At 59.1% G+C, this 57,671-nt stretch carries 45 protein-coding genes and 1 pseudogene (1 of these 46 running past the window's edge); 18 read left to right on the forward strand and 28 right to left on the reverse strand.

The window, feature by feature from the left end; genetic code table 11:
- Positions 1-221 (forward strand): hypothetical protein (locus tag R3175_RS05465; protein ID WP_318942869.1); only part of this gene is annotated, 221 nt, incomplete at its 5' end.
- Between the two features lie 10 nt (positions 222-231).
- Positions 232-690: an AtaL-like protein gene (locus R3175_RS05470; protein WP_318942870.1), complete on the forward strand. Its 459-nt coding sequence runs from the start codon at positions 232-234 to the stop codon at positions 688-690.
- A gap of 140 nt (positions 691-830) precedes the next feature.
- Here R3175_RS05470 and R3175_RS05475 read toward each other — a convergent pair whose 3' ends face one another.
- The 3 genes from R3175_RS05475 to R3175_RS05485 all read right to left on the reverse strand — a co-directional run bounded on the left by R3175_RS05475 (position 831) and on the right by R3175_RS05485 (position 4,976).
- Complete coding sequence (locus R3175_RS05475) at positions 831-2,204, reverse strand: FAD-dependent oxidoreductase (RefSeq protein ID WP_318942871.1); 1,374 nt, start codon at positions 2,202-2,204, stop codon at positions 831-833.
- A 53-nt stretch (positions 2,205-2,257) separates the two neighbouring features.
- Complete coding sequence (locus R3175_RS05480; protein ID WP_413231733.1) at positions 2,258-3,703, reverse strand: aldehyde dehydrogenase family protein; 1,446 nt, start codon at positions 3,701-3,703, stop codon at positions 2,258-2,260.
- A gap of 88 nt (positions 3,704-3,791) precedes the next feature.
- Positions 3,792-4,976: an aromatic ring-hydroxylating oxygenase subunit alpha gene (locus R3175_RS05485; RefSeq protein WP_318942872.1), complete on the reverse strand. Its 1,185-nt coding sequence runs from the start codon at positions 4,974-4,976 to the stop codon at positions 3,792-3,794.
- A 485-nt stretch (positions 4,977-5,461) separates the two neighbouring features.
- On the opposite strand from R3175_RS05485, the gene R3175_RS05490 reads away from it, so the two are divergent.
- Complete coding sequence (locus R3175_RS05490; protein ID WP_318942873.1) at positions 5,462-7,165, forward strand: BCCT family transporter; 1,704 nt, start codon at positions 5,462-5,464, stop codon at positions 7,163-7,165.
- Between the two features lie 146 nt (positions 7,166-7,311).
- Positions 7,312-8,250: a transcriptional regulator GcvA gene (gene gcvA / locus R3175_RS05495; protein WP_318942874.1), complete on the forward strand. Its 939-nt coding sequence runs from the start codon at positions 7,312-7,314 to the stop codon at positions 8,248-8,250.
- Positions 8,251-8,276: 26 nt separating this feature from the next.
- Here gcvA and R3175_RS05500 read toward each other — a convergent pair whose 3' ends face one another.
- Entirely contained in the window at positions 8,277-9,263 is a 987-nt protein-coding gene (locus R3175_RS05500; RefSeq protein WP_318942875.1) for a LysR family transcriptional regulator, read from the reverse strand.
- A gap of 168 nt (positions 9,264-9,431) precedes the next feature.
- Between R3175_RS05500 and R3175_RS05505 the strand changes: the two genes are divergently transcribed.
- The 3 genes from R3175_RS05505 to R3175_RS05515 all read left to right on the forward strand — a co-directional run bounded on the left by R3175_RS05505 (position 9,432) and on the right by R3175_RS05515 (position 12,668).
- Positions 9,432-10,739, forward strand: coding sequence for an FAD-dependent oxidoreductase (locus R3175_RS05505; protein WP_318942876.1), 1,308 nt, complete (start codon positions 9,432-9,434; stop codon positions 10,737-10,739).
- Between the two features lie 18 nt (positions 10,740-10,757).
- Positions 10,758-11,111, forward strand: a complete 354-nt coding sequence (locus R3175_RS05510) for an ethanolamine utilization protein EutQ (protein ID WP_318942877.1) — start codon at positions 10,758-10,760, stop codon at positions 11,109-11,111.
- 174 nt (positions 11,112-11,285) lie between these two features.
- A complete protein-coding gene (locus R3175_RS05515; RefSeq protein WP_318942878.1) occupies positions 11,286-12,668 on the forward strand; it encodes an L-serine ammonia-lyase in 1,383 nt (460 codons plus the stop codon).
- Between the two features lie 305 nt (positions 12,669-12,973).
- Here the strand turns inward: R3175_RS05515 and R3175_RS05520 are convergent, their stop codons facing one another.
- The 5 genes from R3175_RS05520 to R3175_RS05540 form a co-directional block, all read right to left on the reverse strand.
- Positions 12,974-13,762, reverse strand: coding sequence for a TIGR00730 family Rossman fold protein (locus R3175_RS05520; protein ID WP_318942879.1), 789 nt, complete (start codon positions 13,760-13,762; stop codon positions 12,974-12,976).
- 323 nt (positions 13,763-14,085) lie between these two features.
- Positions 14,086-14,313 (reverse strand): hypothetical protein, encoded by a 228-nt coding sequence (locus R3175_RS05525; protein ID WP_318942880.1) that lies wholly within the window; start codon positions 14,311-14,313, stop codon positions 14,086-14,088.
- 475 nt (positions 14,314-14,788) lie between these two features.
- A complete protein-coding gene (locus R3175_RS05530; RefSeq protein WP_318942881.1) occupies positions 14,789-15,538 on the reverse strand; it encodes a copper resistance protein B in 750 nt (249 codons plus the stop codon).
- Positions 15,535-17,322 carry a copper resistance system multicopper oxidase gene (locus R3175_RS05535; RefSeq protein WP_318942882.1) on the reverse strand — a complete coding sequence of 596 codons (1,788 nt, stop codon included), beginning with the start codon at positions 17,320-17,322 and terminating at the stop codon, positions 15,535-15,537. Before R3175_RS05535 ends, R3175_RS05530 begins: the two co-directional genes overlap by 4 nt.
- 77 nt (positions 17,323-17,399) lie before the next feature.
- The gene (locus tag R3175_RS05540; protein WP_318942883.1) at positions 17,400-17,963 is read right to left on the reverse strand and encodes a plastocyanin/azurin family copper-binding protein; all 564 of its coding nucleotides are present in this window, start codon (positions 17,961-17,963) and stop codon (positions 17,400-17,402) included.
- A gap of 200 nt (positions 17,964-18,163) precedes the next feature.
- Here R3175_RS05540 and R3175_RS05545 point away from each other — a divergent pair, with 200 nt between their 5' ends.
- Together R3175_RS05545 and R3175_RS05550 are read left to right on the forward strand one after the other, a co-directional pair.
- On the forward strand, positions 18,164-18,829 hold the full coding sequence (locus R3175_RS05545; RefSeq protein ID WP_318942884.1) for a response regulator transcription factor: 666 nt from the start codon (positions 18,164-18,166) through the stop codon (positions 18,827-18,829).
- Between the two features lie 61 nt (positions 18,830-18,890).
- A complete protein-coding gene (locus tag R3175_RS05550; RefSeq protein WP_318942885.1) occupies positions 18,891-20,153 on the forward strand; it encodes an ATP-binding protein in 1,263 nt (420 codons plus the stop codon).
- A 43-nt stretch (positions 20,154-20,196) separates the two neighbouring features.
- Here the strand turns inward: R3175_RS05550 and R3175_RS05555 are convergent, their stop codons facing one another.
- The gene (locus R3175_RS05555) at positions 20,197-20,556 is read right to left on the reverse strand and encodes a hypothetical protein (RefSeq protein ID WP_318942886.1); all 360 of its coding nucleotides are present in this window, start codon (positions 20,554-20,556) and stop codon (positions 20,197-20,199) included.
- Positions 20,557-20,870: 314 nt separating this feature from the next.
- On the opposite strand from R3175_RS05555, the gene fdhD reads away from it, so the two are divergent.
- The gene (fdhD, locus tag R3175_RS05560) at positions 20,871-21,716 is read left to right on the forward strand and encodes a formate dehydrogenase accessory sulfurtransferase FdhD (protein WP_318942887.1); all 846 of its coding nucleotides are present in this window, start codon (positions 20,871-20,873) and stop codon (positions 21,714-21,716) included.
- A 16-nt stretch (positions 21,717-21,732) separates the two neighbouring features.
- Here the strand turns inward: fdhD and R3175_RS05565 are convergent, their stop codons facing one another.
- Positions 21,733-24,057 carry an FdhF/YdeP family oxidoreductase gene (locus R3175_RS05565; protein ID WP_318942888.1) on the reverse strand — a complete coding sequence of 775 codons (2,325 nt, stop codon included), beginning with the start codon at positions 24,055-24,057 and terminating at the stop codon, positions 21,733-21,735.
- A gap of 209 nt (positions 24,058-24,266) precedes the next feature.
- Between R3175_RS05565 and R3175_RS05570 the strand changes: the two genes are divergently transcribed.
- The gene (locus R3175_RS05570) at positions 24,267-25,184 is read left to right on the forward strand and encodes a LysR family transcriptional regulator (RefSeq protein WP_318942889.1); all 918 of its coding nucleotides are present in this window, start codon (positions 24,267-24,269) and stop codon (positions 25,182-25,184) included.
- A gap of 12 nt (positions 25,185-25,196) precedes the next feature.
- On the opposite strand, the gene R3175_RS05575 is transcribed toward R3175_RS05570, so the two are convergent.
- Complete coding sequence (locus R3175_RS05575; protein ID WP_318942890.1) at positions 25,197-25,460, reverse strand: hypothetical protein; 264 nt, start codon at positions 25,458-25,460, stop codon at positions 25,197-25,199.
- 529 nt (positions 25,461-25,989) lie between these two features.
- On the opposite strand from R3175_RS05575, the gene R3175_RS05580 reads away from it, so the two are divergent.
- The gene (locus R3175_RS05580; protein WP_318942891.1) at positions 25,990-27,048 is read left to right on the forward strand and encodes an XdhC family protein; all 1,059 of its coding nucleotides are present in this window, start codon (positions 25,990-25,992) and stop codon (positions 27,046-27,048) included.
- 62 nt (positions 27,049-27,110) lie between these two features.
- Here the strand turns inward: R3175_RS05580 and R3175_RS05585 are convergent, their stop codons facing one another.
- The 9 genes from R3175_RS05585 to R3175_RS05625 all read right to left on the reverse strand — a co-directional run bounded on the left by R3175_RS05585 (position 27,111) and on the right by R3175_RS05625 (position 41,184).
- On the reverse strand, positions 27,111-29,144 hold the full coding sequence (locus R3175_RS05585; protein WP_318942892.1) for a PAS domain S-box protein: 2,034 nt from the start codon (positions 29,142-29,144) through the stop codon (positions 27,111-27,113).
- 56 nt (positions 29,145-29,200) lie between these two features.
- A complete protein-coding gene (locus R3175_RS05590) occupies positions 29,201-30,226 on the reverse strand; it encodes a chemotaxis protein CheB (protein WP_318942893.1) in 1,026 nt (341 codons plus the stop codon).
- Between the two features lie 11 nt (positions 30,227-30,237).
- Positions 30,238-32,505 (reverse strand): response regulator, encoded by a 2,268-nt coding sequence (locus tag R3175_RS05595; RefSeq protein WP_318942894.1) that lies wholly within the window; start codon positions 32,503-32,505, stop codon positions 30,238-30,240.
- 125 nt (positions 32,506-32,630) lie between these two features.
- Complete coding sequence (locus R3175_RS05600; RefSeq protein ID WP_318942895.1) at positions 32,631-34,385, reverse strand: methyl-accepting chemotaxis protein; 1,755 nt, start codon at positions 34,383-34,385, stop codon at positions 32,631-32,633.
- Positions 34,382-35,011: a chemotaxis protein CheW gene (locus R3175_RS05605; protein ID WP_318942896.1), complete on the reverse strand. Its 630-nt coding sequence runs from the start codon at positions 35,009-35,011 to the stop codon at positions 34,382-34,384. Before R3175_RS05605 ends, R3175_RS05600 begins: the two co-directional genes overlap by 4 nt.
- Complete coding sequence (locus R3175_RS05610) at positions 35,008-36,669, reverse strand: CheR family methyltransferase (protein WP_318942897.1); 1,662 nt, start codon at positions 36,667-36,669, stop codon at positions 35,008-35,010. The genes R3175_RS05605 and R3175_RS05610 overlap by 4 nt, the downstream gene beginning before the upstream one ends.
- Positions 36,641-37,111 carry a chemotaxis protein CheW gene (locus R3175_RS05615; RefSeq protein ID WP_318942898.1) on the reverse strand — a complete coding sequence of 157 codons (471 nt, stop codon included), beginning with the start codon at positions 37,109-37,111 and terminating at the stop codon, positions 36,641-36,643. Before R3175_RS05615 ends, R3175_RS05610 begins: the two co-directional genes overlap by 29 nt.
- A 472-nt stretch (positions 37,112-37,583) precedes the next feature.
- Positions 37,584-39,167 carry an aldehyde dehydrogenase family protein gene (locus R3175_RS05620; protein WP_318942899.1) on the reverse strand — a complete coding sequence of 528 codons (1,584 nt, stop codon included), beginning with the start codon at positions 39,165-39,167 and terminating at the stop codon, positions 37,584-37,586.
- A gap of 334 nt (positions 39,168-39,501) precedes the next feature.
- On the reverse strand, positions 39,502-41,184 hold the full coding sequence (locus R3175_RS05625) for a diguanylate cyclase domain-containing protein (RefSeq protein ID WP_318942900.1): 1,683 nt from the start codon (positions 41,182-41,184) through the stop codon (positions 39,502-39,504).
- Positions 41,185-41,572: 388 nt separating this feature from the next.
- On the opposite strand from R3175_RS05625, the gene R3175_RS05630 reads away from it, so the two are divergent.
- Positions 41,573-42,595 carry an NAD(P)H-quinone oxidoreductase gene (locus R3175_RS05630; protein ID WP_318942901.1) on the forward strand — a complete coding sequence of 341 codons (1,023 nt, stop codon included), beginning with the start codon at positions 41,573-41,575 and terminating at the stop codon, positions 42,593-42,595.
- 59 nt (positions 42,596-42,654) lie between these two features.
- Here the strand turns inward: R3175_RS05630 and R3175_RS05635 are convergent, their stop codons facing one another.
- The 5 genes and pseudogenes from R3175_RS05635 to R3175_RS05655 all read right to left on the reverse strand — a co-directional run.
- A complete protein-coding gene (locus R3175_RS05635; RefSeq protein ID WP_318942902.1) occupies positions 42,655-44,343 on the reverse strand; it encodes a GMC family oxidoreductase in 1,689 nt (562 codons plus the stop codon).
- Between the two features lie 102 nt (positions 44,344-44,445).
- Positions 44,446-46,647, reverse strand: coding sequence for a prolyl oligopeptidase family serine peptidase (locus R3175_RS05640; protein ID WP_318942903.1), 2,202 nt, complete (start codon positions 46,645-46,647; stop codon positions 44,446-44,448).
- An 18-nt stretch (positions 46,648-46,665) separates the two neighbouring features.
- Positions 46,666-47,499, reverse strand: a complete 834-nt coding sequence (locus R3175_RS05645; RefSeq protein ID WP_318942904.1) for an SDR family NAD(P)-dependent oxidoreductase — start codon at positions 47,497-47,499, stop codon at positions 46,666-46,668.
- Positions 47,483-48,571, reverse strand: a complete 1,089-nt coding sequence (locus tag R3175_RS05650; RefSeq protein ID WP_318942905.1) for an AraC family transcriptional regulator — start codon at positions 48,569-48,571, stop codon at positions 47,483-47,485. The genes R3175_RS05645 and R3175_RS05650 overlap by 17 nt, the downstream gene beginning before the upstream one ends.
- A gap of 223 nt (positions 48,572-48,794) precedes the next feature.
- A pseudogene (locus R3175_RS05655) lies at positions 48,795-49,079 on the reverse strand (LysR family transcriptional regulator); the annotation flags it as partial.
- A 117-nt stretch (positions 49,080-49,196) separates the two neighbouring features.
- Between R3175_RS05655 and R3175_RS05660 the strand changes: the two are divergent.
- The 3 genes from R3175_RS05660 to R3175_RS05670 all read left to right on the forward strand — a co-directional run bounded on the left by R3175_RS05660 (position 49,197) and on the right by R3175_RS05670 (position 52,596).
- Positions 49,197-49,487 (forward strand): hypothetical protein, encoded by a 291-nt coding sequence (locus R3175_RS05660; protein WP_413231734.1) that lies wholly within the window; start codon positions 49,197-49,199, stop codon positions 49,485-49,487.
- Between the two features lie 211 nt (positions 49,488-49,698).
- Positions 49,699-50,613: a pirin family protein gene (locus tag R3175_RS05665; protein ID WP_318942906.1), complete on the forward strand. Its 915-nt coding sequence runs from the start codon at positions 49,699-49,701 to the stop codon at positions 50,611-50,613.
- Between the two features lie 219 nt (positions 50,614-50,832).
- The gene (locus R3175_RS05670; protein ID WP_318942907.1) at positions 50,833-52,596 is read left to right on the forward strand and encodes a monovalent cation:proton antiporter-2 (CPA2) family protein; all 1,764 of its coding nucleotides are present in this window, start codon (positions 50,833-50,835) and stop codon (positions 52,594-52,596) included.
- 64 nt (positions 52,597-52,660) lie between these two features.
- On the opposite strand, the gene R3175_RS05675 is transcribed toward R3175_RS05670, so the two are convergent.
- A complete protein-coding gene (locus tag R3175_RS05675; RefSeq protein WP_318942908.1) occupies positions 52,661-53,302 on the reverse strand; it encodes a cytochrome c in 642 nt (213 codons plus the stop codon).
- A gap of 143 nt (positions 53,303-53,445) precedes the next feature.
- Positions 53,446-54,507, reverse strand: coding sequence for a methyltransferase domain-containing protein (locus R3175_RS05680; protein ID WP_318942909.1), 1,062 nt, complete (start codon positions 54,505-54,507; stop codon positions 53,446-53,448).
- Between the two features lie 211 nt (positions 54,508-54,718).
- Here R3175_RS05680 and R3175_RS05685 point away from each other — a divergent pair, with 211 nt between their 5' ends.
- Both R3175_RS05685 and R3175_RS05690 read left to right on the forward strand, forming a co-directional pair.
- On the forward strand, positions 54,719-55,687 hold the full coding sequence (locus tag R3175_RS05685) for a beta-ketoacyl-ACP synthase III (protein ID WP_318942910.1): 969 nt from the start codon (positions 54,719-54,721) through the stop codon (positions 55,685-55,687).
- Between the two features lie 556 nt (positions 55,688-56,243).
- On the forward strand, positions 56,244-57,671 hold the 5' portion of the coding sequence (locus R3175_RS05690; protein WP_318942911.1) for a protein-L-isoaspartate(D-aspartate) O-methyltransferase. The gene runs 591 nt beyond the window's last position; 1,428 of the gene's 2,019 nt are visible here — the first part of the coding sequence; its start codon is at positions 56,244-56,246; the stop codon falls past the right edge of the window.

Consider the following 57,671-nt stretch of genomic DNA (forward strand, 5'->3'; position numbering starts at 1 on the left):
CAGGGAATCCAATTATGAGTGTTGGTGATCAACGACTCGAACAGAGGTGCCATGACTCAATCGGCCGTGGCGCCATTCGTCTGATCAATGCCTCCCCCGGTGAGGGCATCAATACCCGCCCTCACCCTCACATCAACCGGACCACGCTTATAGCATCAGGCATTTCAACCATGCCCATTTATCGATCAGATTGGACCCTTTCCAACAAGCCTGCCCATTGAGGAACGCATTATGCAGTTTGAACACGTTGTCCAGGTTAATGACCTTGTCGATCGCCTCACCCCAAACCTCACCCGATCCGAGCTGTGGGAAGGCCTGGTCTTGCGGGCGACCAAGCCCGAGTATTTTCTGATTGGGCTGGGGGAATACCAGCTGGAGTGGCAGGAAGACCAGAGCCTCAAGCGCAGCCTGGAGTTACCGGGGGTGGTGGTGGACGACCGGGTCACGTTTCAGGAGGCCAACTTTGTACACTACAACATTGTTCCGACGGCCACGGTTGCGAGCGGCAGCCTCACCATGACCATAGAAGAACCCGAACCGGAATCCCTGTTTGTCCGGTTCAGCTATTGCGCCCGTTACCTGGAAAACATCGGGGATGACCACCCCTACGACCTGTTTGCACAACAGGCATACATCGCAGCGGACATCGACACCATCCATATCATCCGTCAACGTATGGCCGGCCGATAGCAGTAACGCCATCCGGTATAGGGGTAGCGATCACCGCCGCTCCCCCTTCGGTCCATAAGACGCCAGCAGCCGTTTGGTGACAACGGTGGGCCAAGGTTTTGCCAGCCTATTTCACCTTTCACCTTTACCCAATAGAGGCATCAGGCGACCGAGCATTGCAGCGGCTGCCCGCAACGGTCAAGCCAGTACTGCCGTTCCGACACGCAGTCCTCGGCCAGAACGAATCCCTGCAATTGCTCCGAGTCATCCACGAACAAGGCCCGAGCCCCCTGCTCTTCGCTTTCCACCTGCCAGCGCCCACTCACATCGGCGGACGGGGTCAGCACCGTTAATGGCAACGTCGGTGTTTTCACGATGACCGGCATCAGCGGGTACTGCACCATGGTCGGACGGCCCAGCAGGGTGTCGGCCAGGGCCCGGATGCCGTGGTTGATCGGAGCAATGTAGGGCAACAGCTGCCCGTTGATCTCGACGCAGTCACCAATAGCGAATACGTCGGGAACATTGGTGCGCATGCCACCGTTGACCCGAATACCACGATTGACCTCGGCGCCGATCGCCTGGGCCAGTTCGGTACGGGGCCGCAGGCCCACGGCGGAGATCACCAGGTCTGTGACCAGCTCCGTGCCATCACGGAGGAACGCCCTATAGCGGCCACCCTCACGCTCAACCCGTTCAACGGTGTTGCCCTGGTACCAGTGAACTCCCTGCTCCTGCAAAGCCTGCTGGAGCCTTGACCCGATTTCCGGCGGCAGCAACCGGCTCATGGGCGACTCGTCCAGCCCAACCACATCGACATGGTGACCGGCCATGACCAGGTCATTGGCAAACTCACAGCCGATGAGACCATTACCGATGATGGTGACTTTCTCGCAGCCCTGCAGGCGCTCCCGCATCCGGCGATAGTCCTGAAGGTCGTTGACACTCAAAACGTCCTCGGCACAGCTCCCGGCAAGTGGCAGTCGAATCGGATCGGCCCCCAAGGCAAGCACCAGCTTGCCGTACTCCAGGGAACCGGCATCGGTCGCCAGGGTCTTGCTGGCGGTATCGATACTCCGTACCCGGCAGCGCGTGTAAATGCGAATGTTCAGCCGCTGCTCCATCGCCAGCGGGGTCTCGTTGACCAGATCATCTGCGGACTTGCTCCGTGCCAGCGCGTTGGACAAAGCCGGCTTGGAGTAGTGGTGCCCATCATCCGCAGTGACCACCACCAGAGGGGTGTCGGGGTTACGCTGGCGAACTGCCTCGGCGAGGCTGTAGCCGGCGTAACCGCTGCCCACGATCACAATCGGCAGCGGGGCCTTTGCCACCGGTGCCGGTGCCGGTGCGGCAGCGGGTTTGTCATCGGTTTTCAGCTCAATCATTTCGAAATCGGCCTTGCCCACACCGCAGTCGGGACAGAGCCAGTCATCCGGGACATCCTCCCAGCGGGTACCCGCCGGAATACCCTCGGAAGGCCAGCCCTTGGCTTCGTCGTAGATCAGACCACAAATGGTGCATAACCACTTTTTCATGATTCGGCCCTCGCTCCGTCGCCGCCATCTTCAAGACGACGCCGTAACCTTTGTTATCGGGAGACGCGAATTGCGACGTTCTTGGTGCGTACGTAGCTATAGAGTGCTTCCTGCCCTTTCTCGCGGCCGTAGCCGGAGAGACGGTTGCCACCAAATGGAGTCTCGATTCCGCCGGCAAACCACTCATTGACGAAGACCTGGCCCGCATCCAGGGCCTGAGAAGCACGCATCGCGCGGCTGATATCCTGGGTGAACACACCCGCCACAAGGCCATAATCGGTACCGTTGGCCAGTTCGTAAGCTTCCTCTTCAGTGTCGAAGGGAGTGATGGCAATCACAGGCCCGAACACCTCCTCACGGAAAAGCCGCATTTGCGGGGTGACGTCGGCGAACACCGTCGGTTGTACGAAGGCACCCGGCAGCCCTTCTACAGCGTGACCACCGGTGACCAGACGGGCGCCGTCCTCCTCAGCCTGACGGCACATATCAAGGATGCCGTCTCGCTGCTGCATCGACACCACTGGCGTGAGGTCCGGGTTGTCTTTGCCGCCACCGATGCTCAGCCCCTGCGCCAGTTCTGCGACCCGGCCCACAACCTCGTCGTAGATCTCTCGCTGGACCAGCAGACGAGACATGGCAGAGCAAACCTGACCGGCATTGAAAAAAATCCCGCCCTTAACACTGCAGACCAACTGGTCCATGTCCGCGTCCGCAAAGGCCACCGCTGCGGATTTGCCGCCCAGCTCCATCACGCAGGGCACAGAGTTCTCTGCCGCGGACCGCATGATAGCCTGCCCGGTGGGCACCGAGCCGGTGAACACAATCTGGTTGGTTTCCTTGTGGGCAACCAAGGCCGCCCCGGTTGCCCGCCCGGGACCAGCAAGAATGCTCAGCGCTCCCTTCGGCAGGCCCGCCCGCTCGCAGGCGGTGGCCAAGAGCGTGATCGCCAGCGGCGACAGCTCCGGCGACTTGACAATGACCGCATTACCCGCGGCCAGGGCTGGCGCCAGGGAGCGGGCACAGATGGAGACCGGGAAGTTCCAGGGCACGATCTGAACCGAAATCCCCTGGGGTTCGTAGTAGGTGAAGTCGATATAGTCTTCACCCAGGGGAATGGACTTGCCCTCGATCTTGTCGGCCATGCCGCCGTAATACTCGAAGTAACGAGCCGATTCGATGAACTCATCCCGTGCATCGTTTATCGACTTGCCGTTCTCGCGGGAAGCCAGGAGGGCACCCTCTTCGGCGAGCTCACGGATCTCGGCGCCAATGCGGTACATCAGCTCGGCACGTTCCGCCGGGCGCTGACGGGTCAAACGCCCTTCCCGGACACATTGGCGCGCAGCGGAAACCGCGTTTTCCACATCGTCCACGTCGGCACTGGCGATGGTCGCAAACACCTGGTCGGTAGACGGGTCTCGGACTTCGATCGCTGTCTTGCCATCGACCCACTCGCCGCCGACGAAGTTGAGCCAGTGATTGGATTGTCTGTTCAACATGAGATTTCACCCTGCCTTGGAATCTGTACTGCCGGAAATTGAACAAGGCACCGGCCATGGATCGGTGCCCGTGCGCATGGACCGAGTGTTACTCCTGCATCGCTGCCTCGTAGCGATTGGCTACCCAGTTGTGGAAGTGGTGGGTAGGGCCATCCAGTACCGGTGAAAACACGCCGCCCTGGAAGCCGGGTGACTTGCGCCCGGCCTGCATACCCTCAACCGCGAAGACATCCTCGCCAAAGACCACACGCCAGGCTTCGAGCTGGGAGTGGCGACAGGCGGCGTATTCGTCGCCGCACGCTTCCTCACCGACATAGAACAGCCGGAGATTTTCCACGGTTCTGTTCTGCGACTTCGGCTCCAGAATAATGGCGAAGAAATGATCGGCCTGAAGTCCGAGCAGGACGTTTGGATAGAGTGAGATGTACTCGGCCTGGCGAAGACGATCCTGCGGCCAGGACTCAAATCGCGGCAGCCGCGTACCGGCCACATCAGACAGGTTGTAGTTGTAACTACCCTGCCCGGACATGTTCTCACCGACTTCCAGGTTGTAGTGTTGGTCGAGCGGAGAATAGGTATTCAGGCTGGGGTGGACCCAAGGCAAATGGTAGGCCTCGCAGTAGTTCTCCACGGCCAACTTCCAGTTGCACTGGACCTCCAGTTGCATCTGGCTGCCCGTCGAGGCGATGTACAGGTTGTCCCAGCCATCGGCGCCACAAAAGTCCTTCCAACGCTGCAGCAGGGGCTCGATATAGCTTTCAAAATCCTCAGCATCGCCGGACAGGTTGATGAATACCATGCCCGCCCAGACATGGGACCGCACCTCGCGCAGCCCATGCTTTTCACAGGCGAAGCCCTCGGCCTTGTGCTTACCGTAACCGCCAATGTGCGGGGTACCCTTGAGGTTGCCGTTCAGATCGTAGGTCCAGGAGTGGTACGGGCACCGCACCATACCTTCCACTTCGGTCTCTTCTTTCAGTAGGATCATGCCCCGGTGACTACAGACGTTATGGAAGACCTTGAGCTCGCCCTCACGATTACGCATGATCGCCAGCGGCAGGCCCATGAAATCGTAGGGCTTGGCGAAACCGTTAACCGGTAGATCGCTGGTGAAGCCTAACGCTGCCCAGCCCTTGCCTAACACCTCGTCCCGCTCAAACTCGTACAGCGAGGCATCGTCATAGACCGCATTGGGCATGCCGGAGGCATTGGCAAGCGGCTTACGAACATTCTCGATTGCTGTGATGGGAATCTGTCGATTTATTGTTGTCATGACCGCACTCCTCTCTCTGAACCTGAAACAACGTGTCCAAATGGCCTTTCGGGTTATCAGCACCGCTTTAATCTCGCTCAATGGCGATGAGCCGGTGCGTTGTCAGGAAGGATGGTAATGACGTAAAAATCCGCTCAGCAAACGACTTTTAAGCCGCCTTGCCATTCCAAAAACTCATGACAGGCCTTAGCCCTTTATTTGTCAGGGGCTTAGGTGAGATCACAGCATTATTCTCTTGAATCTCAGAGCGACATTCCCGTGCTTTACTCATGACACCGGGAGCGACCCGGTCGCCAGCCTCGACACGTCATGAGAAATACTCATGACAGCAGGGACAAAATTTCGTTTGATCCATATCAATTTTTTGATGAGGATCGCCATTGCTGAAAACGACATTACATCGACACCCCAAGCGCAGCCTCCAAGAAAAACAAAGGGCCGCGCAGAATGACGCCGAATACAACAATTAAAGGTGGAGCCCCCTCATGAGAAACGAGCAAGGGTTGGTGCGCGGCATCGACCCCACCGTAACCGTTATTTCGAAGATCCTGGTGATTGGCTTTGTCCTGCTCTGCGGCTTCATGGCCGAGGAAGCCGGAACCTTCTTTCAACAAATATCCGATACGATCCTCAACAACTTCAAATGGTTCTATCTGTTGCTGGTCTCTTCGGTGCTGGGGCTTCTGATCTACCTGATGTTTAGCCGCTTTGGGCACATCCGGCTCGGGAAGGATGATGAAACCCCGGAATTCAGCTACAAGTCCTGGCTGGCCATGCTGTTCAGTGGGGGGATGGGTATCGGCTTGATCTTCTGGTCTGTGGCCGAGCCAATGTGGCATTACGCCGGAAATCCGTTTGCCGCCACCGGCCTGACTGATGAGGCCGCGGCGACAGCCATGCGCATCACGTTCTTCCATTGGGGGCTGCATCCCTGGGCCATCTTCATCATCGTCGCACTGGCCATGGCCTACTTTGCTTACCGCAAGGGCCTACCGCTCACCATGCGATCCGTGCTCTACCCCCTCATCGGCGATCGCATCTACGGCCCGATCGGGCACACTGTTGATATTCTGACCGTCGCGATCACCGCCTTCGGCGTCTCCCAATCACTCGGGCTTGGCGTCATCCAGATGAACACCGGCCTGAACAACGTGTTCGGAATCGATATTAGCATTGGCAATCAGCTGCTGATGATTGCCGCAATCAGCACCCTGGCCATTTTCTCGGTCATCACCGGCGTCGGACGCGGTATTCGAATACTGTCTGAGTGGAACATGCGACTGTCCATATTGCTCGTCCTCGCCGTCGTCTTGATTGGCCCCACTCGTTACATCCTGAATATCCTGATCGAGGGCACCGGGGACTATGTTGGCAACCTGGTATCCCTCAGCACCTGGAGCGATGCCCAAGGGGATAGTGGCTGGCAGAACTGGTGGACCGCATTCTACTGGCCCTGGTGGATGACCTGGGCACCATTCGTGGGCATGTTCATCGCGCGAATCTCCCGAGGCCGCACTGTTCGGGAACTGATTACCGGGGCACTGATCGTACCGACGTTGGTGACGTTCATCTGGATGTCCGTCTTTGGAGGCTCCGCCCTCAAGATGGAGAAGGACGATCAGATCGCGCACCAGCAGCAGGTGGTGGCCGGGGAGTTGACTGGCGAGGCAGCAGAATTCAAAGGTGGCGATATCTTGCTAGCCACTAAGGCCGAGACCACGTCTGCCATCTTCACCCTCTTTTCCAAACTCGACCCCGGCGTGCTCGGCCAGATACTCTGCCTGCTCACCACCCTGCTCCTGGCTACCTATTTCATCACCTCCGCGGATTCCGGCACGCTGGTGCTTTGTACGCTGAACTCGAGAGGCAGCCCTGAACCACCGATGGTGTTGCGAGTGGCCTGGGGAAGCCTGCAGGCACTGATCGCCGGAGGCCTACTCTATGCAGGCGGGCTCAAAGTGGTGCAAACCGCCTCCATTGCAGCCGGCCTGCCTATTTCGATACTAATCCTGGTTATGTCGATCTCTCTGATGAAAGCGCTGCGCACGGAGCTGGGGCTCTCGCCGCTGGACCCGCACCAACGGCGAGTCATCAACGAGACCGGTGATGACGTTGTGGGCGCGAGGGAACCGATTTCCTTATCGCCAGCTGCCCAGGGTGCGCTGCTTCGAGCCAGCGGCGAAAACTAGGCGCCCCCTCCATGACCAAAGGCTGCCCTATCCCAAGGATTCGGCAGCGTTTGTCATTTTCGGGCACAATGATCCTGTGCCGCGGCGCTCGACGCTGGAAACTTGTGCCAAGGGCTACTTACATCAACTTTACTGGAGACACACCGGTGAAGATAAAACCCTTACCTCCCCTGAACAGCCTGGTAGCCTTCGAAGCGGCTGCACGCCATATGAGTTTCACCCGGGCCGCAGCCGAGCTCAATGTGACGCAGGGGGCCGTCAGCCGCCAGATCCGGCACCTGGAGGAATACCTGGGCCATGCCCTGTTCGTAAGGGACAAGCGCCAACTGGGACTGACGCAGACCGGCAACCAGTACTACGCCAGTGTTCAGGAGGCATTGCAGGTTCTGGCCGATGCCACCGGCGACATTCTGCAGTGGCGCCCCAACAAGCAGATCACAGTGGTGACCTCCAACGCCATGGCCTCGCTTTGGCTATTGCCGAGGTTGCCGAAGTTCCAGGATGCTGTTCCCAATATCGACGTCCGTATCCTGGCAACCGACACCCTGAAAGGCGTCCGCAGTTCAGAGTACGATATTGCACTGTTTTACTACCGGAAAGCGCCTGCAGCAATGTCTGCAACCCCCCTCTTTCGCGAGCGGGTGTACCCCATCTGTAGTCCGGATTTCCTGGAGCGTCAGGCGCTGGACAATCCAGAACAAATTCTTGGCACAACCCAGCTCTGGCTGGACTCCAGTGAGAACTGGCTCACCTGGAAGGAATGGTTCAAATCGGCGGGCATGAAACCCATGGAGCCCCGGCGACGGCTGAACCTGAACAACTATCCGATGCTGATCCAGGCGGCCCTCAATGGCCAGGGCGTTGCGCTTGGCTGGGAACAGTTGGTGGAACAGTACCTGACCAATGGACTACTTGTGCGCCCGGTGACCACCGAGCTTAATACCGAAGCACACTTCTATATGCTTGAGCCAGAGGAGCACGCCAGGCCAAAACCGGGCGTGGAAGAGTTCCGCGACTGGCTGCTGGAGCATGCCCGGGAAGAGCAGCACTATTCGGGCGAAACATCCGTCGCCACCAGTTCCTAATCCCGCTGACAATCCGTTGGACACACTCATCCTTCAGGCAAAGCAAACTGATCCAGATTCAGCCATGGAGCGCACGCGACCAGGGCGGGACAGATAGCTTCTCGCAGGATCGCTGCAATGCTCTCCGCAACCTGTGAGGGGATGCCTCCCATCTCCCCTTCCCGGGCCAACAAATACAGATCCCTGGCATGGCGACTGGCGTCCAGTTCGATTATCCCGACACCTTCGGTCATATACAGCACCTGGGCTAGGCACAGCGCGCTCACGATCGCCCAGCCATGACCATCCCGCACGAAGCTCATCAACGTATGGGTATCGTCCGTCTCGTAGCGTACGTTGGCCAGCACCTGCATGCGACGCATGGCCACTTCGCTCAGTGCGCCGATGTGTGTGTTACGCCCATACCGGATCAGCGGCTCCGAGCGCGCCAGCCTCTCAACCAGGCTTCTGCCACCACCAGCGTCCGGATTGACCCGCCCAAGCATCGTGCTCGACGCGGCTACCAGCATCGGGTCACGACAGAGATGGAATCGTTCCAGCCCTTCCACATCGGTCAACGGATCACTGGAAATGAGGATGTCGATCTCGCGGTCCAGAAACGCCTGAATCAACGTTGGCGTCATACCACTGCGCAGCCTGAGCCGTTCAATACGACGGCTCAAACTTGCGATCAGCTTACTGCCGAACACTTCCGAACAAGAGGTCACCAACCCGAGACGACACTGAACCAGCCCTTTCTCGGACGCCTCCCTGAGACGCACATTCAGCCGGCGCAGATCGGCGAGGATGGTGTCCGCACTCTGCTTTAACACCTGCCCGGCGGCGGTGAGCTGTACCGGACGGGTACGCCGGACAACCAGCTCCGCCCCGACGGCTTGCTCGAGCTGCTTAAGGGCCTGGGATACCGCAGATTGGGTTACCTTCAATCGATTCGCGGCCTCGGTCAGGGAATCAGACTCGGCCACGGTAACGAAAGTGTTCAACAGCTGGGAGTCAATCAGGTCCGATGCCATAGTCCATTCGCCTCTTTGATAAGTCATACTTATGTTCGGAATTATTTTCCTTTTACTCGAACGTTAAATATAGCATTTCTAATATACAGGCCAAATAATTGAACCACTCGAAAAAAGCCTCAACCCCCGACCCACGTCGTGCAAACACAACAAAGAGCGAGACTGACGATGATTCTTCCTCAATACGATGGCCGCTGCGGCTGGTACGAAGTACTTAATGACGTGTCCGTATTTCCCGCCCTGGAAGGAAACGTGAACGTTGATACGGTTGTGGTTGGAGGTGGGTTCGTCGGCTGCGCCGCAGCCCGCCGGCTGGCCGAAAACCAACCGGATGGCAGCTTCCTCCTGATCGAGGCCCTAAAAGTCGGCCAGGGCGCCTCCGGTCGCAACTCGGGGTTTGTGATAGACCAGCCCCACAAGCGGGACCTGGAGTCGAACGACAACGAACTCAAGCGCAAGCTGCTGAGCCTGAACTGCACCGCCATCGACTACCTGGAGACCCAGATTGATCGTTACAGCATCGACTGCCAATGGTCCCATGCGGGCAAATATCAGGCTGCGGTAGGCGCCCGTGGCCAAAAGTTTCTCGACCATTACGAACAGTTGTTGAAAGGTTTCGGCGAGCAGTACCAAAAACTCTCGCGCCAGGAGCTGCAGTCAATCTTTGGCACAGACTTTTACAGCGCCGCCATCTTCACGCCAGGCGGAACCCTCATGCAGCCGGCGGCCCTGATGCGCGGCCTGGCCGACAACATGCCGGAGAATGTGCGGATTGCCGAGCACACCGCAGTGACCAGAATTACCCGCACAGGCGACGGATTCGTGCTGGAAACGGACCAGGCCTGCATCAAATGCCGGCAGGTTGTGCTTGGCACGAACATCTTCACAGCCGAACTCGGCTTCATGCGCGATCGCATACTGCCGGTCATGACCTTTGCCAGCATGACCAAGCCTTTGACGGACGACCAACTGGAACGCTACGGCGGACAACTTGACTGGGGCATCACCCCAGCAGACCACGCAGGTACAACGCTGCGGATGACGCAGGACCGGCGCATCATCGTTCGTAACTCCTACCGCTACGCCCACGATTACAATACGCCGGGAGAACTGCTGCCAGGGGTGCGCCAACGCCATCAGCAAGCCTTCGACGCTCGCTACCCTCAACTGAAAGACGTGAAGTTCGAGTACACCTGGGGCGGTGCCAGCAGCCTGTCCGGCAATTTCGAAACCTATTTCGGGGAAATCGAACCGGGCATTTTCCTATCCTGCTGCGACCAGAGCGTTGGCGCGGCCCGAGGCACCATTTCCGGCATGATGCTGGCGGATATGGCCTGCGGGAAGAAGACTCAACTTCTTGCCGACATGATCGAGGTGTCCGGCGCGCCATCCAAATTACCCCCCAAACCCCTACTTCGCGTTGGCGTACCACTGCGCATGGCGGCAGCCCGGTTTGCCAGCCGATCGGAAGTTTAGGAAACCAAGGAGATTCCCGTGACAGCAAAACTGATTCGCCACTCAAGCCTCACCTTTCAACATCGCGGAGGCCCGCCCGGACACGCCGAGGTGGCGCGGGCGGTGAGCACAGAGTTGAGCCAGACCATGGGCGCCGGCGTTGCCCATTTCGATGCCTGCTCCGTAGCGTGGACGGTGCTATACGATGAGGTCGTCTATGTCATTAGTGGTCTGTTCCGACTCGTCACCAAAGAGGGCGTGCTGGACGCCGACCCCGGGGATATCCTCTGGATCCCGGAGGGCACGGAACTAAAGTACGAAGGCGAGCAAGCCAGTATTTTTTACGCGGTTTATCCAGGAAACTGGAAGGAAATACACGGGTACAGCGGGTAGCGGCGAAACATAGGGAGAAAAATCCCCCTCCCTGACCAACGGCAGCGGGGCTCCACCCAACTGCCGCAAATCAACACCTCCGCGTCGCGCCCAAACCATGGGCAACCCCAACAAGACGCTACCATTAGGTCATCACATTCAAACTTTACGGTTCAACGTAAAGGGGGAGTCGCCTTGGCCATCAGCTTATTCGACCTGCTAAAGATTGGCATCGGCCCCTCCAGCTCCCACACCGTAGGGCCCATGGTGGCCGCTCGCCGGTTTGCCGAGTCACTGAAGCCGTTTGACCGGTTAGGCCATGTCGGGCGATTGCGGCTTCAGCTCTTTGGCTCCCTCGGCGCCACCGGCCAGGGCCACGGCACGGTCCCCGCCATGCTGCTGGGGCTCGAAGGCCACAGGCCGGACACCGTCGACCCCGACCTGCTGGCCCCACGCTCAAATCATATTCTTCGCCAGGGGGAGATCCTGCTTCTTGGCGAATACGCCGTTCCCTTCCGGGAGGCGGACGATCTCATCTTCCGTGGCGATGAGACGTTGCCATTCCACCCCAATGGCATGCGATTCACCGCCTTCAACCGGCACGGAGAGGTGGTCACAGAACGCACCTATTACTCCATCGGCGGGGGCTTCGTGGTGGACGAACAGGCCGTCAACACAGATCGAATTGTGGACGACGCCACCCACCTCCCCTATGCCTTCAGCACATCGGCCGAGCTGCTGAAGCACTGCGACACCCACGGCCTGGCCATGGCCGAGGTAATGATGGCCAATGAGCGGGCCTGGCAATCGGAGCCGGAGGTTCGTGCGGGGATCCAGAGGATCTGGCAAGTGATGCAGGAATGCGTTCAAAACGGCATCCGGCATGAGGGCGTCCTGCCTGGCGGGTTGGGCATTGAACGCAGGGCAGCGTCCCTGTACCGGTCGCTGGTTGACATGGAGCGGCAGGACCTTATCTCGCCATCGCTGAGCGCCATGGACTGGGTCAACCTGTACGCCCTGGCGGTCAATGAAGAGAACGCCGCCGGTGGTCGCATGGTGACGGCCCCCACCAACGGCGCCGCCGGCATTATCCCGGCAGTGCTCCACTACTATTGGCACTGGTGCCCCGGCGCCAATGAGGAAGGCGTCATTCGCTTTCTGCTCACGGCGGCCGCCATTGGAATCCTGTTCAAGGAGAACGCCTCCATCTCCGGTGCGGAAGTCGGATGTCAGGGCGAGGTCGGCTCCGCCTGCGCGATGGCCGCCGCCGGTCTGGCCGCCGTCACCGGCGGAACACCCCACCAGGTGGAGAACGCGGCGGAAATTGGCATGGAGCACCACCTGGGCCTCACCTGCGACCCCATCGGCGGGCTGGTACAGGTGCCCTGCATCGAACGCAACGCCATTGCCGCGATGGACGCCATCAACTCAGCGGTGCTCGCGCTTCGTGGCGATGGCCGACATTTCGTTTCCCTCGACAAGGTGATCCAGACCATGCGGGAGACCGGCCACGACATGCTCGACAAGTACAAGGAAACTTCCCGGGGTGGCCTGGCAGTGAATGTCATTGAGTGCTGAGCCAATTCGCCGTCCAGGCCAGATCCCGCGTGGTGGACGATTTTCCCTCGACCAAAGAGATCCCCACCGATTTCGACTATGCCCGACTGCACGGTCCGGGCACCCGCTATCAGGGTCTTTATGACACCCAATTACTCTCAAGCTGATCCAGAAACTTCTCGAAGTGTTCCCGGGATGGGCTTCGGACCCTCCGTTACTCCAGTAACGATCAGACCGGCAATGCCGTTCAGCAGACCCAATCTCTACAGGCCATGCCGTTCGGGGCGTTCCGCAAGAAGTAGAACGCCCCCGGCTGGAACACCGCCTCAAACTTCCGGAGATGGACCCTCCGCACCTTCTTCTTCGCAGTAACAGGAGCTGGCAAAGGACGGAACCTTCCTCCGGTCATAGTTCGCCAGTTCGCACTGAATAACGCTCATTGCTTCGGGAACTGAGTTCACGAAGTGAAACAGCTCGAGATCTTCTGGAGCGATCATGCCGTGGCGCACCAGGGCATCAAAATTGACGATGTCTTGCCAATACTCCTGGCCATACAACAGCACTGGAATTCGCGGATGCAGCTTTTGGGTCTGGGACAAGGTGAGAACCTCGAACAGTTCATCCAGGGTGCCAAACCCTCCGGGAAAGATCACAATCGCTCGGGCCAGATGGGCAAACCATAATTTCCGCATGAAGAAATATCGGAACTCAAAGACCAACCCCTCTGAGATATAGGGGTTTGGACGCTGTTCATGGGGCAAGCCTATGTTCAACCCCAGGGACCGCCCACCCGCATCGGTAGCTCCCTGGTTGGCGGCCTCCATGATGCCTCCGCCGCCCCCCGAGCAAACCACCAGGCTGTGGCCATTATTCCACTGGGATTGGGACCAGAGGGTAACCCTTTTCGCCAGCTCTCTGGCCGCCCCCAAATAACGTCCGAGGGGATGCTTCTCTTTGAGGCGCGCAGAACCGAAGAATACAACGGTATCTGTTATTCCCTCCTGCTCCAGTGCAGCCATGGGCTTGAGATACTCTGCGAGTATGCGGATTGGTCTGGCGGGATCGGATTCCAGGAATTGGTAATCGTGGTAGGCGAGCTCTTTGTTGTTTCCCATCGTATCGAAATTCCTAACCGGCTAGAAGCTGCTCCAAAGGACCGGCAGTCGCCGGGACCGGGCTGGCGGCTTCGCGAATGCATAGTGGGGCGTGCATGATGCCAGGCGCAACCGGTTCAGCCGGCTTGGGTTCCTCACCGGGGCACCCTGCAGGGCTAGCTTCAAACTTTGCCCTGCAGCGGGAAGCACCGAAGCACCAGGCCTTGCCAGCGTGCTGAGCACGATGCCTCGAGGCGTGCGGATCCACTGACATTCCACAGCCCGGATCCGTCACTGAGTGCTCGGTCTACCCAGTTGCACCCACATGATGCTGTTTTTTGAGATCATTCATCGCTGGATCCCGCTGTATTGGAGGGCCAATCAGCAAAGGCAATGAAATACAGGAGAGCCAGGTTCAGTAAGGGGATTAGCACCAGAATGGAGATCCACCCGGGGAATCCCGTTCGTTGGCAGATGCGCCAGACCGGTATGACCACCACAATGGCGAACGCTAGCAACCAAAGTCCGTGACCTGCCCACATGGTATAACCAAACATGTTTCCATCCATCATGCCGTTGGCCTCCTTGGTGATTCTAGAATGAATCGTTGGCAAGCGCGGTGCTCTCCCCAACCTCTCATTTTTTCATAGGTGGAATCTTCGAACTGCAGAGTAACTGATGCCCGGATAAGTTCGAGAAACTGGTCGGCCGACCACTGAGCTTCCATCGAAGGTTACTGACAGGCAAGCCGGAGATTTCTGCTCAGCGAAGTCCACGCAGGGATGGTGGCTCTGCTCAAAGATCAGGTCGTCCCACTCCCCCTGACTCTGCCCTTGCACCACCAGTTTACGACGAAGCAGAAAACCTTCCCGATTCGAGTCCTTATGGGCTTTTTGCCCCCGGTTAATCACTTCAGGCTCATACCATCATCGAAACCTGAAACAGCGCTGAAAAAAAGGGCACTGCGGCCCTTTCTGGCTTCTACTTGACCTGAATCAACCGGCAAAACAAAAGGCCCGGGAATATTCCCAGGCCTTTATCAAGGGCCTAGAAAACGAGCCTGGCGCCAACGACTGCATACCAGTCTTCAGTGCCCCCGCCCTCTTGCTCTGCCAGATCGGCGGTGTCCCCGTACTTACGTTCGTGGACAACCCCAACGTATGGTGAGAAAGTTCGATCAACAACGTCGTAGCGCAGGCGCAGCCCAGCTTCCGTGGACACCAGCCCCTTACCAACCCCAATCTCGTGGTCTTCACTGAAGGCCGCTGCAGCATCGAGGGTTGCCGCCAGAATCCAGTGATTGGTCAGGAGCAGCTCGTACTCAGCGTCGAGCTCTGCCGAAGTGTCCCCGTCCTCACTGACGTATAAATTGGCATCGATCTCAAACCACTGGGGCGCCAACCCTGTCACCCCCAGTACAGCATAGGTTCTGTCCGGTCCCTCGGGGGTGTCGAATCGTATGCCAGCCTTGGCATCGAAAAAGGTGGTGGCGGGAATTTGACCGACCAACTGGTTTTCAAGTCCCTCATAGGCCTGCTCCTCAATGGCGTATTCCCCTTTCGAGAGCCATCGCACTTTCAATGCGTCGGTGCCATAGAAGAAGTCGGCATTCCATGCACCGAGTTCTTCATCGTCATCGCTGTAACGATACTCGAACTCCTCAAACTGAACGCCCCACACGCTCAGAGGCTGCTTGCGCTCGGTCGTATCCTCCATCATCGCCTGGGCGGACGCCACTGCGGGAAGACCAATACCCCCCAGCAGCGCGGCCACGATAAGGGACTTCATGTCGCTCATGCGCCTCCTCCTTGTACGACGTCATCACCCACAGCGGCGGCAGACGATTCAGGCCCGCCCTCAACGACGACTTTTCGGAACATGCCAGAGGCCGCGTGATAGGACAGATGACAATGGAAGGCCCATTGACCCGGCGCGTCGACTTCGGTCTCCATGTAAGCCGTTGTTCCTGGCTGTACGCTAATGGTGTGCTTGACAGGATTCCACTGGCCGGCACCGACATCCAGGATGGACCACATGCCGTGAAGGTGCATCGGATGGGTCATCATGGTCTCATTCACAAATTTGAAGCGGACACGCTCGCCATACTGAAGCCGGATTGGGTCGGCATCTTCATACTTAACGCCGTTAATACTCCAGGCATATCGTTCCATGTTTCCGGTCAGCCGCAATTCGATCTCCCGGGTCGGCTCTCGCTCGTTATACAGCGGCGCCTGCGCCTTGAGGTCGGCATAAGAAAGGAACTTGCCACCGTTGGCTGCGACTGGAATCAGGCCGCTACCCTCGGCATAGAAGGGATCTGTCGCGCCGTCCCCAGCCCCCCCCATTCCGCTGTGATCCATTCCCGCCATACTCGAATGGTCCATGCTGTCACTGTTCGCCTCAGACATCGCCGACATACTGGTCGAGTCCACCTCAGCCATTGTGGCGTGATCCCTGCCGGCCATGGCTGAGTGGTTCATCTCTTCGTCTTCCGACGAATTCATATCCCCATGCCCCATATCGCCATGATCCATGCCGTGCATGCCCCCCATGTCCGCCATGGTCAGACGGGCAGGCTCTCGCATTTCCGGTACGGGCGCCTGCATTCCTGCCTCAGGGGCCAGTGTTGCCCGGGCGTAACCGGAACGCCCCATGGATTCGGCGAAGATGGTGTAAGCCTCCGCCTCCCTGGGACGTACGATGACATCGTAGGTTTCCGCCACGCCAATCCGAAACTCATCCACATTGACCGGCTGGACATTATTACCGTCCGCCTGGACAACGGTCATCTGCAGCCCGGGTATTCGAACATCGAAATAGGTCATTGCTGAAGAATTGATGAAGCGGAGGCGAACTCGCTCACCTGGCTCAAACAAGCCGGTCCAATTCTGCTCCGGGCTCTTGCCATTGATCATGCCAACGAAGCCCTGAACATCCTCCACGTCCGCCTTCATCATTCGCATCCCGCCCCAGGCCAGGCGGTCCTTCAGCGTGTTCATGAAGCCATACTCAGAGGCATCGGAGAAAAACTCGCCAACCGTCTGCTGCTGACGGTTGTAGTAGTCCGGCATCATCTTGAGGTTACGCATGATGCGCTCCCCGTCATGAGGATGCTTGTCGGTCAACTGGACCACGTATTCCCGGTCGTAACGGAACGGTTCCCGACCTTCGGGCTCAATAACGATGGCGCCAAAAGCTCCGTCAGGCTCCTGGAATCCGGAATGGCTGTGGAACCAGTAGGTGCCTGTCTGGACGATGGGGAATCGGTAGGTAAATGTTTCACCGGGCTTGATTCCGGGGAAGCTGATTCCAGGAACTCCGTCCTGACTGAATGGCAGGATCAATCCGTGCCAGTGAATGGACGTCATTTCGTCCAGATTATTGGTTACATTGATTGTCACCGCTTCGCCTTCTTTGAAGCGGAGCACGGGACCCGGGGATGCGCCATTATAGCCTATCCCCTCTTTGACAAATTCTCCGGTGTCGATTTCGACCCGGTCAACCGTAAGGTCGTATTCGCCCGCAGACGCGAATATTGGTAGCAGACAGGCCACAACACCTGCCACTAAACTGGCCTTCATCTGGGTTTACCTCTGTGTCGTTCGGTGAAGAGGGGAACCTCGACGATTCCCCCTGCAACACGCAATGGGCGGGAAGTTCAGCGGGCTCGCGCCTGCATATCATCGCTCGTCTTGAATTCGACGTCCCCGTACATGCCAGACTGGTAGTGGCCTGGCACATTGCACGCGAACTCGAGATTGGCCTGGGCGCTGAAGGTCCATACAATCTCGGCGGTTTCGCCGGGTGCCAATAACACACTGTTGGGATCATCATGTTCCATGGTGTGCCCATTACCCATGTCCATCTTCATCATCTCCCGATTCAGCGTACCACCCTGGATAACACCATGCTCGACCATCATCCGCATCTCCCTCTGATGAGCTTCGTGCATTTCCGGTGTGCCGATGTTGAACTCATGCACGAGCCTACCTTCGTTTAGGATTGAGAAACGGACGGTTTCCCCAGGAGAAACGTTAACAGCCTCTGGCTCGAAATAATTGTCTTTCATAACCACCGCGATGGTCCGGGTAACGTCGCCGGCATAGCCCGGTTCTCCAATGGGTGTTGCCTGACCGTGACCACCATCGTGAGACCCCCCAGCAAAGGCCAGGACCGGCATGGACATGACCGCTACGGCGGCAATCAACGTGGAAGCGTTCATTCATCGTTCTCCTGTGCGGAACTAATAGTATCCGGTCCAATCATGCGAGGCATGAGGATCAGAGCGCTATCCACCATCTCGTACCAACCTGAACTCTTCCTGAAAATAACGATAAAATTGGAATTCAGGCTCAGTTCAGGTTTGGCGGCGACACTGCCTGCCCCTCTCCCCAGAGAGCCCAGAGGAAAAGGATGTAGCCAATGAGACTATTGCTGGTTGAGGACGACCCACTGCTCGTTGAAGGGCTGGCCAGCCAACTGGAGAAAGCCGGATTCAGCGTGGATGTCACAGGCACCGCCAAAGCCGCCATTATCCTCGGCGAACAGGAGGACTACCGAGCAGGTGTACTGGACCTGGGACTGCCAGATGGCAACGGGCTGGACGTGTTGCGGCACTGGCGGTCAAACAATGCCCATTTCCCAGTCCTGATTCTGACCGCCCGCGGCGACTGGCAAGACAAGGTAAACGGTTTGAAGGCGGGCGCTGATGACTACCTCGCCAAACCCTTTCAGGCGGAAGAGCTGATTGCTCGACTGCACGCCATTGTTCGCCGCAGCGAGGGACGGGGCCAGTCCTCTCTGCGGGCCGGCCGTTTCGAGCTGGATGAGAACCGCCAAAACCTGAAACTCCCCGATGGGAGCGAGCACAGCCTGACTGGGACCGAATTCCGATTATTGCGGTGCCTGATGAGCCGTCCAGGCCATGTATTCTCGAAAGAACAACTGATGGAGCAACTCTACAATCTCAACGAGAGCCCCAGCGACAACATCATTGAGGCGTACATCCGACGCCTGAGAAAACTGGTCGGCGCGGAGACAATCACAACACGGCGAGGCCAGGGCTACCTGTTCCATGATGCGCCTTAACAGTATCCGATCGCTCCGGAGGACCCTTTTAACCCTGCTCCTGCCAGCCGGCATTGTACTGATGGGGCTGGCCTGGCTGGTGCACGGCTACCTGCTGGACCGGATGTCCCGCGAGTTCGTGGAAAGCCGACTCCAGGATGAGGTTGCGTTTCTGGAGCACCAGATCCGACAAGCTGGCGGGGAAATCACCGCTCTTCGAACGGGCGACTACTTCGAGGAGGTGTTTCACCACGCATTCGCCATTCGCAGCACGCAGCAAACCATCGTCTCGCCCCCATCCTGGGAGCCGCTGCTTACCCCCCTCCTTGACTCCGTACAGAACGGCCCCATTCGAGTCAGGCGCAATATCAGCCCCGCCGTGCCCTCGGACATCCTCGCATTCCGCAGCACCATCCAGGTCCACGACCTCCCCATTGTCGTCATAGTGTCGGAAGACTTCGAGGCACTTCAGAGCAGCCAAGCGGAACTTCACGCCTGGACTGCGGTAGTATCAATTGCGCTCATCCTTCTGCTGGTGACTGTGATCTGGTTGGGCATTTCCCTGGCCATGCGCCCGGTGGTATCGCTACGTGCCGCCCTGCGAAAACTTCAGGACGGCGAGATCTCCCGCATTCAGGTCCGTGCCCCGGAAGAATTCCAGCCTCTGGTGTTGCAGCTGAATCAGTTATTGGATTCGCTGGACCGACGACTGGCTCGGTCCCGGGAGGCGGTGGCAAACCTTTCCCACAGCGTAAAGACTCCCATTGCAGCCGTCCGCCAGATCCTCAGCGATACGGAGCGGCCAATAGCCCCAGAGCTTCGGCAAGACATGGCAGCCAGGCTGGCAGATATCGACCGGCAGCTGGAAGCGGAAATGCGGCGCAGCAAATTCGCAGGTCCTCAGGTCGGGCAAAGTGCCTACCCCGTCAAGCAGGCACGGGATCTGCTGTGGATGCTCGGTCGCCTTTATCCGGACAAGACTTTTGAGTTGTCCACGGAACTCTCAGAAGCGCGCCGCTGGCCCCTTGAGAAACACGACCTGAACGAGATCCTGGGAAACTTACTGGACAATGCCGGCAAGTGGTCCAGCACCTGCGCGGAGCTCTTGCTCCAGGAATCCGACGGGCTCATGACCATCCAGGTCAGCGACGATGGGCCGGGGGTGGCCCCCAGTATCGTTAACCGCCTTGGCACGCGGGGCGTTCGCCTGGACGAGCAAACCCCAGGCCATGGACTGGGCCTCGCCATCGTCAGCGAGATTGTCGAGCGATACCGGGGCCGGCTCAGTTTCAGTCGGGGCCGGAAGGGCGGACTGGTGGCCAGGGTAGACATCGAGTCAATCTAGTGCCACTGAAGAGGATTTCGCCGCATTTCCACCCCGGCGTATGTCACAACGCCTGATGCAGCAGATCCAACTGTGGCTCCCCTACCAGGGTACGCTCACGCTCAAACACCAGCCAGGACCGAACCCTGGACTCCACCAAACGCTTGTTGCGGCAGCTCCAGACATAGCGCCCTTTGTTATCGGCCAAGCATTCCATCTGGGCGCCATGCTTGCGCGCGGTGGCCATATGCCGCTTGAACGTACGATCCGGCATGCCGCCAAACTTGGCACGCAATTGGTCGGAAGTGAGGTTGTCGTTATCAAGAACGGCGGCAATGAGTTCAAGGGTGGTCTTAAAGTCGCGGTACATGGTGCTCTTGCAGGTGCGGTGCCGGGGATTGGCACAGGCTTCACCCTGCGCCACCTTTTGGCACGCCACCTTAAGGGATCTGTAGAACGGGGCCCTGCCTGGGGTATGCCAAATTCAGGCGCGCCATTATAGCCATGCCACCTTCAGGCACAACCCTTCAGCTATGCCAGCTTTCGGCACAGACCACTGCCAGCGCCACGCTTTGGCACACCCCGGGGCGCGCACCAGTCCCGGGAAAGCGCCAGTCGGCGACAGCGGCGTTATGATCGGCGATAGATACCCGTTATTGCCTGATCAGAAGCGGTGATTAGATTCGCACGGCGACATTCACTAGACTGAAAAAATAATCCCTTCCACAAGGAGCTGGCATGGCGTCGTCCGGAAACGAGAAAACCTACCGGCTGAAGTTCAATGACTCACCTGCCAGCCCAGAGGTGATCGACTACCTGTCGCTCGGCCCTGGCGCAATGGCTGGCGAATCGGCCCTGGCTGACGAAATCGCGCTGGCCCTCAGCTATAACGGAATTGGCCATGCGGTGATGATGATGTCTCCCGGCAACCTGGAAGATTTCGTGTTGGGCTTCAGCCTGACCAATAACATTGTCAGTTTCCCAGACGAGATACACGACATCCGGGTCTCCGGAATCGGCGACACCCGGGTTGCGGAGATCGATATATCCAACCGTGCGTTTTGGGCTCTCAAGCAGTCCCGCCGACAGCTGGCAGGCACCAGCGGCTGCGGCATGTGCGGTGTGGAAGCCATGGAGCAGGCCTTGCCCCTGTTGAGCGAACTCGAACCGGCCCCGGTGCCCCGGTCGGGCCTCTTTCGGAACTTGCGCAGCCGTATCTGCGTTGCCCAACAGGCGGCGCGTCTCAGTGGCGCCCTGCACGCGGCCCTGTATTTTGATGACCGCGGCACCGTCAGGCTGTGTCGTGAAGATATCGGCCGTCACAATGCCCTGGACAAGCTTATCGGGGGGCTGAGTACCAGCAGCCTGGATCTGCGCCAGGGATTTGTGGTTGTGACCAGCCGCTGCAGCCTGGAGCTCGTACAAAAAGCGGTGCGAGCCCGCATCGGCACCCTGGCCAGCTTATCCGCCCCCACCGCGCTGGCGGTAAAGTGGGCTCGCAAGTACCGCCTGAACCTGGTTCACGTGCCTCACCGCAGCGCCCCGCGGGTTTACAGCCCAGTTCAGAAGGCTGCTGACAGCTGATCGAATCGCCAGGGGGTTAGGCGGGCGATGCCGGTATCCTGTTAACGGGCGTCGCCGGCTCAAGCCGGATTGCAATAAACTTGGAAGTCGGCGTGAACGAGCGATCGCCGTAACTGTCCAGTGGTACCAGGGGATTGGTTTCAGGGTAGTAGGCAGCCGCCTGGCCGGTCGGCATATCGTATTCCACCAGGGTGAAGCCGGCCACCCGACGTTCCCGCCCGTCTTCCCAAAGCGAGATCAGATCCACCCGGTCTCCCGGCTCGAAACCAAGCCGGGTGATATCCTCCCGATTCAGGAAGACCACATCGCGCATGCCAAACACGCCCCGATAGCGGTCATCCAGTCCGTACAGGGTGGTGTTGTATTGATCGTGGGAGCGCATGGTCTGAAGGATCAGGTCCGGTTTGCCGCCGTTCTCGAGCACCGCCTTACTGACCAGTGCTCCAGGGAGCTCACTGGGGGTAAACCGGGCTTTTCCGCTGACGGTGTTCCAGACCCGCTCCCCTGCCTTGTTCGGCAGGTGGAACCCGCCCGGGTGGTGCAGTTTCTCGTTAACGTGATCAAAACCAGGAACAATGTCGGCGATCATCTCCCGGATACGGCCATAATCCGCAACGGCCCGGTCCCAATCGATGGGATGGTTGCCCAGGGTCGCCTTGGCCATACCGGCCACAATTGCCGGTTCGGATTTCAGGTGTGGCGAGTGGGGGTTGAGCTGGCCATAGGAGAGATGCACCATGCTGAAGGTGTCTTCCACGGTCACCCCCTGCACTCCGCCCGCCTGCCTATCAATCTCCGTGCGCCCCAGGCACGGCAGGATCAGTGCGTCCTGCCCGGTCACCAGGTGCGAGCGGTTCAGTTTGGTGGAGATGTTGACGGTCAACTGGCAGTTGCGAAGTGCGTCCTGGGTGCGTGGTGTATCCGGGGTCGCCTTGGCGAAATTGCCGCCAAGGGCGATGAAAACCCGGGCGCGCTTTTCCTCCATCGCCTTGATCGCCAGCACGGTGTTGTGGCCATGGCGGCGCGGTACGCTGAATTTGAAGCGACGCTCCAGCGCGTCCAGAAACCACTCGGGAGGATTCTCATCGATACCCACGGTCCGGTCGCCCTGGACGTTGCTGTGCCCCCGAACCGGCGACACCCCCGCGCCGGGCTTGCCGATGTTGCCACGCAATAGCTGCAGGTTAACGATTTCCTGTACCGTGGGCACCGAATGGCGATGCTGGGTGACGCCCATGGCCCAGCACATGATCACCCGCTCGGCACGGCGGTACATCCGCGCGGCAAGTTCCAGTTCGTCCAGGCCTAACCCGGACTGGGCCACGATGTCGTCCCAGCTCGTTGCGTCCACCACCTCCAGGTATGCATCGAGCCCCGAGGTATGCGCTTCGATAAACTCGTGATCGAAGACCGGCCGCAGCCCGGCCTGCCGCGCCTCGCGCTCCCAGGTTAGCAGGAACTTGGCGATCCCTCTCATTACCGCCATATCACCGCCCAAAGCCGGCCTGAAGTAGGCCGTATTGGTGGGTTGCGAGCGATTGCTCATCATTTCCAGCGGGTGCTGGGGATGCTGGAATCGCTCAAGCCCTCGCTCCTTGAGAGGGTTGAAACATACTACCTGAGCGCCCCGTTGCACCGCCTCTCGCAACGGCTCCAGCATACGGGGGTGATTGGTGCCCGGGTTCTGACCAATCACGAAGATGGCATCGGCCTTGTCGAAATCGTTAAAGACCACGGTGCCCTTGCCAACACCGATGGTTTCCTTCATGGCCACGCCGCTGGCCTCGTGGCACATGTTCGAGCAATCGGGAAAATTGTTGGTGCCGTAGGCCCGTACAAAGAGCTGATAAAGAAACGCCGCCTCGTTGCTCGCCCGGCCGGAGGTGTAGAACTCGGCCTGATCGGGAGAATCCAGGCTATGGAGGTGACGGGCAATCAGTGCAAAAGCTTCGTCCCAGGTGGTTTCCACGTAGTGGTCGGTAGTGGCGTCATAACGCATCGGGTGCGTGAGACGCCCCTGGTATTCGAGCCAGTAATCGGTTTGGCGGGCCAGCTCCGACACGCTGTACCGGGCAAAGAACTCCGGGCCAATCACGCGCCCGGACGCCTCCCAGTTCACGGCCTTGGCGCCGTTCTCGCAGAACTTCACCAGACCGGCCTCCGGCGAATCCCCCCACGCACAGCCAGGGCAGTCGAAGCCGGTGTCCTGGTTGGTCTTCAGCATGGCGCGGATGTTCCTGACGCCATTGCCACTGGCCAACCAGCTTTTGGTCACACTCCGCAACGCGCCCCACCCCGCTGCCGGTCCGTCATAGGGTTTGATGTGTACTTTTTCACTCATCAGGGGCTCCGGATCGTCCTGGTTCAATTCTGGAAAGGCACTGTTACCTAAGGTATGCCTCCTCCCATTGTCCGTCTAATCGAAAGTACTGAATGCATCATCAGCCGTACCTATCACGCCCCTCCATTGGCTGGATCGACGGCTGATACCGTTTGCTCCCAACTGGGATAATGGGTAAGAATCAAAATAGGTTCAGGATTTCAGGCGTTATGGACATCAAACAGCTCAAGTTTCTCATTGCCCTCGACCAGACGCGCCACTTTGGCAAGGCGGCCGAGCTTTGCCACGTCACCCAGCCGACCCTCTCCATGCGCCTTCGCAGCCTGGAAGACGAGCTGGACCTGGTGCTGGTCACCCGGGGCCAGCGATTCGAGGGGTTTACTGAGGCGGGCGAACGGGTGCTGGCCTGGGCTAAGGCACTCCTGGCGGCCCACGACGGATTGCAGGCGGAAGCAGCCAACTGCCGGGGCCAACTGGTGGGCAGCCTGCGCCTTGGCATGGTTCCCCTGTCCAGCCTGAATCCGATGGATCTGGTGAAGCCCCTCTCTCAGCAATATCCGGAACTCAGCTTTCAGTTCTTGTCCATGAGCTCGGAACAGATCCTGGACGGCTTGAGTCGAAACCAGCTCGATCTTGGCCTGTGTTATCTCGATCAAGTCGATCCGGAGCATTTCGACGTCATTGAACTGGCCACCACCCACATGGGGCTGCTGTTCGATAGGCGGCATTTCCGGTTTGACCAGGCGGAACTGACCTGGGAATGCCTCACGGAGGTCCCCCTGGGTTTGCTGTCCCAGGGCATGCATTATCGCCAGTCCATCGCCCTGAGTTTCCGGAGCCGGGGCCTCGCCCCCTCTCCCATCCTCGAAAGCGACTCCACGTTTCAACTGGTGCAAGCAGTGAACGCCGGCATCTGCTGCGCCATCATGCCGCTGCAACTGGGCATTGAGGCGCTGAACCAGGACCTGCAGATGGTGCCAATCACCAGTGCCAGTACCAATGCCCCCATGGGGCTGCTGATGCGACGCACCGCCCCCCGGTCAGCATTGGCTGAAAAATGCTTTGAGGAAGCTCGCTCCATCTTTGCTTCGAACCAGAACCAACCTCCAGATGGCCCACAGGTCTGATGAAAGCCAGGCTCAGGAAGCCACCTGTTCCAAGTAATCCGAGGCTTCCTGCCGCGTAAAAAACCGCCCCAGGCGAACGAATCCGGAGACGATGGTCGCCCGGACGCCAATGGCCCGGCCATCCAGATCCCGGTGGGTGATCCACTCGTCGGGCAGGCCATCCACCAGGTGGAACGGCGCGGGGCGTCCGTCGCCAAAGCGGGAGATGACCACCTGGCCGGTGCGGGAATCCTTGAACGCGGGAACAAAGCGGGCCTGCGCATTGTTCTCACTCAAGCCGCCGGTTCCTGCGTACCGACGGTTCTCGTCAACCAAAAACGATGGATGCTTGCAGATTGCCATCATTGCCACCCTTCTGACTCTTGTGGTTACGCTGCCCGGTCCTGGCGGAACAAATGTTAATCAATTCCTTTATGATTCCAGCATACGGCCCACAGGCATTTTTCAAACCGATCAGAGGGATGGAAGAAAACGTCTTTTAGTAGTAAGACCAATTGCCAAGGAGGCCAAATGGGGAAGCGCCGAAGAGTTCTCCCGTAAACCGGCCCGCCATTAGGGCCCTGACGGGGCCAGGCCTTCCCGCGTTGCTTCGAATTAGGCAGCATTGTTGGCCAATCCGGCACTATCCCCTGCCATCGAGTGTACCCATCCAGGTTCCGCATCCAGGATGAAAGGATGCCTGGCAAGCCGAGAACCCTCGGTCGCGGCAATACACGCTGCCCATACAGGCCAAATTGATCTAAGCTACAGGGCTTGCGCCTTTCACATCGGGCGCAAGCCACTAACAACAATAGCAACCAGAACCATGACGACGTCTCCGACCGCTCTTTCGAATCCGCTTGCAGGTGCCGTCCCTTCCAGCGACCAAGCAGGCTTTGTTGAAGATATCCGGCCCTGGCTTTACCACTGGCACCGTCAGGACATCCCCACCGCGTTGGTAACCTTGGTCAATTACGAAGGAAGCTCCCCCCGACCGATCGGCAGCCAGATGGTGGTCAACGCCCACGGCGACCACGTGGGCCTGATCTCAGGCGGATGCCTGGAAGCGGCACTGGTTGACGAGGCCCTAGCATGCCTGCAGTCCGACGAACACCGGTTGGTTCGCTACGGCAAGGACTCGGATTTCTTCGACATTCAGTTACCCTGCGGCTCAGGTATAGACGTATTGATCACCCCTCACCCCGAGGAGTCCTGGGTTCGGGCGCTTTACCGCTCCTACATCGAGCGGACGGTGACGCAGTGGTCGGCACAACTGCCCACCCGGAGCTATACCGTCCACGGGATACCATCTGAAAGCCGGATTTCGGGGACGACCCAGAAAAGCCGGCAGCTATCCCGCCCGGACGTTTCAACGTCTTTGCTCGGCTTCTCGAAAACCTACCAGCCCCGCCCCCGCATTGTAGCGATGGGAGGCGGCGCCATCTTCGACTGTTTCGTGGACATGGCAAGGCTGTTCGACCTTGATTTGATTGCGGTGTCCCCCACCTACACCTGCCATCAGGAACCTGTCGCCAGCGGCGCCTGCCGGCTCACGCGAGTCCCGTTACGGTCACCGGGAAACGTCGATCCCCATTGGCTGGATCGCTGGTCCGCCTTCCTCAGCCTGTCCCACGATCACGACTGGGAAACCACTATCCTGCAAAGGGTGCTTGAAACAGACGCCTTTCATATCGCGGCGCTGGGCAGTCGAAGGACTCAGGCGCGTCGATTGGAGCTGTTGCGGGCGGAAGGTGTAGCGGACGTGCAGCTGGCACGAATCAAGGGCCCGGCGGGTTTGGATCTTGGCGGGCATTCGCCCCCGGAAATCGCCTTGGCCATTCTTGCTGAAGTTGTGAGTACAGGAAACGGCAAACGATCGGCGTAACCTCTCGGAACCACAGCCACCACGTCCAATTTCTGTCCAAACCCATACCTCACAAGCTTTTGCTATGAGGAATCCTCCGATCCTGAATCGTCCAGCCTGAACTGGGCGGCCACCTCCTGTAGCCGGCTTCCCAACTGGTGCAGATTCCGTACCGCGTCCTCTACTTGCCGAATACCGCTGACGTTCTCCTTACTGGCGTTCTGGATGGTCTCCATACCCTGGGCAATCTGATCAACGCCAATCGCCTGCTGACGACTGGTTTCAGCAATCTGCATCGCGGCCTCATTGGATTCATTGGTGCTTTGCAACAACGTCTGTATGGCCTTACCGCTCACCTGAGTACGCTGATAGCCGGCATCCACCGCTTTACCACCCTGTTCCGCGACCAGCACCGCCTTGTTCATGGCTTTCTGGATATCACTCAGAATGGTTCGTACCTGAGCGGTGGCTGATTTCGACTGATCGGCCAGTGCCTTGACCTCCTGCGCAACAACGCTGAAGCCTTTGCCAACCTCGCCCGCACGGGCTGCCTCGATGGAGGCGTTAACGCCAAGCAGATTCGATTGCTCCGCCAGATCATTCACCGCGGTGACCACCTCTCCAATGGCTTGCGTCTGCTCATTGAGGCGGATAATGCTTTCGCCAATGGCCTGCATCTGCTCCCGGATCTGCAACATGCCCTCCATGGTCTCGTCCACCGCCAGCTTTCCCTCCTCGGCAACCGTCCGGGTCCGCTCTACGTTGGTGGTCACGGCATTCGCCTTTCTGCCTGCAGCCACCGCCCCCTGTTTCACCTGATGGACGGCGCTTGAAATTCGATTGATCGAGGACGCAGTCTCCTGGGTGCTGGTCGCCACCCGGTTGACCGAGTCCATGATCTCTCCACTGGTTCTCCCCAGCACCGAGATTCCCTGATGCATTTCCTGGATAATCTTGCGCATTTCGCGATCCGCACGTTTGCGTTCGGTAATATCGATTATGCTAGCCAGTACGAGAATCTCATCCCCCAGTTTCATAGGGTTGAGGCCAATCTCAACAGGAAATTCCTGCGCGTCATTGCGGCGCCCATAGAGCTCCCGCCCGGCCCCCATGGCGCGGGTGCTCGGCTTCGTAAAATACGCCGCCAGGAACCCACTGTGCGCCGCGCGAAACCGTTGCGGGATCAGTGTCTCCACCGGCTCGCCTATCAGTTGCTGCCGGGAGTAGCCGAACAGCTTCTCGGTCTGGGCGTTGACCAGGGCAATCTTGCCCGCCTGGTTCACCAGCACGATCGCATTTGGGACCGACTCGATCACCTGGCGGAAGCGCTCCTCAGCACGCTTTCGCTCCGTAATATCGATAACACTCGCCAACGCCAGCGGCTCGTCCGGCGACGGTATGGGGTTGAGGCCGATTTCCACCGGAAACTCACTGCCGTCCTTGCGCAAGCCATACAAGTCACGTCCGGCCCCCATGGCCCGCCGGGTCGGGTTGGCAAAGAAACTCGCCCGGTGTCCCGGATGGGCATCGCGAAAACGATGAGGGACCAGCATCTCAATAGGCTGACCAATCAGTTCACTTCTGGCATATCCGAACAGGGATTCGGCCTGGGAGTTGATCAATGTGATCTGACCCTCGCCGCCCACCAGTATCATCGCGTTTGGAGCCGATTCGATGACCTGGCGGAAGCGTTCTTCCTCCCTTTTCCGTTCGGTAATATCGATAATGCTGGCCAGCGCCAGCATCCCGCCTTTCTCGGGTATGGGGTTCAGGCCGATTTCGATGGGAAACTCACTGGCGTCCTTTCGTAAGCCGTACAGGTCGCGTCCGGCTCCCATGGCTCGTTTGACCGGCTGATCGAAGAACATTTTACGATAATCGGGATGAGCGCTGCGGAATCGTTGGGGGACCAGCACCTCCACCGTCTCCCCTATGAGTTCCTGCCGGCTATAGCCAAACAGGGCTTCGGTCTGAGCATTGACCAACAGTATTTTGCCATCGCTATCAATGAGTACGATCGCATTTGGGGCATACTCCACAACCTTCTGCAGACGCTCCCGCTCCGCCGCTCCACCAAACCAATCGAGGCGTAGGCGTCCCCACATCAAACTTCGCATACCTTGGTACTCCCAGAGTCTCTGCCAACAAAACCACCCTGCCTGCCATCAGGCGATTAACCGGCCGGAACCTGAGCCAGTTTGTTCAGGAGCTGGGCGATGGCTTCTGGCGGCAAACTGCGAGACGCCGCCCGGGCTTTCATTGCCTCGCCCGGCATGCCATTGACCACGCAACTCTCGGCATCCTGCGCCAGTGTCAGGGCGCCCTTCTTTTTTAATTCCAGCATCTCGTTGACGCCATCCCGCCCCATTCCCGAAAGCAGGATGGCCAGCGCCTCACTCCCCCAATGCCGCCCAACACTCTCAAACAACCTTGCCGCCGATGGGCACAGGTTGCCCGGACCCTCTGGGTGTCTGAGCCGTATGTGCATCCCGGCATCGATTTCCATGTCGAGCCCATCCGGAGCCACGTAAACGTTGCCAGGTTGAGCACGGATGCCGTGATCAGCGATTTGAACGTTCAGGTTGGAGCTTCCGTTTAACCATTCGCAGAATCCCGGTAAAAAGCCTGGCGTGATGTGTTGAACAACCAATATTGGCCAGGGACAAGGCGGCTCTATGGTCGAAAGCAAGGCTTTCAGGGCTGCTGGGCCGCCTGTCGAGGCTCCCACCGCAACCAGTTTTGGCGTCCAACCCGGCTCCAGGGCGGAGGGGGACGTCGGCCGATCGGTCCGTATACGGCGCACCAGCTTTATGCCGCCGATGTTCCTTACGGTCTTGACCAGATTGTCGGCATCCTTCTGGAAATTGGAATCCATCATGCCCAGCGGTTTCTCCACCACGGTCACTGCCCCCGCATCCAGAAGCCGCAAGGCAAAGGTACTGTCACTGAGGCTGTAGCTACCGGTGACTACAACGATGGGAATGGGGGCGGTCTCCATGATTGCACGGGTACACTCGAAACCATCCAGTTTGGGCAGATGCACATCCATGGTGATCACGTCAGGCCGTTGCCGCTTAATGAACTGCAGGGCCTCCTCACCGTCGTTGGCCTCGCCAATTACCTCAAGACCGCCCTGCTCCAGGATGTAGCGCAGCAGCTGTCTCACCACCATCGAATCTTCCACAATCAATACTTTCATAGGGAACCTCCTCATAGGAGTCGTCGAATGACGTCCAACAGGTTGGACTGGTCGAAGCCGCTCTTTACGATGTAGGCATTGGCGCCAGCCTCCAGCCCTTGTTCCCGGTCTTCCGGACTTTGCAACGCTGTGACCAGTACCACGGGTAGCTGACACAGGTTCCGGTCGTTGCGAATGCGTTTGGTCAGGGCAAAGCCATCCATGCGAGGCATTTCAATGTCCGATACCAGCAGGTCAAACCGGCTCTGTCTGAGCAGATTCCAACCTTCCATGCCGTCCACCGCCGTGGTGACCTCGTAGCCGGCGCTTTCCAGGATGGTCTTAAGCAATCCACGGGAAGTCACCGAGTCTTCAGTCACCAAAATCCGTGGCTTTTGATCGAGACCCTCTGTACCAGCCTGTTGCATCGGCACCGCCTGAGTACGACAGCAACTTTTGAAAAGGTCCTGAGGATGTAACAGAGGTACAATTTCCCCATCTCCCAGCAGGGTGGCACCCAGTACATTTGGAACCCGTTTCAACTGCCGCCCCAGGGACTTGATGGTGATCTCCTGATCATCCATTACTTCGTCCACCCAAACGGCAAAGCTTTCATCGCCAACCTTGAGCACAATCAGTTGAGCCCAGCTTTCCGGCGTTACCGAAGACTGCGACGGCAAATTCAGTACCTCTGCCAGTCGCCAGAGGGGCAGCACCTGGCCATCGAGGCTGAGTGACAGGCGGTTCTCCAGGGTCTTCAGCTCTTCGACCCCTATCCGCAAGACTCTGTCCACCACTTGCGCGGGTATGGCCAACAAAGTCTCTGAGGCCTTCACCAGAAGAGCCCGGTAGGTTGCAAGTGTTGTCGGCAGCCGCAACAAAAACGTGGTGCCTTCGCCTGGTTCGGACTCAATTCTGATATCTCCCCCCAGACGCTCCACCTTCTCCTGGACAATGGCCAGCCCCAACCCGCGACCTGACAGGTCGGTAATCATTTCGCGGGTGGAAAAACCAGAACTGAAAACCAACTGGTAGACCTCTTCGTCACTCCAGGTTTCCAGCTCTTCGGCACTCCCCAGCCCTCGGGCCAACGCGGTTTCTTTCAGCGAAGCAGTGTCCAAACCGCGCCCATCATCCTGGATGCGCAGCTCGAACTTGTCGGCAACTTCCTGGCTGAATGCCACGGTCAACCTGCCAGCCCCCGCCTTGCCTTGCTTTCGACGCTGCGCTGGTGCTTCCAGGCCATGATCAATGGCGTTACGAATCAAGTGCTGTAAGGGGCTTCGTAACTCATCCAGTACCCGTTTGTCCGCCTGCAACTCCTCGCCAACGACGGTAACCCTGACCTCCTTGCCGCAGGCATCGGCGATGTCCTGTGCCATCGCCGGGACCCCCTCGATCAAAACACTGCAGGGCAGAATCAGGGTTTGCTGCATCTCCTGACGCATGGTGTCGCTCAAAGCGACCAACTCCCTGGCAAACTGCTCCGAACCGCCTGCCCAGTACCCCAGGCGGAACTCCCATTGACCGAGGAAATCGCCAGACCAATCCACCAGGTCGAGCAGGGTCTGCAATTGCCCCTGGGTTGTCTCATTAAACTCGTCCAGGCGCCCCTTTAACTGGCGAGCTACGGTGGCCACCTCATGTCGGTTACGGCGCCAGGACTGGAACTCTCTGGTGGCCTCACGGGCAGTCTGGGCATGCTCCATTGCATTGAGTTTTAGCTGCTGCAGCTCCTCTACATGGAATAGAAGGCTGTCCAGGCGTTGCACATTGACTTTCAACTGCCGGCTGATGCCGGAGTCCAGTCGTTCCACAACGTCTTCATTTCCAGAGTCCGCCTTAGGTTCGGGTTCCAGTAAATTTTGTGCAGGTGATGCTGGACCTTCAGCTTCGTCGGCGGGCGCTCCCTGTGCCGCCAGTTCAAACGCCGCTCCCAGAGCTGCCAGCGTTTCAGTGTCGACCTTGTCCTCATTCTCCACCAGTTGTTGCATGGTCTTACGAGCTTTACGGCTTAGCGACCAATGTTCCGCGGTTGGCAGCAAGTGCTGGCGCTTCAACTCCGAAAGCAGGCTCTCCCATTGCTGGCAGAACTGCTCAATCTGCTTCAGGGAGACGGCACGGGCGGCGCCTTTCAGGCTGTGCACTTCACGAAAAATGCTTTCGATCACCGTAGCCTCATTCACCGGCGATTGCTGGATCATCGCGAGGGCGTCTGCCAGCGTCTGCAAGCGTTCCATCGCCTCCTCGCGAAACGCCTGCCGAAGCCGTTCCTGTAGAGCGTCGTTACTGTTAGCCACGGGGTTCCTTCGCTCAGTTTTTCCTATTTGTTCAACACGGCGATACCTGTGCCGGGCCGTCATCCGTCAGACCAGATACCGGCCCCTGTTCAGACGTAATGGGTCGCCTCTCCGTAGGCCGCTATTCATGTCTTGAACTGGGCAACTCGCTCCTTAAGGCGCTGCCCCAACTCAGTCAGGTTCCTGGCTGCCTGTTCCGACTGCCTGGTTCCCTCTACGTTGTCCTGACTGGCCTGCTTGATGTTCTCCATGGCCACCGCAATCTGATCCATGCCAACCAGTTGCTGCTGCGACGAGGACGCAATCTGCAGTGCTGCACCGGAAGATTCGTCAATGCTGGCCTCCAGAGCGCGAATGGTTTCGCCTGAGGCCTTAACCTGCTGAAAACCGACTTCCACCGACTTGTCACTCTGCTCTACCACCATGACGGCTTTGCTCATGGCCTTCTGGATGTCCATCAGGATGGTGCGCACCTGGGCGGTGGCCTGCCTGGATTGCGCCGCCAGGGTCTTGACCTCCTGGGCAACCACGGAAAAGCCCTTGCCGTGCTCCCCCGCCTTGACCGCTTCAATGGACGCATTGACCCCCAGCAGATTGGACTGTTCGGCCAGGTCGCTGACGCTGGCAACAATGTCCCCAATGGCCTGGCTCTGCTCGCTCAGACGCACGATGCTGTCAGCGACCGCCTGCATCTGCTCACGGATACCCGCCATGGATTGGATAAAAGATTCCACTGATTGACGCCCCTCCTGGGACACCTTGACCGTGCGCTGGGCGGCGTCCGTTACATGCTTGGCTTTCTGGCTCGCCACGCTGGCGGTCTGTTTGACCTCTTCCACGGTGGTGGTGATCTCACTGATGGAGGTCGCGGTCTCCTGAGCGCTGGAGGAAACCTGGCTGGTGGATGAAAGAATCTCCTGACTGGAGGTAGCCAGTACCGAGGTGCCCTCCTGTAACTCGGCGGCGAGCTGCTGCAGGTTGGCAACCATGGAGTTGAAGGTATTCCCCAACACATCCTGCGGCGAGCGCGGCGTGACGACCACCGTCAGATCGCCCTGAGCAATCTGTTCAGCTTTTTCCGCCAGCTCCCGCAGGTAATCGCCCATTCGCCCGAAGGCCAGACCAAGGGCGCCGACCTCGTCGCGCCGTTCCTCCAGCGACGACTCCGCCATCAAGTCGCCGTCGGCAATTCGGTCAGCCCATTGCGTAAGTTGGCCCAACGGCCGAGCTATAGCGCGGGTTGTCAACCAGATCAGCACCACAATCAGGACTAGCGAGCCGGTTCCCGCCGCCAATGTCGCCTGTCGCTGACGGGCGATCAGACCCAAATTGTCCTGTAACAGCTCATCCATCGCCGTTTCGATCTGTTCCGTGCCCCGGTCACCCAGTTCACGAAGCCGATAGATTTGCTGGCGGGTTTCCAGCAATAGCCTGTGGGCTTCGGGATAGTTTCCCGTCTTAATGAACTGGATCACGCGGCCGTTCTGGGTATGGAGCCGTTCCAACACCGCCTCCATCCCAGCGACAATCTGGAGTGCTTCAACATTGTCATGGTTTATGCTTTTCAATTTTTCTAAGTGCTGCCGTTCCTTCTGAACCAGCTCACGTATTTGGTCTTCCTTAACGACTTCGCCTGTGGGTTGCTGATTCTGCACAAGGCTGGCGGCCAACAGGATGGCGCGGGCCGTGTTGATATCGATCCGCAAGTCCTTGATTGTGGTTAAACTCGCCAGATGTTCTTCTGCCAGCCGTTGTTGCGATTCCTGAAGCGACACCATTGCCCGCTGTGCCACCAGCATCACCGTGAGGAACACCACCAGCAACACGCCAAACGCGAGGCTCAATTTGGTGGCCGTTTTCAGATTCGAATAGGCCTTCATACCCGGTCCTCCACCACCAGTCGTGGATCCCTCAGCAATCGGCGTCCATCCAGGAGAATCCACCGATCCGCCGTGACCCCAAGCAGATAATCGGCGCGAATGCCCTGCAAATGGGATGGCGGCTCCAGCACCTGACGCTCTGGCAGCACCCGGCTGCCCTGGATGCGGTCGGTCAGCAACCCAAACTCCATCTGTTCATCGGCGATCACAACCACACTGTTCAGATCGGAAAGTCCCTTAAACGGAAGCTCGAAGAAACGCCTGAGGTCCAGCACTGACACCATCCGCCCACGCACATTCACAATTCCCAGAATGTGGTCCGGCGTGCAGGGAATCGCGGCCAACTGCCTCAGCGGCACTACCTCGACCACGTATTGGGTCTCGATGCCGTAGGTTTCCTGGGAGATCTCGAACAATTGCAGGTCCAGGAGCTCCCCGGTCTCCACGGGTGGCCCCGGTTGGGCCAGAACCTGCGCCCGCTGCCGCAGCCGTTGTTGCACATCGGCCGGAGCCGGCTCGAACTCGGCAACCAGTCGTGATTCAATTTCTCCCAGGCGGCGTTTGACGGCTTCCCAGTGCTGGGTGGCCCTAGATTCGGCTGCCTGGGGCACCTTGTTGTCATTCATATTGCGGTTCCTTGCCTTTTATCGACTCCCTCGTTTTCCAGCTCTGCCAGTGCGATAGTTGCCAACTGATTGAGCTCGGATACGCTCACCCCTTCCCCCTCCATTACCGGCTCCCCCGACTCAAGGTTGCTGAGCAATTCCAAGCAGTTACGCAACTCCCGCCGGGCACGGCTGTGCTCCTGCAAGCGGCTGGAAATCAAGCCACTGAGATAATGGGCCAATACGAAATCCGGTCGAAGGTAGAGGGCCTTGACCAGTTCGCACCGCGCCCCTTCGGGCTGGTTGCGCTCCAGCAGGATCGTTGCCAGCACCCAATAACCCGAGGCTTGCAGGCCATCAAGCTGAATGGCCTGGCGGGCCCAATACTCTGCCTCTTCCAATTGCTTCAGGTTGGACAGGATGCGGGCGCAGAGATTGGCTCCCTCAGCCTCCTGGCCAAGCGTGAGGCCACTTTGCCCGACATAACGCTCGGCCAATGACCATGCCTCGGGGTAGCGGCCTTGGGCCAGCGCCTGATTGGCTCTTTGCCACAGATTGCTGGCAACGGGGGAACCGGGCCGCACCCCGGAGTAGGTAGTCTCTACCCGTCGGTTGTAGCTGGGCTCTCCAACGGCTGCAGGTTGCTCGGGCAATGGGAGGTGCCCCCCGTTCGAGGCCGCCGGCCCGTCAGCCGTCGACGCCTCAGCAAACGGCTTCTCTATTGACTGAACGTCTGGCTCATTCGGCAGTGAGACCACCGATCTTCCGGCAGCCTCAGCGGAAATGGCCAGGGCCCCGGGCCAGACCGCTGTATTCAGCCCGGCAGACTGGCATAGCCCCCCGTCCACCGCCCCCACAAGCAGGATGCCGTCATCGCATAGACATTGGGCCAGGCGTCCGAGCACCGATATCGCTTGGGCCGGCGAGAGATACATCAGGACATTGCGGCACATGATGACGTCGATGTTCGCCAGTCCGCGGGCCTCATCCGGATATACCGCTGTAGCCAGGTTCAATTGAAAGAAACGAACCCGGTCTTTGATTTTCCGTCGGACACGCCAGAATCGGGTTCTGATGGGCCGGCCAGCAACCTCTCCCGCCGGCTCCGGTTGAAAGTAACCGCTGGTGAGGTTGCTGGCCGCGCTTCTGAATGACCAGGCGCCGTAGAGCCCTTCGCGGGCTTTGGTGAGTGATTGGTGACTCAGGTCGCTGCCAAAGATGTCTATCTGCCAGGAGTCAGGGTCGTCCAGCAAGCCATCCACCAGCATGGCCAGGCTGTAGGCTTCCTCTCCAGTGGAGCAGCCCGCGCTCCATAGGCTCAAGTGCCTGGCGCCCGCTGCCTTGCGACGGGCGATCAGCGGTCTCAGGACGTGATATTTCAGATGCTCAAAACAGGGCGGGTCTCGGTAAAAGTAGGTCTCGCTAACCGTGAGGGCATCCGCCAGCCGATGCTCAAGCCCGCTATTGCGGGGTTGAGACAACAGCTCCAGCGCCAGGTGTCTGGCCCCCTTGTACCCCAGCTCTCCGGCCAACAAATCCAGGTGCCGGCTCAGGTCATGCCAGTTCTGTGGAGGAAAGTGCAATCCCAATCGATGGTCGATCCAGCGTTGACAATCCGCCAAGACGGTGGCATCCAGCGCTATCTTTCGGTCAACAGGTCGCTTGAAGATTGAGTGCATGTGCCAGTGCCTCCCTTTCTGGCAACTCCAACAGCCCGGTCAAGTCCTGGATAAACATGACACCGTCAGGTAAACGGACTAGCCCCTTCAGTAAGCGTGCCGGCTCCGGAAGCTCTGATGCCGGCACTAAGGTGTCCGGCGAATGGCCCAGTACGGTTTGCACTGAATCGACGGGCAATAGCAGATCGTAACCAGCCGCCGTTACCCAGAGTAACCGGTCTTCAATATCCAATGGCTTTTGCGGCAGCCCTAACCGCGCCCGCAAATCGACAACTGCGAGCAACTGGCCCGCCACATTGACCACGCCCATAACGATACTGGGAGAGGCCGGCAGTGGACTGATTTCCACGGCCCGCAGTACCCGGCGAACGTCTTGCAATTCCAGTGCATATCTCACTCCATCGAGACTGAATTCCAATAGGTGATTCTCAGGCTCCGCCATGACGACCTCCCTGCAATTGACGCTGGACGTCCGCTCGTCACCAATAACCAATAAAACATCCGGCGTGATGCCCCCTCCGAACACTTAACAACGCCCTCCGCTCACGAGGCGGGCTCGCTGGCGAAGACTGCCAATTCAGATCGGGAAAAACCGGATTCCACGGTGTAACTCAGGTCCATGTCCCTTTGACACTGTGGCCTCCCTCATGCCTGTTCTCCATGCGCCAACCAGGGCGGCATGATGTAGGAAGGGTGGCTTATCCCGCCACGGCGAATTTGGTAGGGGTACTAATAACTAGTAGTTGCTTTTCGATGAACGCGCAAACCGGTGCGAATGCACGTTCGGTTGTGCGGTGTAGCAGAGCGAGCGTGCCCCGCAGGTTCGAGCGATGAAGGCGGGAACATCCTGTACTCCCGATTCAGGGCTAGCCCCGAATCGGGCGTACATCTGGCAGTCGAGGACCGCAGGCGTATTAGAAGTACATCTTCTTGACCATTGCCGGCACTACCTTGCCGGTCGCCCGCAGGAAGTCCACCGGGGACTTCGGCGCCACCATGTGCATGGCGTTGCGGATGGCATCGTAGCTCTGCTTGTCCTGCGGGTACCACCACAGGTTGCGCTTGGCCCGCAGCCAGTCCCAGTTGACCACCTTGGGCTTGGTCATTTCCATCAGGCCCTCGGGGCCGTGAGTGCGGCCGATACCGGACTCACCCGGGCCGCCCCAGGGCAGATCGGACATGCCGTGGGTGTACAGGTGATCATTGATGGCCACGACACCGCCCTTGACCCGGTTTGCCAGGGCCTTACCCCGCTTGGTGTCCCGGGTCCAGATGGAAGCGGTCAGCGCCATGGTGCAGTCGTTGGCCAGGGTCACGGCTTCGTCTTCGGTCTTGAAGGGCATTACCGGGATGATCGGGCCGAACGTCTCCTCGCGCATCAGCGTCATGTCGTGGTGCACATCAGTGACCAGGGTGGCGGGGTGGAAGTGTCCGTCCTGGTTGCCGACGGCCTGTGATTCGGCAACGATTTTGGCGCCGTCGGCGATGGCTTCAGCCAGGTGCTTCGCCACGGCTTCGCGCTGCTTGGGGGTGGTCATGGAGCCCAGGTCAACGCCGCAATGGTCGTTGGGCACGCCGTGCCGCAGTTCGCGCGTCTTGTCCGCCAACAGATCAACAAACTTCTGGTAGACTGCTTGGTGAACGTAGATCCGCTCCACACCACCGCAGGACTGACCGGCGTTCTGGTAACCCGCCCAGGCGGCACCGTTGGCGGCCCGCTCCAGATCCGCATCCTCCAGAACGATCATCGGGTCCTTGCCCCCCAACTCCAGGGAAACCGGGGTCAGGGTCTCCGCGGCCTGGGCCATCAGCTGCTTGCCGGCCGGCACGGAACCGGTAAAGAACAGCTTGTCGATGCCGTTCTCAAACATGGCGCTGGAGACTTTGCCGCCGGAACCAACGATGTGGGCGAACAGACCTTCCGGCAAGTCGCCGGCCGCGACGATGTCTTCGATGGCCTTGCCTACCAGGGGGGTGGCAGCGGCCACTTTCAGGAGGATGGCGTTACCCGCCATCAGTCCCATGACGATTTCACCGAAGGGAATCGACAGGGGGTAGTTCCAGGGGCTGATGATTCCCACCACACCCAGCGGTTCGTGACGGATTTCCGAGCGTTTGCCAATCCACAACAGACTGGACGGTTCGCGGATCTCCGGTTTGAGTACCTTGCTGGCGTTGTTGCCATACCAGCTACAGGCCAACATGCAGGGTAATACTTCGGTAGCCAGGGCATCGAGACGGGTCTTGCCGTTGCCGTCACTAACGATGCGCGCCAACTCATCGGCGTTTTCGCGGATGTAGTCGCGCATCTTGAGAATGTGCTTGCGACGCTGGGAGAAGGATTTGGCGGCCCAGACCGATTGCGCTTCCCTTGCCTGCGCAAAGATCGCAGAAATCTGCTCCAACGGAGTATTGGCCACCGCATTCAGCTTGGCGCCCGTCGCAGGGTTGATTGCGTGGGTCTCACCGCCTGTCGGGAAGGTTGCAACAGTATTCATGGTCAAATCCTCGTTTTGGCAATTTTTATAGGTATCCACGGTACATGGTGGAGCCAAACCGCCCTACCGACTGATGTCTCAGGCAGTTGCGAGCCTCACTGGCAAGTTGTCATGGATGTTTGCCCCAGAATACGTACCAGCCGCCGCTCCAGCATTGGCATTAAAAACGGTGGGGCCAGTGCGGTACGGCATACGCCCGCATCAGAGGCCAGGCGGTGGCAGCCTGACAGAAAGGTCGGTATCTCTATTACGGCGCTCACGGATCCGGGGCGGCTGAGCGGAGGTACGCAAGCATCACGTCAACGGGTTGGCGAATACACTGGGTGGAGTGCCTTCATGATGTTTGATCCTTATCGCCGACAGAAACCAATCGCCCGTCCTCCAGGTACTCCACGACCTGGTTCCTGCCTCGTTCCTTGGCCTGATACAGGGCCTGGTCCGCATGTTTCATCAGCACTTCACTACTCCGAGTCGTCGCCTCCTGAAAGGCCACACCGAAGCTGCAGGTCACCGAAAACCGGGTACCGTTGGTATGAAATTTCAGGGCGGACAACTCTTCCCTGACCCGTTCCAGGAACAGCAATGCCGACTCCTTGGTGCATTCGGGAAGAATCAGGCAGAATTCCTCGCCGCCAATGCGGGCCACTACGTCCGACTCCCGGATGGCCGCCGCCAGATGATCAGCAACGCCCTTTAAGACTTCATCCCCCACAGGGTGTCCATAGGTATCATTGATCTTTTTGAAGCGGTCGACATCGAGGATAACCAGCGCCAATGAGCTGTCATAGCGACTCGACCGGCTGAACTCCTGCTCCAGACGCTCAGCGAAGTAACGCCGGTTGTGTAGCCCGGTCAACGGGTCTTGCGTGGCTATCAGCGATAGCTTCTCATTGGCGGCGTTCAGCGCTTGCGTACGCTCCTCCACTTTTTTCTGAAGGTTTTCGTTCAGGTCCTTCAAGGCCTCAATCATCAGGCGGAAGTGGGCGTTCAGTTCCTTCACCTCCTGCCAGCCGCCGGTCTCCGGTGGCTCCTCAAAGCTCCCTCGCGCCACTTTTGCGGTATGCGCCTTCAGTTTTTCGATGGGGCCCGCAATGTAGACGGACAGGACGATTCCCGCCAGCACCGCCAGGGAAACGATCACGAACTCGGAAAAATAGATGTAGATTCTGTTCTGGTTAACCAGCTGATTAACCTCTTCTTCGTTCATTTTGGCGACCAGCCCCCAATCCAGGTCGCTGATGTATCGAGTGGACGCCAACACCCGGGTTTCACGGTAATCCGGCGCATTACTCATGATCAGTTCATTGCCCAGCAACGCCTGAATGATGGGAACGTCCATCCTATCCCGTGAAACCCGGCGTCGAAACGCGGCTTGTGGATCGTATTTAAGTGGAACGGCAAACAGGGCGTCCCCACTCTCATGCCGCACCGCGAACAGCCATTCCCCGGTCATCCCCAAGCCGGTTCTGTCGCGAACCAGATCCGCGATGAAATCCGTGAAAAAGGCCAGTCGAATGAAACCGATGGATTCGTCATTCAGGGTCAGAGGCGCACGACTAACCGCCAGCACCTGGTCGGCTTCCAGACCCAGGCGGATAGTGGGTTCAGACGAGCGCAGCGGAGGCAACTCGCGGACCGGTGGCTGATCCGCTGTTGTTGCGACCAGGCGGCCCTGGCGGTCATAAAGACTGATGTCCTTCAGGTGCCTCAGGCCATTCTTTGCATCGTCGAGAATACGGTGGATTTTGTCCAGCTCGGTAGGGTCGCCCGAGTCCATCCACCTGGACAGGCTGATCCGCATCTGGGTGCGACTGGCCACCAATGCGGTGTTGTCCTCGATCCGCTCAACGACATCGATCACCCGCTTCTTGGCGATCAGCGACAGTGACTCCAGGTGGCTTTCCACCTGCCTGCGATAGTGTTCGCCGGTATACTGGTTGAGGGAATGCAACCCAACGAACAGCGGCACGGCCGCAATGAGGATGAAAACCAGGATCAACAAGTTTTTTAGCTTCATACCCATGGTTCTCCAACCCAAGGTCGAATAACCCGGCCAACCCCGCTGGTTGTCCTTAAGTTGGAGATGCAGCTTCCATGTACGGCTGAAGCAAAAGCCCCAGAGGCCTCCTATGACCGATCTACAACGATTTGATCGCCTCCATGGCAAAGGGGATTCCAGGTCACCGTGTAGCGAATCGGTCCTGACAGCCCTTTCTCTTCATAGTAGTTGGCGATCCGGGGATTTTCAGCCCTGGTTTGAAGACAGGCAGTGCGCTCCCACCCTTACTACCCTTGTCTAAAACCGAAGCGGCTAATAGATCGGTATGCTGGCAGCAGTGGTTAATGTCTCTCAGAGGCTAAACTGGAATAAGGGTCGTCTCAATTCACTACCGGCGGAACGGACTATGAGCAGCCAGCTACCGAGAACCATGACGGAAATGATCATTCGCGAACCGGGCGGACCAGAAGTGCTGGTGGCGAAGGACCGTCCGGTGCCAACACCCGCACCGGATGAGATTCTGGTTCGGGTGGAGGCTGCGGGCATTAACCGCCCGGATATCCTGCAACGGCTCGGCGCCTATCCTATGCCCGCAGGCGTTAACCCTACACCGGGGCTGGAAATTGCCGGCACGGTAGCAGCCGTTGGCGACTCCATTACCCATTTCAACGTCGGCGACAGAGTCTGTGCTCTGACCAATGGCGGCGGTTACGCCGAGTACTGCGTGGTACCCGCCACCCAGGCGCTGCCGATTCCCGATGCCTTCACTGCTGTCCAGGTGGCCGCCCTGCCGGAGACCTTTTTCACGGTCTGGGTGAACCTGTTCCAGATGGGGCACCTGCAACGGGACGAGTCGGTACTGATCCACGGTGGCACCAGCGGTATCGGCTCCACCGCCTTGATGTTGTGTAAGGCGCTGGGTATCAAGGCCTACGCCACCGTGGGCGGTAAGGACAAGTTTCCGTTCGTGGAGCAATTGGGCGCGATTCCCATCGACCACACCGTCGAAGACTTTGTCGAATCGGTCCACCATCACAGTAAGGGCGCCGGCGTGGATGTGGTCCTGGACATCATCGGTGGCCGTTACTTCAACCGGAACCTGGCCGTACTGAAGAAGGACGGTCGACTGATCACCATTGGTTTTATGGGCGGGGCCCACGCCGAACGGGCGGATCTCTCCCTGCTGGTGCTGAAACGCATCCACGTCACCGGCTCTACCATGCGAGCCCGCAGCAACGAAGAAAAAGCCGCCATAGCGAAAGACCTAAGGGAAAAGGTTTGGCCCCTGCTGGACAGCGGCGCCTGCCCGGCACCACACATCCATAAGGTGTTTCCGCTCAGGGAGGCGGCAACTGCCCATAAGGAAATGGAAAGCGGCAAGCACGTCGGTAAGCTTGTGCTGGAGGTTTCGACTGCCCCCTCCGGCTGATCGGCGTTAACCGCAGACGGGCCGCACTCGCTGCAGACCCGTCTCCATATTACTTTAAATCACACGCCTATGTCACTGCTATCACTGGATTTAACTTTACCAGCAGTTTGCTTTTGCTCGCCCTCATCCAGCTCGCTCTTGGGCGGGATAAACGACATGGCCCGCTCCGCCAGCGCGGTAATGGTCAGGCTGGGATTCACACCCAGGTTGGCCGAGAGCATCGAGCCATCCACCACATACAGGTTCTGGTAGTTGAAGACACGGTTCTGGGCATCGATCACGCCCTGCTCCGGGGATTGCGCCATGGCACACCCACCCATGCAATGGGCCGTCATTGGCACGTTGAACAGGATTTCACTCAAAGAACTCATCCCCACGCCACCGGTCGCCTTGGCGGCTTTCTCGGTGAAGGCGTTGGCCTCGGGAATGTAGGTTGGAATCCGGTCGCCGTGGGTGGTCAGGGTCTTGCTGAAGGGCCAGTACCAGGGGCGTTTCCAGCGCATATTGATGTGGCCGTCCAGGGTCTGCATCACCAGGAAGATCACGGTTTCCGTGGAGAACCGGTAAGGCATGACGCTGCGAATTCCGGCCAGTGGACGGCTGACAATCAGTCTGACCAACGCCAGCAGCCACACCAGCACTCGCGAGGGCCCCGGGCGACCGTTGGTCAGCACCGTCAGCAGGCTACTCAACAGGTTGGAGCCCTTGGGATAACGGACGGCTTCGATGTGGGTATGGTCATCGATGTAAATGCCGGAGCCGATGGCCACCCCCGTGGAAAGGTCCTCCTCCGTACCGGGATAGCGCACCCCCAGGATCGACTCGGAGTTGGTGCGAACCCGATTGCCCAGGTCATCGGAAATGTTGGGCAGCGAGCCGCCCTGCTTCAGCCGGAACAATAGCTCCTGCGTGCCGAGAGAGGACGCGGCGAAGACCACGTTGCGGGCCGTGATGCGGGTCTGCCGCTTGGCAAATCGAGCAAAGGTCGGCACGGTCACCACCTCATAGCCCTCGGCTCCGTCGCCCCGCCCGTTCAATGGGCGAACGTCCACCACCCGGGTCTCCGGCCGCACTTCGGCGCCCTGCTTTTCGGCCAGGAAGAGGTAGTTCTTGTCAAGGGTGTTCTTGGCGTTGTAGCGACAACCCACCATGCAACCGCCACATCCTACGCAGGAATTACGGGCCGGACCCTCGCCGTCAAAGTACGGATCGGGGTACTCGGTGCCTGGTTCGTCCTTGTCATCACCAAAGAAGACGCCGACACGGGTGTAGTAGAAGCTGTCCTCCACCCCGGCCGACTCAGCCATCTCCCGGAGCTTGGCATCCGCCGGACCGGGGCGCCGGTTCTCGGTGACTCCCAGCATCCGCTGCGCGGTTTCATAGTGCTGGGGCATCACGGTTTCCCAATCGTCCAGGCCGGCCCAGTTGCCATCGCGCCAGACCGAGTCCCGCGGCACCAGCAACGTCTGGGCGTAGGTGATGGAGCCACCGCCCACCGCATTACCATGGAGGATCATCACGTGGCGGAACAGGCGCAGGCTGAGAAAGCCTTTCAGGCCGAGAAACGGGCGCCACAGGTAGTCCCAGGCCTTCCAGTTTGTGCTCGGCAGGTTGTCCGGCGTCCAGCGACGCCCCTGTTCCACCACCAGTACTCGATAGCCTTTCTGACTGAGCCGGTAAGCGGACACACTGCCGCCAAAACCGGACCCAACAACCACGTAGTCAAAATCGTATTCACCGGATGACATGGCACGCGTCCTTCTATTTGTTATTGGTGGGTCTCGTTGTGCAAGTCACATCATGGTCGAAGATGATTCCGGGCGCTAGCGCTACGCAGGCCAGGGATAGTGTCAGAACAGCCCCTGGTTCGCTCCCTCGTCGAGTTTCAGTTCCCGGCCATCGCTCATCCTGAGTCGAACCGGCCCATCGCTCTGAATGTCATAGCGAAACGCCATACCCTCCAGGCATATCGGCGCCAGGTTCAGCGTCGCTGCGGAAACATTCTTGAGTTCTCCGGTGAGGGTCAATTCCGGCGGTAACCGGCTGGCAGTTGCAACATGACGGTAGCTGCCCGCCCAAGGCAACGGCCCAGCGCCAAGGTCCGTTCCCTCGGCAAACGTCTTTTTACTGGCGCCACAACCGGCCGTGGACAAATCCACCATGGCCTGGCCGGAACTCCGCGCCCTCAGGTTGCTTATCCAGTAGGCCTTGTCGTGCTGAATATCCAGCTCCGGGTAATCAAAGCGCGGGTCAAACAGGTAGCTGACTCGAGAAGGGTGCGCGACCCGAGTCCAATCCGCGCTCAACTGCGCCTCCTTTGCCCAGCCATCCAGCAATAACAACGTCAGGTGCTCAGCAACGGGATGCAGGTAAAAATGGTAATCCACCCCCTCAGTGAGGGCGAGTCGCTGGGCAATGGCCAGTGACTCATGAATAGGCACCAGTTCATCAGCAGCCGCGTACAGGTGAGCACTGGGCACATGGCGAAGGTTCGTCAGATAGTCGATGACGTTTTCCGTCCCGGTTTGCGGATCGGCAATGCTGCCCAGGATGGAGGCCAGCACCGGCCTCAACAGGGCTTCCAGGGCGGTGTCGAGGAGGTCGTCCACCAGCGGCTGAACGCTGGGCTTGTTGATCAGGTCGCCGGTATGGCCCACCCAACTGACCATGCCCGCGAATCGGTCCGGATAATGGGTCGCCATGTGCAACGCCCCGAAGCCGCCCATGGAATATCCGGAGGCGAAGACGCGGTCCGGATCAATATCGTAGGCCTGCTCCATGTCCGCCATGACATCCAGCACGTCTCGCTCAGACGGCCCGGTATAAAACCCGTAAGGCCCGCGCCCCAGTGGGGACACCAGAATACGGTTCAGGTCATCGCCAAACTGTTGCTGCATGTTCGGCTGGTTAATCTGGCTGGCGTGGTTGGCTTCACAGCCATGCATCACTACCATCATGCCGGGACTTTCACCCGGGCTTTGCTGGCGCTCCGGAACGTAGACGCCATAGGGCTGGTATTTACCCAGATAGGTGAACGACTGACCACAGAACAGGCCGCCACCATCGCGTCCGGTTTCTGCAGGCACAGCGACACCCTCACCCAGTGGGTAAGCGGAGGTATAGACCCGCTGATGAAACCCGGTCGGTTTTTCAGCGGCTCGACTCACGCCATTGCGCAGTTCCGCAACGTTGACGGTTTCGCCAAATTCCGTGATATCGCCACTGGCCAGCGCCGCTGCCTGGCGGTCCTCCCAAAAGTTGCCGGAGGCTGGCAGCACCTGGTTAACACTGCCGTCGGCCGAAGCTTCTTCGTGAGGGCCGCGGAACGCCACGTTCATCACGGTACCGTCTGCCTTGGCCACCACAGCCTGGATGCGCCAGCTTTCCCCCTCCGGCACAGGCGCACTCAGCTTCAGGGTGTTGGATTCCGGGTTACCGTGGTTCGCGAAGTAAAGCTGGTCCCAACCGTCACTACGAACATCGACCTGTCCCCAGTGGCCGCCACCGGTATTACCCTCAGGATCACTGTCGATGGCAATGCCCAGAATCGCATCCTGCGAATTGAACATGGTATTGAGTTCAGCCTGCGCTACCAGTTCGTTTCCTTCGATAGACAGGCTGAGCCGCACCAGGTCAGCGGTGTTTTCCAGCCCATCAGGGTAGCGTTGGTCGCCAGCCGCAGGCGATAGCAGCCCGGGCGTATTAGCGGTCGGTGAGTCTAACTGCCCTCCCCGGTTGAGCAGGTTCAGTAATGCCGGATCCATAGACACCAGTCCGGCATCGGCACCGTAGTCGTCGTAAACATAGTCGTAATAGATCAGGCTTCCCCGGCACAACTCGGTGGTACCCGCCACCCAGCTGTCACGGAGGCATGATGGGCGCGCCGGGGTCCTGGCGTTTGCAGTCTCTTCCTGGCTCGGGTTGCTGTGAACGTCCGAGGCCACCACCGGACCATCGTCGCTCCCGCTCCCGCCACCACCACAGGCCGTAAGCAACGGGATTGTCAGAGTAAGGGTGAACAGTGAAAGGGATATTTTATTGTTGTTTTGCATGTGAGGTTGTCCTTCTGGTTAACGGGAGGAGCGGTTTCCAACCACCCCCTGGAGAATCCTTGAGACGAGTTGTTGTGGTAGCAGCGAAGAAGCTGGAATCACCTTATTGAAGCCCGGCAGAGCCACTCGCTGCCGTTTCTCGATCGCCCGAATACCGCAGCGGGCGACCTGACCTGCATCCATCGCGAACAGGTCCGCGATGGAGCTGATCGACCCGCGACGGTGGTTGTCCGAGGACAGACCCATGGCATCATAGATCTTGGTGCGGGTGATCCCTGGACACAGCATGCCGACGTGAATGCCATGGGGTGCCAGTTCATCGGCCAGCGCGTGGGTAAAGGCGATGACATAGTGTTTGCTGCCGGAGTAGGCCGCCAGCTTGGGAACCGGCACATAGCCGCCAATGGAGGCTACGTTCAGGATATGCCCCTCAACGCCAGCCTCGATCATCCTCCTGGCAACCACCGAGGCCAGTTCGGTCACCACCTGGATGTTGAGGGTGAGGGCCTTGCGCACACTCCTGGTGTCCAGTTCGGTATGGTTGCCCAGCAGGCCGGTGCCGGCATTGTTCACCAACACCTCCACGCTGAAGTCCTGCTCGTCCAGCCGTTGCATCAGTGTGTCGATGGCGTCGTCGGTGGTGAGATCCATCTGGATGGGAACGAACTCGCCCGGGCCGCCGGTCAGCTCCGCCTGCAGCGAATCCAGTTCACCCTGATCCAGGGTCGCCGTAGCTACTTTCGCACCCATGGCGTGAAGCTGAACCACCATTTCCCGGCCAATGCCGCTGCCACCGCCGGTCACCAGGACTTGTTTTTCTCTCCAGTACATAGCCTTAGAAGCCTCTTTCATTATTGGGATTCCTTGTTTTCTCACGAAACCGCGCAGGCGTAAGCCCTTTGCGGGACTTGAACCAGCGGATAAAGGAGTGGCTTTCGGTGTACTGCAGGCGGTGGGCAATGGATTCCACGCTGTCACCACCTTCCGCCAGCAGTTTCTCGGCCATTTCGAGCCGCAGGCCGTCCACCATTTCCCGATAGGTGGTGCCTTTCTCGCTCAGCCGACGGAGCAGTGTCCGGCCGCTCATCTCCAGGCTATCTGCCAGGTGGCCCCTGGACGCAGAGCCCTCGCCCATCAGTACCCGCAGCTTCGAACGCGCCCGCTCCACAAAGTCAACGCAGTCATTCTTTCGCTCCAGGAAGCGCGCATGAGTCTCCAGGGCCTCCCGCATGGCGGCATTTGAATTCACCAGCGGTACGTTCAGGCCGTCCAGGGGAATCACCAAAGCGTTGAGCTTCTGGTTGAAGCGAACAGGGCATCCGAAAATGCGCTGGTACTCTTCAACCTGGCTGGCCGAATCAGGCGGTGGATGCCGTATCTGCACATGGCTCAGGAATCCGTCGGCAGGCGCCGATGGCAGCATTCGGGCGATGGCGGTCAGCGACCCCATCAGGAAATCGACGGCCTGCCAACGAAAGAGGTCGTTATCGGTGCTGATGTCCCAGGCCCAGAGCGCCATCCCGGGTTCGTAGTGGAGTGAAGTGCGTCCCATGCTGCTGACGAGATGCTCATAACGAATACACATCTCGATGATTTCGCGAACGCTGCTGCAGGCCTGAAGGATGTAGCCGGCGACGCCAAACCCTTCGGGCCTGGAGTATTGGGAAAGATGCAAGCCGAGGAGTTCGTCCTGGGTGAAGGCCAGTCCCGCGGTCATCAGCCGTTCCAGATAACGGGCGGGAATCAACTGGTTTGGGTCCGCCAGCTCCTCAGGCCTGGCTTTCATCTCGGCCAACAGGGAATCGCGGGACACCCCGTGCTTTTCGGCAACAATCAGCAGGTGCTGAATCAGCCCTGCCAGGACCATCCCTCCGGAATGGTCGCCGCCATCCTGGAGCGATCCTGGGTTATTGTCAGTTATCATGCTGTACCGCGTTGCTCGCCGCTGGGTGATGCCGGTTGGCACCAGGAAAGTTGCATTACTTACACATTAACGAGTTGGAACGGGTATTGCCCATCACTTAAAAGGACAGTCGATAAACACTTTAGGACATTACGGCATCAAACCCGTTGAATTAAGGGATCGGAAACAGCGGGCAAGTCAGGCTCGTCGGCTGGCGTTCTGGCTTTGTGATGTGAACTAATCCGGCAACACAGCCCCGAGGCTCCGCCCGAGGCCGATCGGTCACCTCCTGTGCGGCCTCCGCTTTCACCAGCATTGCCCGGCAATGTCGGTAATAGTCCTAGCCCAGTTCGGTCACCGTAAACCGCCGGGTCAAGCGGTTGATCAGGCGGGTGTCCAATCGGTCATCCAGTATTGCAATCCTGCGACTGAGCTTGGATTTCGGCACCCTCAGGGCGCGTCCGGCCAGAGCGAAACCACCGTGATCGACTACCTGCACGAAGTAATAGAGATCGTTCAGGTCCTGCACAGCTCATCGTCCTATAAATAGAACTCTGAGTATAAGTTTTAGTGACTACTCAGACCACAGCGCCACACCTAACCTGTAAGAACGCGCGCAACATCCCCAAACACAAGGAGGCCCACCGTGAAGAAAATACTGGCGACCTACAGTCCGCCCAAGGGCTACTGGGTAGGCAACGGCTTTCCCGTCTCCACCCTGTTCTCCTACGATCTGTTGGGCGCAAAAACAGTCAGCCCGTTCCTGCTGCTCGATTACGCAGGCCCCATGACTTTTCCGCCATCCCGGGGACCACGCGGCGTGGGTCAGCAGCTCCCGCACCAAACAGCCAACCCGGTGGAAACAGTGGCTGATTACCACGGCGGTTATCTGGCCCCTGACGATGCTGGTCCCCTGGCTACTAGGCCCGGTCTTTGAGCTGGTTCCGGCCCTGGACATATGGGGCGTGCGCCATGGTCTGGTGGCGGCAACCATTGTGGCACTGGTTGTCTTCCTGATTATGCCCAGAGTGGTCCGGCTCATAGCCAGTTGGCTGTTCGATTAGTCCGATGATCCCAGGCTGGGCTATATTCAGTACAAATAAACCTAAGCTTTCAAGGTCTATAACCCATTAGTTCGAGGAGTTACCATGAGCAACCTCGCCAGCGAAATCGAACTGGAGTGTCAGTGTACGGAGGAATGCGGTGCCGTAGAACTGCTGCTCCAACCCAAAGACCGCGACCTGGGCGGATTCTCCGTTCGGCGTTTGCTGCCCACCGCCCGCCGGAAAATGGTCGGTCCCTGGATATTCTTTGACCATATGGGGCCTGCGCACTTTGCCGCCGGCACAGGCATTAACGTTCGACCTCATCCGCACATCGGCATCGCCACGGTAACCTATCTGTTTGAAGGTGAAATCCTGCACCGGGACTCCCTCGGCAGCCTGCAGGCCATACGCCCCGGCGACATCAACCTGATGGTGGCCGGACGGGGCATTGTACACTCGGAGCGGGAACGTCCAGCCATCACCCAAACGGACCACGTCCTGCACGGTCTGCAGCTGTGGCTAGCCCTGCCAGAAGCGCAGGAGGAGATTGAACCGGCGTTCTACCATTACCCGGAAGATGAGGTTCCGGCCACCGAGGTAGATGGCATACCGGTTCGGGTGATGATGGGAAGCGCCTATGGCCAGACCTCGCCGGTCAAGGTGTTTGCCGACACTCTGTATGTGGAAGCCTGGTTGCAGCCAGGACAACGCCTCACCCTGCCCAACGCCCCCGAACGAGCTGTGTATGTCGCCAAGGGCGCGTTGAAGGCCATGGACACCGATATCCCTGAGCATGCCATGGCGGTCCTGTCCGATCAGCACGGTGTCGTGGTGGAAGCCGTCAGGGAAACCCGACTGGCGATCATTGGCGGCGAGCCCTTCGATAAGCGGTATATCGAGTGGAATTTCGTGTCCAGCCGGAAAGAACGCATCGAACAGGCCAAGCAGGACTGGAAAGACGGGCGATTCGAGAAGGTGCCCGGAGACGACAAAGAGTTTATTCCTCTACCCGAATAGCCGCTCATGCAGTGAGGGAGCCTCTGATTAACTCCTGGATCGTCTCTCCACATTCTGCAGGCTGTTTATGCAAATGATGCGGCACACCGACGCGGCTTGCAGCTTATGGCCGTCGTCCTCGGCTAAAGCCGCAACCCCGCAGATATAGTCTTCAGGACGTGCCCTTCGGGGCGGTCAGAGCCGATCCGGGAGTTAAGCCGAGGCTTCTAAGGAGACACAGTGGAACATTTCTTTGCGCAGGCTCTGGTCCTGCTGGCGGCCACCCTTGTCCTGCTCCCCATTTTTCAGCGTATAGGCCTTGGCAGCATCCTGGGCTACCTGGTGGCCGGCATCGCGGTTGGCCCCCTGGGCCTTGGCTTGATCAGCGGTGCCGAATCGGTGCTGCATTTTGCCGAACTGGGCGTGGTGCTCATGCTGTTCCTGGTGGGCCTGGAACTGGAACCAGCTCACCTGTGGGCGCAACGCAACCGGCTCGTGGGACTGGGAGCGAGCCAGGTGCTCCTGAGCTCAGCCGGGCTGGCAGCGGCATTCTGGTCCCTGGGATTCTCGGTAAACCAGAGCCTGGCGATAGGCGCCACCCTGGCCTTGTCCTCCACCGCCTTCGTCATCCAGATGCTGGTGGAAACCAACCAGTTGGGCACACCTCAGGGGCGGGCCGGTTTTTCCATCCTGTTGTTCCAGGATCTGGCGGTGATTCCCATCATTCTGCTGCTGCCCCTGCTGGCCGGCACCCAGGCCGACGGCAACAGCCCGCAACTACTCGCTGGCCTGGGGGCATTGATCGCCATGGGCTTTGCCGGCCGTTACCTGCTGAACCCCTGGCTCGGCTGGCTCGCCAAACTGCGCAATCGGGATGTCATGACCGCCAGCGCCCTGTTGCTGGTGCTCGGCGCCGCCGGACTCATGGGCTACCTGGGGTTGTCCATGGGGCTGGGTGCCTTTGTGGCAGGCGTGCTGCTGGCCAACTCCCCTTACCGGGAACAGCTTGAGACCGACATCCAGCCCTTCAAGGGACTGCTGCTGGGGCTTTTCTTCCTGGCCATCGGCATGACCATGGATCTGCGACTTTTGCTGGACTCTCCGTTCACCATCGTCCTGTACCTGTTTATCCTGCTGGCGGTGAAGGCCGCGGTGCTGATGGCCATAGGCCTGGTACGCAAGGTCCCCTGGAGCAGTACGGTGAAGTTCGGCATCCTGCTGAGTCAGGGCGGCGAGTTTGCGTTTGTCCTGCTGACCCAGGCCAAGGGTCTGGGTCTGGTGGATGCGGATACCGCCGGGCGACTGAATCTGGTGGTGGCGCTCTCCATGGCCAGCACGCCGCTGTTACTGAAACTCGCCACCACCCTGCTGCCCTCACCCGACAAAACAGCCACCGAGGCATTGCCCGAGGAGGAGGCCACACCGAGCGAGCACCCGGAAGTGGTCATTGCCGGTCTGGGCCGTTTCGGCCAGATCACGGCGCGCATGCTGGTGGCACGAAGGATCGCCTTCACCGCCCTCGATTCCAACCCAGACGAGATCAAGCTGCTCCGTCGTTATGGCAACGAAGTGTTCTTTGGCGACGTAACCCGACTCGATCTCCTGCAGAACGCGGGCCTGGAGCGTGCCAAGGTTCTTGTGCTGGCCATCGACCATGCCGAGGATGCCCTCAAAGTGGTGGACCTGGTGCGCAGTCACTTCCCCAACGTGGCCATCATTGCCCGAGCCCGGGATCGCTTTCATGCCTTCGAGTTAAGGGCCAGGGGCGTCGAACTGGTGGTCCGGGAAACCTTCGAATCCGCCCTGAAGAGCGCGAAACTGACCTTCATGCAGCTTGGCGTGCCGGAGTCCACCGCCATCGAACTGGTTCGCAACTTCCGAGCGGTCGACGAGGCCCTGCTGGAGGAACAGGTCGCTCACCGGGAAGACTGGGACAAGCTGCTTGAGACCAACCGCCGTGGACGGGCGCAGCTGGCCTCGCTACTGTCAGACCCAGACCAATGAATGCCTGGCCAGGGAATGGGCCTTGGCGACGGTGCCGTACACGGCCGCCACCAAGCAAAGGAGGCTAATGGGTATGGCCGTCAGCGTAATGGTCGTCTTCGGCAACCACTTCAGCAGTGGGGTGCGTTTCCGGCGGCTCCGACATGGACTGCATGTTGCCATGATCGTGAGCGTGCCCATCATCGTGCATGATCTCACCCGCGGCAGGCGGATTGACCAGGGCAGCGTATTGCTCAGTCGAAAGCTCGGGCAACTGCTGCAGGAACGCAGTCAGTTCCCAAAGCTCCTGATCGCTGTGGGAACCGCCCCAGGCGGGCATTCCGGTCATTTTGATGCCATGCTTAATGATCCAGAACTGCCCGGCCGGTCCCCAGTGGCCAGCCTTGGTTAGCCTGGGCGGGGTTGGATTGAGCCCCTTCCGAATAAGGCTTTCCGACTGACCCGGCTTGAGGTGACAAGCGGAACAAAGCGCATCGTAAGCCCGCGCTCCCTTTTTGATCATGTCGGCATCCGCCAGATTGGCCGGGACCGTGATTTCATCCGTCCGCGTCTCCACGGAGTTATGCATGGCCTGGTGCATCACCCGGTTGACAAGAGCGAAATGGCTTTCGCTTGCCGCTACGTTGTACGCGCCACTCTGAATGAAGCCGAAACCGGCGATTCCCAAAGCGGCGAGCGTGGTGGCCACACCGTAGAAAAATCGCATTTAAGCTACTCCCAATCCTGATGTAATAAACGGGGCCTTCCGGGCACGGTTCGAAGGGCTGTCAATATGAGCGCTTAACACGTCTCATCCTTTACCAAAATACCGAGAGGCTCGGTGTTCCCTCGGCTTCATTCGCCGAGACGCTAGCAGCAACTGCCGACGTTGTCCGGCGAGCCGTCACGCGTCACTCCCGGATCGAACGGAAGGGCTGAGCCGCACCCCTCAAAGATACCGTAATGGGTGCTCCAGTCGCCAATGAACTCGAAATGTGCCTGGAACCGCGTCTCGTGCAGCATGCGGTAGGTGTTGCCGCACACCGGGAACACCTTGCCCTTGGGGATATGGTGATGCTTGTCCAGGATGAACTCATGGGCCTGGTTGGCCACCGTGCCACGATAGATCACCGCCTGGCCATAGTCTTCACAGGCGGGCTCCAGGCCATCCAGCTTGAACAGCCGATAGGTCGCCGAGAAGAATCGGATCGGACCGGTCTTGGCAGCCTGCTCGTCGTTATTGATGGTGATCGGCGAGTCCTCCACCAGCCGGGGGTCGGCAAAGCCGGCGGTCTTGGCCATATTCTCGAAATCGTTCCAGTACAGCGCGCCGCTCAGGCATTCGCCGTAGAGCACCGGGTCGTCCGCCAGTTGCTGGGGAATACGGCGGTCAGCATAGACATCGGAGAAGTACATTTCACCACCGGGCTTGAGCAGGTTGTAGGCGTGGCGAAGCACCGCCAGCTTGTCCGGACTCAGGTTGATGACACAGTTGGAGACAATGATGTCGAAGCTGCCCGGCTCCAGGTCCAGTTCATCAAGTTTCTCGATGTAGCCCTTGAGGAAACGCACATTGGGCCTGGCAAAGCCGAAGGCCTTGGCATGGTAGTCCACGTGGCGGCGCGCCACCTCCAGCTGCTCGTCGGTCATGTCGACACCGACCACCTCGCCGCTCTCGCCCACCAGCGCAGACAGCGCATAGACGTCACGGCCAGAACCCGAGCCCAGGTCCAGAATCCGCATGCCTTCCAGCTGTTCCGGCGCCACCAGGCCACAACCGTAATAACGGGTCAGGACCTCATCATGAATCTTGCCGATCACCTGTTTCAGGTACTTGGGCATGCCGGCATCGGTGCAGCAGGCATTGGTCTGGAGGTCATCGGATTTCTGCAGTACCCGGCCGTAATAGTCTTTGACTTGATCGTGAATCACCTGGGCTTCCTCTGAATGAAATGGGAGTCGATTCGGTATCGCTGCATACTGGCCAGAAATCGGGAGCGCTTCAAGAACCTGCGGCGTTTCGGCGGGAACTTTTACCCCGCCATGATCGACAAACCGCTAATAACCCTACCCACACACTTGGGTATAGGATGGAGGCCTAACAAAACATTGACACGAGCCAACACGCCTTAGGGAACGCTCCATGATTTACGCCCGAATTGCTGGTACAGGATCCTACCTGCCTGACAACGTCGTGACCAATAAAGATCTCGAGAAGATGGTGGACACAACCGACCAGTGGATCCGTGAGCGTACCGGCATCGAGCGGCGCCATATCGCCCGGGACGGCCAGACCACGGTCGACCTGGCGGAACAGGCGGCGCTGCGGGCCATCGAGGCGGCGGGCGTTTCGGCGCAGGACATTGACCTGATTGTCTTTGCCACCTCCACCCCGGACAAGATCTTCCCCAGCTGCGCCTGTATTCTCCAGGCCCACCTGGGCATTCACGGCTGCCCGGCCTTCGACATCCAGGCGGTGTGCAGTGGCTTCGTGTACGCCCTGGGAACGGCCGACAAGTTCATCAAATCCGGCAGCAGCAAGAAGGCACTGGTGGTTGGCGCCGAGGTTTTCTCCCGCATCGTCAACTGGGAAGACCGCGGCACCTGCGTGCTGTTTGGCGACGGCGCCGGTGCGGTGGTGCTGGAGGCCAATGAGGAAACCGGGATCCTCTCCACCCACCTCCATGCCGACGGCCAGTACGAGGAACTGCTGCACGTGCCTTGCGGCATCGCCGACAAGCCGGAGCAGCTCAAGGCCGGTCAGGGCTTCGTGGAGATGAAGGGGAATGAAGTCTTCAAGGTGGCGGTCAATACCCTGGGCAAGATCGTGGACGAGACCCTGGATGCCAACCAAATGCAGAAATCCGACATCGACTGGCTGGTCCCCCACCAGGCCAACCTGCGAATCATCGCCGCCACCGCCAAGAAGCTGGATATGTCCATGGACCAGGTGGTGGTGACGGTCAACGAACACGGCAACACCTCCGCGGCGTCCATTCCCCTGGCGCTGGACGTGGCAGTACGCGATGGTCGCATCAAGCCCAATGACGTGGTCTTGCTGGAAGCCTTCGGCGGCGGCTTCACCTGGGGATCCGCCCTGCTCAGGATGTGATCGCCTGCCTTCGACATCACACTTCGCCCTATACTGGGAACAGGTCGGAGTCCTCTGTGCGTCGCTGCGGATTCCGTTGACACGGGCGGCCCGTCGCCGGGACATCGCATTCCGGTCAAGCTGGATCCTCCGTCAGTTGCGCAAACCGAGTATCCCCCCTGTCCATCGATGAGTTTAGTGCCGGATACTCATCCATGGCCTACCTCACGCACTTGCCCATGGCTTATTTCAGGGAGGGCTCAAGATCGTCGCCAAAGGCGATGGCCATTGGCTGCGAACTGCGCCTTACATCTGTGGGTTTCTAGATCACGCAGAAGCGAATCTGAGTGAATCAGGGGCTCCCTGGCCGCCGCCCATATCCCGCGATACGATTTGCACTGACGTTCACTTTATCCCGCCTCCAACGGATACTATGCTTTAACCGCTAGTATGCGTAATGGGGCCTCTGAATCTCTCATCAGGTTGGCGTTGCTGACTGCGGTCAATAAGCGCCGTCGCCAGCCTCTTGCATTCAAGGCTGCTTTCTCACGTCTGATCGAAAGGGGGCATCCGCGCCATGGGAGGAAGCCACAAACTGTCTGAGGACGATCTTGCGCAACGCCGCGACGCAATGATTGAGTTTCAGATCAAACACCGCGGAATCACCACCCCCTCGGTGCTGGATGCGATTCGCAGGATCCATCGGGAATCTTTTGTTCCTCCGGAAGTGAGGCAGTTCGCCTACGACGATGCTCCCATGGTCATCAAGGCTGGCCATACTCTGGCCCAGCCCTATGTGATCGCCATGATGGTGGACGCCCTCAACCTGACCGGCTCGGAGCGGGTGCTGGACGTGGGGACCGGGTCGGGCTACCAGGCGGCCATCCTCGGTTGTCTGGCCAGCGAAGTGTACAGCATCGAACGTATTCCGGAACTGGCGGAGGAGGCCCGGCAAGCGCTCGCCAACGAGGGCGTGGACAACGTTGAGGTGCGCGTGGGCGACAGCAGCCTGGGCTGCCCCGACCAGGCCCCGTTTGATGCCATCGTGGTAACGGCAGGCGGAACCCGGCCGCCGGAGGCCCTGCTCCACCAGCTGAAGGTTGGTGGTCGAATGGTCATCCCGCTGGGCAAGGATGCCCTGGTGCAGGAGCTGGTCCGGGTGACCCGGGTGTCCGAAACCGAATTCCGTTCCGACGACATTGCCGACATCGCCTTCCACGCCCTGCACGGGGAGTTTGACGGTCACGACGACGGCCTCAGTAGCCGTACCCCCTTCGGCCGCTGGGTACTGAATGACCGGGAAACCAACCTGACCGACCGGATCCGCCAGCAGGCCACGCCCTTCGACCGGGTTGAAGACATGCCCCTCGACGCCCTGATGGAGCGCATTGGCGATGCCCGGGTGGTGCTGATCGGCGAAGCCAGCCATGGCACTTCGGAGTTTTATCTTGCGCGTCAGCGTATTACCCGGGCGCTCATCGAGCGCAAGGGGTTCAGCTTCGTCACCATTGAGGGCGACTGGCCCGATGCCGCCAGGGTCGATCACTATGTTCGTCATGCCGAGTATCCGCCGTCCGAATGGACCGCATTCGCGCGCTTTCCGACCTGGATGTGGCGCAATGAGGAGGTTCGCGGCTTTGTAGACTGGTTGCGGGCCCACAATGCCTTGCTGCCGGCCTCGGAGCGGGTGGCGTTTCACGGCCTGGACCTCTACAGCATGTACAACTCCATCCGTGCCATCCTCGAGTATCTCGATGACGTGGATCCGGACACCGCCACCATCGCCCGTCAACGCTACAGTTGCCTGGCCCCATTCCGGGCCAACCCGGGCGACTATGGCAAGGCCGCGCTCAACCCCAACTATGAGACCTGTGAAAAGCCGGTACTGGAAATGCTGCGGGACCTTCAGGTTCGCCACCGGACCTACGCGGAACACGACAGCGAACGGTTCCTGAATACGATACAGAATGCGAGACTGGTGGCGAATGCGGAAGAGTATTACCGA

This window comes from Marinobacter sp., from assembly GCF_033722735.1.
In the GTDB taxonomy this organism is placed as follows: Bacteria; Pseudomonadota; Gammaproteobacteria; order Pseudomonadales; family Oleiphilaceae; genus Marinobacter.

Excerpts from the sequence above, each read along its gene's own strand:
- R3175_RS05470 (WP_318942870.1), top strand. The coding sequence starts at position 232 with ATGCAGTTTGAACACGTTGTCCAGGTTAATGACCTTGTCGATCGCCTC.
- R3175_RS05475 (WP_318942871.1), bottom strand. The coding sequence starts at position 2,204 with ATGAAAAAGTGGTTATGCACCATTTGTGGTCTGATCTACGACGAAGCC.
- R3175_RS05480 (WP_413231733.1), bottom strand. The coding sequence starts at position 3,703 with ATGTTGAACAGACAATCCAATCACTGGCTCAACTTCGTCGGCGGCGAG.
- R3175_RS05485 (WP_318942872.1), bottom strand. The coding sequence starts at position 4,976 with ATGACAACAATAAATCGACAGATTCCCATCACAGCAATCGAGAATGTT.
- R3175_RS05490 (WP_318942873.1), top strand. The coding sequence starts at position 5,462 with ATGAGAAACGAGCAAGGGTTGGTGCGCGGCATCGACCCCACCGTAACC.
- R3175_RS05500 (WP_318942875.1), bottom strand. The coding sequence starts at position 9,263 with ATGGCATCGGACCTGATTGACTCCCAGCTGTTGAACACTTTCGTTACC.
- R3175_RS05505 (WP_318942876.1), top strand. The coding sequence starts at position 9,432 with ATGATTCTTCCTCAATACGATGGCCGCTGCGGCTGGTACGAAGTACTT.
- R3175_RS05520 (WP_318942879.1), bottom strand. The coding sequence starts at position 13,762 with ATGGGAAACAACAAAGAGCTCGCCTACCACGATTACCAATTCCTGGAA.
- R3175_RS05525 (WP_318942880.1), bottom strand. The coding sequence starts at position 14,313 with ATGATGGATGGAAACATGTTTGGTTATACCATGTGGGCAGGTCACGGA.
- R3175_RS05530 (WP_318942881.1), bottom strand. The coding sequence starts at position 15,538 with ATGAGCGACATGAAGTCCCTTATCGTGGCCGCGCTGCTGGGGGGTATT.
- R3175_RS05535 (WP_318942882.1), bottom strand. The coding sequence starts at position 17,322 with ATGAAGGCCAGTTTAGTGGCAGGTGTTGTGGCCTGTCTGCTACCAATA.
- R3175_RS05540 (WP_318942883.1), bottom strand. The coding sequence starts at position 17,963 with ATGAACGCTTCCACGTTGATTGCCGCCGTAGCGGTCATGTCCATGCCG.
- R3175_RS05545 (WP_318942884.1), top strand. The coding sequence starts at position 18,164 with ATGAGACTATTGCTGGTTGAGGACGACCCACTGCTCGTTGAAGGGCTG.
- R3175_RS05550 (WP_318942885.1), top strand. The coding sequence starts at position 18,891 with ATGGGGCTGGCCTGGCTGGTGCACGGCTACCTGCTGGACCGGATGTCC.
- fdhD (WP_318942887.1), top strand. The coding sequence starts at position 20,871 with ATGGCGTCGTCCGGAAACGAGAAAACCTACCGGCTGAAGTTCAATGAC.
- R3175_RS05565 (WP_318942888.1), bottom strand. The coding sequence starts at position 24,057 with ATGAGTGAAAAAGTACACATCAAACCCTATGACGGACCGGCAGCGGGG.
- R3175_RS05570 (WP_318942889.1), top strand. The coding sequence starts at position 24,267 with ATGGACATCAAACAGCTCAAGTTTCTCATTGCCCTCGACCAGACGCGC.
- R3175_RS05580 (WP_318942891.1), top strand. The coding sequence starts at position 25,990 with ATGACGACGTCTCCGACCGCTCTTTCGAATCCGCTTGCAGGTGCCGTC.
- R3175_RS05585 (WP_318942892.1), bottom strand. The coding sequence starts at position 29,144 with ATGCGAAGTTTGATGTGGGGACGCCTACGCCTCGATTGGTTTGGTGGA.
- R3175_RS05590 (WP_318942893.1), bottom strand. The coding sequence starts at position 30,226 with ATGAAAGTATTGATTGTGGAAGATTCGATGGTGGTGAGACAGCTGCTG.
- R3175_RS05600 (WP_318942895.1), bottom strand. The coding sequence starts at position 34,385 with ATGAAGGCCTATTCGAATCTGAAAACGGCCACCAAATTGAGCCTCGCG.
- R3175_RS05605 (WP_318942896.1), bottom strand. The coding sequence starts at position 35,011 with ATGAATGACAACAAGGTGCCCCAGGCAGCCGAATCTAGGGCCACCCAG.
- R3175_RS05610 (WP_318942897.1), bottom strand. The coding sequence starts at position 36,669 with ATGCACTCAATCTTCAAGCGACCTGTTGACCGAAAGATAGCGCTGGAT.
- R3175_RS05615 (WP_318942898.1), bottom strand. The coding sequence starts at position 37,111 with ATGGCGGAGCCTGAGAATCACCTATTGGAATTCAGTCTCGATGGAGTG.
- R3175_RS05620 (WP_318942899.1), bottom strand. The coding sequence starts at position 39,167 with ATGAATACTGTTGCAACCTTCCCGACAGGCGGTGAGACCCACGCAATC.
- R3175_RS05625 (WP_318942900.1), bottom strand. The coding sequence starts at position 41,184 with ATGAAGCTAAAAAACTTGTTGATCCTGGTTTTCATCCTCATTGCGGCC.
- R3175_RS05630 (WP_318942901.1), top strand. The coding sequence starts at position 41,573 with ATGAGCAGCCAGCTACCGAGAACCATGACGGAAATGATCATTCGCGAA.
- R3175_RS05635 (WP_318942902.1), bottom strand. The coding sequence starts at position 44,343 with ATGTCATCCGGTGAATACGATTTTGACTACGTGGTTGTTGGGTCCGGT.
- R3175_RS05640 (WP_318942903.1), bottom strand. The coding sequence starts at position 46,647 with ATGCAAAACAACAATAAAATATCCCTTTCACTGTTCACCCTTACTCTG.
- R3175_RS05645 (WP_318942904.1), bottom strand. The coding sequence starts at position 47,499 with ATGAAAGAGGCTTCTAAGGCTATGTACTGGAGAGAAAAACAAGTCCTG.
- R3175_RS05650 (WP_318942905.1), bottom strand. The coding sequence starts at position 48,571 with ATGATAACTGACAATAACCCAGGATCGCTCCAGGATGGCGGCGACCAT.
- R3175_RS05665 (WP_318942906.1), top strand. The coding sequence starts at position 49,699 with ATGAGCAACCTCGCCAGCGAAATCGAACTGGAGTGTCAGTGTACGGAG.
- R3175_RS05675 (WP_318942908.1), bottom strand. The coding sequence starts at position 53,302 with ATGCGATTTTTCTACGGTGTGGCCACCACGCTCGCCGCTTTGGGAATC.
- R3175_RS05685 (WP_318942910.1), top strand. The coding sequence starts at position 54,719 with ATGATTTACGCCCGAATTGCTGGTACAGGATCCTACCTGCCTGACAAC.